Origin of the sequence: Streptomyces sp. NPDC006551, from assembly GCF_040611675.1 — a bacterium.
Lineage (GTDB): Bacteria > Actinomycetota > Actinomycetes > Streptomycetales > Streptomycetaceae > Streptomyces.
Map to the genome: position 1 here is coordinate 1 of NZ_JBEXOT010000009.1, position 56,448 is coordinate 56,448.

Annotated in this window: 51 protein-coding genes and 10 pseudogenes; 27 read left to right on the forward strand and 34 right to left on the reverse strand. The window is 68.4% G+C overall.

Translation table 11 applies throughout. The annotated features are described in order from the left end of the window. The first annotated feature begins 344 nt into the window (after nt 1-344). Together ABZY12_RS11985 and ABZY12_RS11990 are read left to right on the forward strand one after the other, a co-directional pair. Nucleotides 345-638 (forward strand): hypothetical protein, encoded by a 294-nt coding sequence (locus tag ABZY12_RS11985; RefSeq protein WP_356889185.1) that lies wholly within the window; start codon nt 345-347, stop codon nt 636-638. Continuing rightward, nucleotides 635-859, forward strand: coding sequence for a hypothetical protein (locus ABZY12_RS11990; protein ID WP_356889186.1), 225 nt, complete (start codon nt 635-637; stop codon nt 857-859). Before ABZY12_RS11985 ends, ABZY12_RS11990 begins: the two co-directional genes overlap by 4 nt. A 173-nt stretch (nt 860-1,032) precedes the next feature. Here ABZY12_RS11990 and ABZY12_RS11995 read toward each other — a convergent pair whose 3' ends face one another. Beyond that, nucleotides 1,033-1,344, reverse strand: a complete 312-nt coding sequence (locus ABZY12_RS11995) for a hypothetical protein (RefSeq protein WP_356889187.1) — start codon at nt 1,342-1,344, stop codon at nt 1,033-1,035. Between the two features lie 253 nt (nt 1,345-1,597). Between ABZY12_RS11995 and ABZY12_RS12000 the strand changes: the two genes are divergently transcribed. Beyond that, nucleotides 1,598-1,870, forward strand: coding sequence for a hypothetical protein (locus ABZY12_RS12000; protein ID WP_356889188.1), 273 nt, complete (start codon nt 1,598-1,600; stop codon nt 1,868-1,870). A gap of 54 nt (nt 1,871-1,924) precedes the next feature. After that, nucleotides 1,925-2,278 carry a hypothetical protein gene (locus ABZY12_RS12005; protein ID WP_356889189.1) on the forward strand — a complete coding sequence of 118 codons (354 nt, stop codon included), beginning with the start codon at nt 1,925-1,927 and terminating at the stop codon, nt 2,276-2,278. 18 nt (nt 2,279-2,296) lie between these two features. On the opposite strand, the gene istB is transcribed toward ABZY12_RS12005, so the two are convergent. Then, nucleotides 2,297-3,064 carry an IS21-like element helper ATPase IstB gene (gene istB, locus ABZY12_RS12010; RefSeq protein ID WP_356889190.1) on the reverse strand — a complete coding sequence of 256 codons (768 nt, stop codon included), beginning with the start codon at nt 3,062-3,064 and terminating at the stop codon, nt 2,297-2,299. After that, a pseudogene (istA, locus tag ABZY12_RS12015) lies at nt 3,061-4,477 on the reverse strand (IS21 family transposase). Before istA ends, istB begins: the two are co-directional and overlap by 4 nt. A gap of 205 nt (nt 4,478-4,682) precedes the next feature. Here istA and ABZY12_RS12020 point away from each other — a divergent pair. From ABZY12_RS12020 to ABZY12_RS12030, 3 genes are all read left to right on the forward strand, one after another. Continuing rightward, nucleotides 4,683-4,934 (forward strand): Ku protein, encoded by a 252-nt coding sequence (locus ABZY12_RS12020; protein WP_356889191.1) that lies wholly within the window; start codon nt 4,683-4,685, stop codon nt 4,932-4,934. Beyond that, on the forward strand, nt 4,903-4,992 hold the full coding sequence (locus tag ABZY12_RS12025; RefSeq protein WP_356889192.1) for a Ku protein: 90 nt from the start codon (nt 4,903-4,905) through the stop codon (nt 4,990-4,992). The genes ABZY12_RS12020 and ABZY12_RS12025 overlap by 32 nt, the downstream gene beginning before the upstream one ends. Nucleotides 4,993-5,143: 151 nt before the next feature. Further along, nucleotides 5,144-5,473, forward strand: coding sequence for a hypothetical protein (locus ABZY12_RS12030; protein ID WP_356889193.1), 330 nt, complete (start codon nt 5,144-5,146; stop codon nt 5,471-5,473). Between the two features lie 53 nt (nt 5,474-5,526). Here the strand turns inward: ABZY12_RS12030 and ABZY12_RS12035 are convergent, their stop codons facing one another. Next, complete coding sequence (locus tag ABZY12_RS12035; protein ID WP_356889194.1) at nt 5,527-5,826, reverse strand: hypothetical protein; 300 nt, start codon at nt 5,824-5,826, stop codon at nt 5,527-5,529. Nucleotides 5,827-6,624: 798 nt separating this feature from the next. Between ABZY12_RS12035 and ABZY12_RS12040 the strand changes: the two are divergent. After that, nucleotides 6,625-7,453 (forward strand): annotated as a pseudogene (locus tag ABZY12_RS12040) (IS110 family transposase); the annotation flags it as partial. Between the two features lie 137 nt (nt 7,454-7,590). Here the strand turns inward: ABZY12_RS12040 and ABZY12_RS12045 are convergent. Next, nucleotides 7,591-7,986, reverse strand: coding sequence for a VOC family protein (locus tag ABZY12_RS12045; protein ID WP_356889195.1), 396 nt, complete (start codon nt 7,984-7,986; stop codon nt 7,591-7,593). A 401-nt stretch (nt 7,987-8,387) separates the two neighbouring features. On the opposite strand from ABZY12_RS12045, the gene ABZY12_RS12050 reads away from it, so the two are divergent. Together ABZY12_RS12050 and ABZY12_RS12055 are read left to right on the forward strand one after the other, a co-directional pair. Further along, complete coding sequence (locus tag ABZY12_RS12050; protein WP_356889196.1) at nt 8,388-9,611, forward strand: glycosyltransferase; 1,224 nt, start codon at nt 8,388-8,390, stop codon at nt 9,609-9,611. A 628-nt stretch (nt 9,612-10,239) separates the two neighbouring features. Next, nucleotides 10,240-10,771, forward strand: a pseudogene (locus ABZY12_RS12055) (ATP-binding protein); the annotation flags it as partial. Nucleotides 10,772-10,787: 16 nt separating this feature from the next. Here the strand turns inward: ABZY12_RS12055 and ABZY12_RS12060 are convergent. From ABZY12_RS12060 to ABZY12_RS12080, 5 genes and pseudogenes are all read right to left on the reverse strand, one after another. Beyond that, nucleotides 10,788-10,927, reverse strand: a pseudogene (locus tag ABZY12_RS12060) (IS701 family transposase); the annotation flags it as partial. Between the two features lie 186 nt (nt 10,928-11,113). Next, complete coding sequence (locus ABZY12_RS12065; RefSeq protein WP_356889197.1) at nt 11,114-12,910, reverse strand: hypothetical protein; 1,797 nt, start codon at nt 12,908-12,910, stop codon at nt 11,114-11,116. Then, nucleotides 12,907-13,260, reverse strand: a complete 354-nt coding sequence (locus ABZY12_RS12070; protein ID WP_356889198.1) for a hypothetical protein — start codon at nt 13,258-13,260, stop codon at nt 12,907-12,909. Before ABZY12_RS12070 ends, ABZY12_RS12065 begins: the two co-directional genes overlap by 4 nt. Nucleotides 13,261-13,366: 106 nt before the next feature. Next, a complete protein-coding gene (locus tag ABZY12_RS12075; RefSeq protein WP_356889199.1) occupies nt 13,367-13,696 on the reverse strand; it encodes a hypothetical protein in 330 nt (109 codons plus the stop codon). A 49-nt stretch (nt 13,697-13,745) separates the two neighbouring features. Next, nucleotides 13,746-15,296: an SPASM domain-containing protein gene (locus tag ABZY12_RS12080; protein WP_356889200.1), complete on the reverse strand. Its 1,551-nt coding sequence runs from the start codon at nt 15,294-15,296 to the stop codon at nt 13,746-13,748. Nucleotides 15,297-15,694: 398 nt separating this feature from the next. Here ABZY12_RS12080 and ABZY12_RS12085 point away from each other — a divergent pair, with 398 nt between their 5' ends. Together ABZY12_RS12085 and ABZY12_RS12090 are read left to right on the forward strand one after the other, a co-directional pair. Then, the gene (locus ABZY12_RS12085; RefSeq protein WP_356889201.1) at nt 15,695-17,119 is read left to right on the forward strand and encodes a S8 family serine peptidase; all 1,425 of its coding nucleotides are present in this window, start codon (nt 15,695-15,697) and stop codon (nt 17,117-17,119) included. Between the two features lie 56 nt (nt 17,120-17,175). Beyond that, nucleotides 17,176-17,391, forward strand: coding sequence for a hypothetical protein (locus tag ABZY12_RS12090; protein WP_356889202.1), 216 nt, complete (start codon nt 17,176-17,178; stop codon nt 17,389-17,391). A 339-nt stretch (nt 17,392-17,730) separates the two neighbouring features. Here the strand turns inward: ABZY12_RS12090 and ABZY12_RS12095 are convergent, their stop codons facing one another. The 3 genes from ABZY12_RS12095 to ABZY12_RS12105 form a co-directional block, all read right to left on the reverse strand. After that, nucleotides 17,731-18,201, reverse strand: a complete 471-nt coding sequence (locus ABZY12_RS12095; RefSeq protein ID WP_356889203.1) for a hypothetical protein — start codon at nt 18,199-18,201, stop codon at nt 17,731-17,733. Further along, the gene (locus tag ABZY12_RS12100; RefSeq protein ID WP_356889204.1) at nt 18,183-19,349 is read right to left on the reverse strand and encodes a hypothetical protein; all 1,167 of its coding nucleotides are present in this window, start codon (nt 19,347-19,349) and stop codon (nt 18,183-18,185) included. The genes ABZY12_RS12095 and ABZY12_RS12100 overlap by 19 nt, the downstream gene beginning before the upstream one ends. 134 nt (nt 19,350-19,483) lie before the next feature. Beyond that, nucleotides 19,484-21,211, reverse strand: a complete 1,728-nt coding sequence (locus ABZY12_RS12105) for a BCCT family transporter (RefSeq protein WP_356889340.1) — start codon at nt 21,209-21,211, stop codon at nt 19,484-19,486. Between the two features lie 817 nt (nt 21,212-22,028). Here ABZY12_RS12105 and ABZY12_RS12110 point away from each other — a divergent pair. Further along, on the forward strand, nt 22,029-22,184 hold the full coding sequence (locus tag ABZY12_RS12110; protein WP_356889205.1) for a hypothetical protein: 156 nt from the start codon (nt 22,029-22,031) through the stop codon (nt 22,182-22,184). Between the two features lie 489 nt (nt 22,185-22,673). Here ABZY12_RS12110 and ABZY12_RS12115 read toward each other — a convergent pair. Beyond that, nucleotides 22,674-23,106 (reverse strand): annotated as a pseudogene (locus tag ABZY12_RS12115) (transposase family protein); the annotation flags it as partial. 76 nt (nt 23,107-23,182) lie between these two features. Beyond that, entirely contained in the window at nt 23,183-24,118 is a 936-nt protein-coding gene (locus tag ABZY12_RS12120) for a helix-turn-helix domain-containing protein (RefSeq protein ID WP_356889206.1), read from the reverse strand. 129 nt (nt 24,119-24,247) lie between these two features. On the opposite strand from ABZY12_RS12120, the gene ABZY12_RS12125 reads away from it, so the two are divergent. Next, nucleotides 24,248-25,291 carry a saccharopine dehydrogenase NADP-binding domain-containing protein gene (locus tag ABZY12_RS12125; RefSeq protein WP_356889341.1) on the forward strand — a complete coding sequence of 348 codons (1,044 nt, stop codon included), beginning with the start codon at nt 24,248-24,250 and terminating at the stop codon, nt 25,289-25,291. Between the two features lie 627 nt (nt 25,292-25,918). Here the strand turns inward: ABZY12_RS12125 and ABZY12_RS12130 are convergent. Continuing rightward, a complete protein-coding gene (locus tag ABZY12_RS12130; RefSeq protein ID WP_356889207.1) occupies nt 25,919-26,716 on the reverse strand; it encodes a trypsin-like serine protease in 798 nt (265 codons plus the stop codon). Between the two features lie 202 nt (nt 26,717-26,918). Here ABZY12_RS12130 and ABZY12_RS12135 point away from each other — a divergent pair, with 202 nt between their 5' ends. Together ABZY12_RS12135 and ABZY12_RS12140 are read left to right on the forward strand one after the other, a co-directional pair. Then, a complete protein-coding gene (locus ABZY12_RS12135) occupies nt 26,919-27,848 on the forward strand; it encodes a LysR family transcriptional regulator (RefSeq protein WP_356889208.1) in 930 nt (309 codons plus the stop codon). A gap of 260 nt (nt 27,849-28,108) precedes the next feature. After that, nucleotides 28,109-28,222, forward strand: a pseudogene (locus ABZY12_RS12140) (IS5/IS1182 family transposase); the annotation flags it as partial. Nucleotides 28,223-28,460: 238 nt separating this feature from the next. Here the strand turns inward: ABZY12_RS12140 and ABZY12_RS12145 are convergent. Continuing rightward, nucleotides 28,461-29,147, reverse strand: a complete 687-nt coding sequence (locus ABZY12_RS12145) for a CPBP family intramembrane glutamic endopeptidase (RefSeq protein ID WP_356889209.1) — start codon at nt 29,145-29,147, stop codon at nt 28,461-28,463. 161 nt (nt 29,148-29,308) lie between these two features. On the opposite strand from ABZY12_RS12145, the gene ABZY12_RS12150 reads away from it, so the two are divergent. Both ABZY12_RS12150 and ABZY12_RS12155 read left to right on the forward strand, forming a co-directional pair. Beyond that, nucleotides 29,309-29,770 carry a hypothetical protein gene (locus tag ABZY12_RS12150; protein WP_356889210.1) on the forward strand — a complete coding sequence of 154 codons (462 nt, stop codon included), beginning with the start codon at nt 29,309-29,311 and terminating at the stop codon, nt 29,768-29,770. A gap of 51 nt (nt 29,771-29,821) precedes the next feature. Next, nucleotides 29,822-30,226, forward strand: coding sequence for a hypothetical protein (locus tag ABZY12_RS12155; protein WP_356889211.1), 405 nt, complete (start codon nt 29,822-29,824; stop codon nt 30,224-30,226). On the opposite strand, the pseudogene ABZY12_RS12160 reads toward ABZY12_RS12155, so the two are convergent. Continuing rightward, nucleotides 30,191-30,381: pseudogene (locus ABZY12_RS12160) on the reverse strand (transposase); the annotation flags it as partial. The gene ABZY12_RS12155 and the pseudogene ABZY12_RS12160 overlap by 36 nt on opposite strands. Before the next feature lie 347 nt (nt 30,382-30,728). Between ABZY12_RS12160 and ABZY12_RS12165 the strand changes: the two are divergent. After that, on the forward strand, nt 30,729-31,328 hold the full coding sequence (locus ABZY12_RS12165) for a hypothetical protein (protein ID WP_356889212.1): 600 nt from the start codon (nt 30,729-30,731) through the stop codon (nt 31,326-31,328). 165 nt (nt 31,329-31,493) lie between these two features. On the opposite strand, the gene ABZY12_RS12170 is transcribed toward ABZY12_RS12165, so the two are convergent. Beyond that, nucleotides 31,494-31,868 carry a hypothetical protein gene (locus ABZY12_RS12170; RefSeq protein WP_356889213.1) on the reverse strand — a complete coding sequence of 125 codons (375 nt, stop codon included), beginning with the start codon at nt 31,866-31,868 and terminating at the stop codon, nt 31,494-31,496. A gap of 447 nt (nt 31,869-32,315) precedes the next feature. Between ABZY12_RS12170 and ABZY12_RS12175 the strand changes: the two genes are divergently transcribed. Next, a complete protein-coding gene (locus tag ABZY12_RS12175; protein WP_356889214.1) occupies nt 32,316-33,242 on the forward strand; it encodes a hypothetical protein in 927 nt (308 codons plus the stop codon). A 367-nt stretch (nt 33,243-33,609) separates the two neighbouring features. Here ABZY12_RS12175 and ABZY12_RS12180 read toward each other — a convergent pair whose 3' ends face one another. The 9 genes and pseudogenes from ABZY12_RS12180 to ABZY12_RS12220 form a co-directional block, all read right to left on the reverse strand. Beyond that, nucleotides 33,610-34,056, reverse strand: a complete 447-nt coding sequence (locus ABZY12_RS12180) for a hypothetical protein (protein ID WP_356889215.1) — start codon at nt 34,054-34,056, stop codon at nt 33,610-33,612. A gap of 12 nt (nt 34,057-34,068) precedes the next feature. Next, on the reverse strand, nt 34,069-34,683 hold the full coding sequence (locus ABZY12_RS12185; protein WP_356889216.1) for an alpha/beta hydrolase: 615 nt from the start codon (nt 34,681-34,683) through the stop codon (nt 34,069-34,071). A gap of 63 nt (nt 34,684-34,746) precedes the next feature. Further along, complete coding sequence (locus ABZY12_RS12190) at nt 34,747-35,448, reverse strand: SDR family oxidoreductase (RefSeq protein WP_356889217.1); 702 nt, start codon at nt 35,446-35,448, stop codon at nt 34,747-34,749. 801 nt (nt 35,449-36,249) lie between these two features. Beyond that, nucleotides 36,250-36,492 (reverse strand): annotated as a pseudogene (locus tag ABZY12_RS12195) (hypothetical protein); the annotation flags it as partial. 83 nt (nt 36,493-36,575) lie between these two features. Then, nucleotides 36,576-37,391, reverse strand: a complete 816-nt coding sequence (locus ABZY12_RS12200; protein ID WP_356889218.1) for an oxidoreductase — start codon at nt 37,389-37,391, stop codon at nt 36,576-36,578. Nucleotides 37,392-37,482: 91 nt separating this feature from the next. Further along, the gene (locus tag ABZY12_RS12205) at nt 37,483-38,052 is read right to left on the reverse strand and encodes a TetR/AcrR family transcriptional regulator (protein WP_356889219.1); all 570 of its coding nucleotides are present in this window, start codon (nt 38,050-38,052) and stop codon (nt 37,483-37,485) included. A 9-nt stretch (nt 38,053-38,061) separates the two neighbouring features. After that, complete coding sequence (locus tag ABZY12_RS12210; RefSeq protein ID WP_356889220.1) at nt 38,062-38,295, reverse strand: hypothetical protein; 234 nt, start codon at nt 38,293-38,295, stop codon at nt 38,062-38,064. A gap of 699 nt (nt 38,296-38,994) precedes the next feature. Further along, the gene (locus tag ABZY12_RS12215; protein ID WP_356889221.1) at nt 38,995-39,336 is read right to left on the reverse strand and encodes a hypothetical protein; all 342 of its coding nucleotides are present in this window, start codon (nt 39,334-39,336) and stop codon (nt 38,995-38,997) included. Between the two features lie 11 nt (nt 39,337-39,347). After that, nucleotides 39,348-39,680 carry a hypothetical protein gene (locus ABZY12_RS12220; RefSeq protein WP_356889222.1) on the reverse strand — a complete coding sequence of 111 codons (333 nt, stop codon included), beginning with the start codon at nt 39,678-39,680 and terminating at the stop codon, nt 39,348-39,350. 1,130 nt (nt 39,681-40,810) lie between these two features. On the opposite strand from ABZY12_RS12220, the gene ABZY12_RS12225 reads away from it, so the two are divergent. Next, nucleotides 40,811-41,326, forward strand: coding sequence for a transglycosylase SLT domain-containing protein (locus tag ABZY12_RS12225; RefSeq protein WP_356889223.1), 516 nt, complete (start codon nt 40,811-40,813; stop codon nt 41,324-41,326). A gap of 782 nt (nt 41,327-42,108) precedes the next feature. Here ABZY12_RS12225 and ABZY12_RS12230 read toward each other — a convergent pair. Continuing rightward, a complete protein-coding gene (locus ABZY12_RS12230; RefSeq protein ID WP_356889224.1) occupies nt 42,109-42,966 on the reverse strand; it encodes a hypothetical protein in 858 nt (285 codons plus the stop codon). A gap of 542 nt (nt 42,967-43,508) precedes the next feature. Beyond that, nucleotides 43,509-44,534, reverse strand: a pseudogene (locus ABZY12_RS12235) (IS110 family transposase); the annotation flags it as partial. Nucleotides 44,535-44,994: 460 nt separating this feature from the next. Here ABZY12_RS12235 and ABZY12_RS12240 point away from each other — a divergent pair. Together ABZY12_RS12240 and ABZY12_RS12245 are read left to right on the forward strand one after the other, a co-directional pair. Next, nucleotides 44,995-45,297, forward strand: a pseudogene (locus ABZY12_RS12240) (nuclear transport factor 2 family protein); the annotation flags it as partial. Between the two features lie 203 nt (nt 45,298-45,500). Beyond that, complete coding sequence (locus tag ABZY12_RS12245) at nt 45,501-46,736, forward strand: SpoIIE family protein phosphatase (protein ID WP_356889225.1); 1,236 nt, start codon at nt 45,501-45,503, stop codon at nt 46,734-46,736. Between the two features lie 182 nt (nt 46,737-46,918). On the opposite strand, the gene ABZY12_RS12250 is transcribed toward ABZY12_RS12245, so the two are convergent. From ABZY12_RS12250 to ABZY12_RS12260, 3 genes are all read right to left on the reverse strand, one after another. Beyond that, entirely contained in the window at nt 46,919-47,143 is a 225-nt protein-coding gene (locus ABZY12_RS12250; RefSeq protein WP_356889226.1) for a hypothetical protein, read from the reverse strand. 313 nt (nt 47,144-47,456) lie between these two features. Then, nucleotides 47,457-47,684, reverse strand: coding sequence for a hypothetical protein (locus ABZY12_RS12255; RefSeq protein ID WP_356889227.1), 228 nt, complete (start codon nt 47,682-47,684; stop codon nt 47,457-47,459). 287 nt (nt 47,685-47,971) lie between these two features. Further along, nucleotides 47,972-48,445: an ester cyclase gene (locus ABZY12_RS12260; RefSeq protein ID WP_356889228.1), complete on the reverse strand. Its 474-nt coding sequence runs from the start codon at nt 48,443-48,445 to the stop codon at nt 47,972-47,974. A gap of 1,109 nt (nt 48,446-49,554) precedes the next feature. Between ABZY12_RS12260 and lanL the strand changes: the two genes are divergently transcribed. From lanL to ABZY12_RS12280, 4 genes are all read left to right on the forward strand, one after another. After that, the gene (lanL, locus tag ABZY12_RS12265) at nt 49,555-52,236 is read left to right on the forward strand and encodes a class IV lanthionine synthetase LanL (protein WP_356889229.1); all 2,682 of its coding nucleotides are present in this window, start codon (nt 49,555-49,557) and stop codon (nt 52,234-52,236) included. Between the two features lie 42 nt (nt 52,237-52,278). Continuing rightward, nucleotides 52,279-52,434, forward strand: a complete 156-nt coding sequence (locus tag ABZY12_RS12270) for a VenA family class IV lanthipeptide (protein ID WP_356889230.1) — start codon at nt 52,279-52,281, stop codon at nt 52,432-52,434. 321 nt (nt 52,435-52,755) lie between these two features. Beyond that, the gene (locus tag ABZY12_RS12275) at nt 52,756-53,868 is read left to right on the forward strand and encodes an ATP-binding cassette domain-containing protein (RefSeq protein ID WP_356889231.1); all 1,113 of its coding nucleotides are present in this window, start codon (nt 52,756-52,758) and stop codon (nt 53,866-53,868) included. After that, nucleotides 53,865-54,719 (forward strand): ABC transporter permease, encoded by an 855-nt coding sequence (locus ABZY12_RS12280; protein WP_356889232.1) that lies wholly within the window; start codon nt 53,865-53,867, stop codon nt 54,717-54,719. Before ABZY12_RS12275 ends, ABZY12_RS12280 begins: the two co-directional genes overlap by 4 nt. Nucleotides 54,720-55,255: 536 nt before the next feature. On the opposite strand, the gene ABZY12_RS12285 is transcribed toward ABZY12_RS12280, so the two are convergent. Further along, entirely contained in the window at nt 55,256-55,642 is a 387-nt protein-coding gene (locus ABZY12_RS12285) for a MerR family transcriptional regulator (RefSeq protein WP_356889233.1), read from the reverse strand. Nucleotides 55,643-56,448 lie beyond the last annotated feature (806 nt).

Consider the following 56,448-nt stretch of genomic DNA (forward strand, 5'->3'; position numbering starts at 1 on the left):
GCGTGCACCGCCCACAACTCGTCGCCGCCTTCCCAGGCCTTCGGCCGAACCACCCCACACCCCGGATCATCAGTCCCGAAGTGATCCAACCACCTTGGAGATCATTTCGTTAGGAGTTCTAAGGGCCTCGTCGCGGTGTGCCCCCAGCTCTGGGTGGAGGGCATCCGGTGGTCGGGCTGCATCTTTTGGCCGATGGTGATTGTGTGGCGCATCGACCTACCTCCCCTACCATCAGAGCCCGTCGGCTGTACGCACGCCGGCGACGTCCGCCGACCGGCGCATCGCCGGGGGCGGCACGACGGGCACGTGGCCTTGGCGAGGCCCTGGCCCCCTGGGCGACCGCCTTGTCGGCCCTCGCGGCCGCGATCGGCCTGTTCTTCAGCGCCACCGTGGCGTCGTCGAGCGTGGACGCGACGCGCAGGCAGTTGGATCAGGAAGAGCGGCAGCAGGCCGGACGGGTCGGCTACTGGACCGAGCCGGCCGGCGAACTCTCCGAGACGATCATCCTCGTGAACCGCTCGCTGGATCCGGTGACCAACGTCGAGCTGTGGTGGAACGCACCGGACGCGAACATCGACCCGGCCAAGCACAAGGATGTCTTCATGGCCTTTCGACCGTCCCGCCCTGCACCCGAATGATCTTCGATCACCGCGCCGTCGACGAGTACCTTCTGACCAGTTTCGGAATCGAGCAGGGCGGGGCCCCGCTCCGGGCGATCCAGTTCATCGACAGCGACGGGCGGCAGTGGTTGCGCGACCCCACAGGGCTCCGTGCAGCAGAGAACGAAAGGGTGGATGGCCAGGACCTCGGTGATGATGCGCCTGCTCGTCAGGAGCCCGCCGAGCACTGCGACAAATGAGCACTGCCCTGGCGGCTGCGGGCAGTACGTTGCTCGGGCATACCAGTGAAAGGCCCGACTGGAACCGCCATGAAGCGAAGGGGGTGAAACCCCGACCACCGACTCTCACGATGCCGGCATAAGTGCCGCCGATGTGCCATCACGGCTGCGCCTGTGCCGCGAAATTTGAGATCCTACAGCCGCCGATCGCTGGTCAGTGCGGGGGATCTCAGCTGAGACGCCTCGGCCTCCTCGACGACTTGCTCCAGGCGGGCGAGCAGCGACTGGAACACCTTGGTGGTCGGTGGGCTCCCGGTAGATGTGCTCGGGGGCATACGCTCTTCTACGTCCGCCACGTGGCCCGCGACCTGGCCGCCGCCCGCACCGAACTCGGCCTGCTGGAACAGGCCCGGGCAGGCCGCACCCACTACGCCGGCGGCGCCCACGCCCGCGTGGAGGCGTTCATCGCCGCCCGCCGCGCGGCCGACCGCGGTCTGCCCAGGCAACCGCCGCGCGGCCACGACGCGACAGGCCCGAGCACTCCGCCAATGGCCCCCAACGAACGGTTGATCGCCTTGACGGCCGGTGTCTCGACCACCAACCACGCCACCATGAAGCGCCTCCTGCGCGACGCCGGAGCCGACATCGGCTACGAGGATGGAGGCGTGGACACCCTCTGCTCAGCCTGGCCCGCAACCGGCCGGCCCTGGCGCGGCAGCCTGAACCCCACCCTGATCCCAGGAAACCCACCACCTGCGGGTGGCCTGCTGGATCGTCATCGCCTACCTCTCGGGCATGCGCGACGCCGAGGTCCGCGCCCTCACCCGCAACTGCGCGACCACGACGACCAGCCCGACCGGTCGGAGGCGGCACATGATCACCGGACGGGTCTTCAAGCACCGCAAACTCACCGGCGCCCAGGCCGAGTGGATCGTCCTCGACATCGTCCATGAGGCCGTCGACTGTCGGCGTACTCCTCTGAGTGCTCCGCCAAGTACAGGCAAACGTGCACCGCTTGATAGTCGGGCGTGATGGTTGGCCGTGGGCAGTGTCGGGGATCTCTCCGTGGCTGTCATGATCTCGGCCATGGACGAGATCACCAAGGTTCTGAGGCGGGAGTTCGACGCAGAGGAGGGGAGCTTCCTGCTGCGGCTGCGTGGGGATCTGGAGTGGGACCGGGCGGCTTTCACCCGCCTGGAACGGGCAATGCGGGCCGCGTGCGAGCGATCTCAGTCCGACGAGAAGCTCGACCGATGGGTCGCTGAGGGGTTCTATGAGGTCGCGACCTGGGTTCCGTCGTGGACGTCACACTCTAACTTCCCCAAGCCGGCGCCCGATTCCTACTTCGCTGACTGCATCGAGCGAATCGGGGATCTTGCCAACTGGTATTTCCGGGGCTGGCACGACTACTCCGAGGGACATGTCTGGACTGACCTGTGAAAACTCTGGGGAGCTTGGTCAGGCTGCGTCGTCCCGGTCGCGTTCGATGGCAGCGAGCCGGTTCTTGAGCCGGTAGCTGGGGCCGTTGATGGAGATGACATCGCAGTGGTGGAGGAGGCGGTCGAGGATGGCGGTGGCGAGGACCTCATCGCCGAACACCTGTCCCCATTTGCTGAAGGTCTTGTTCGAGGTCAGGATGATCGAGCCCTTTTCGTAGCGCTTTGAGATCACCTGGAAGACCAGGTTGGCCTCCGCGCGTTCGAGGGGCTGGTAGCCCACCTCGTCGACCACGAGAACGGCCGGCCGGAGGTAGCTGCCGAGTTTGCTGGTCAGCCGTCCGGCGGCCTCGGCGGTCTTGAGGTTGCGGACCATGTCGTCGAGGCTGGTGAAGTAGATCGAGTAGCCGGCCCGGCAGGCCGCGAGAGCGACGGCGATGTGTGTCTTGCCCACTCCCGGCGGCCCGAGCAGGACAGCGTTGGCCTTGGCCTCGACGAAGGAGAGGGTGGCCAGGTCCTTGACCTTGCGTGGGTCGAGCTCGGGCTGGAATGAGAAGTCGTAGTCGTCCAGCGTCTTGTGGTGAGGCAGTTTCGAAATCCGTAGGCCGGTGCGGAAGCGGCGGTCGTCACGGACAGCGAGTTCTTCGGAGAGGACCAGGTCGATGAAGTCGAGGTAACCCATCTTGGCCTCGTCAGCCCGCTGAGCGTACTGAGTAAGGGCCTCGGCCAGGTGCGGCAGGCCCAGCTTGCCGGCCGTGTTGCGGATGCGGGTGGAGACCAGCTCGCTCAAGACGATTCCTTCGCGCTCGGCTTGGTGGTGAAGGGGCGGGTGCCGGTCAGCTCGTCATAGACCGACAACGGCCGGCGGCCGACCTCGACCTGGGTGACCGCGGCCCGGTTCAGCAGGGCCGCCAGCGGCCCTGCCTGCGAGGCCGAGGCGTCGCGGCGGCGGGGCCGCGGCAGGCTCCCATCACCGGTGGTGACGCGGCGGCCGGCTCCCGTGGGCAGGCCGTCCCAGTGCTTCTCATCCACGATCCGGGCGCCTCGGCCAACCGCCCGCGGATGAACGGCCAGCAGGGTCTCGCCCGTGCGGTCGGGGCCGGTGGCATGCAGCATGACCTGGGACTTCGTGGCCCTGACTTCGACCAGCTGACGGGGGCGGACCTTGCGGGCCGGCACCGAATAGCGATTGGCGTCGAAGGCGACCAGGCAGTCCTTGCCGACGTGGCGGAGATGCCGCTGAGTGACCACATAGGGCGTCTGCGGCAGCGGGCGGAGGGCCACGTGGTCGCGGATCGCACGCAGACCGATGACCTCGCCGTGGGTGCCGTGAATCTTCGCCCGCCGCAGCGGCACCCAGGCGGTGAACGCGGCGTTGAGTTCCTCGACCGAGGAGAAGGCCCGGCCGGCCAGGACGTGGTCGCGGACGATCAGCACCTGTCGCTCGACCCGGCCTTTGCCCGTGGGCCGGTAGGCGGCCAGTACGTCGGGATCGAAGTCGTAGTGCCCGGCGAAGGCGACAGCCTCCGGATGTAGCGGAACGGCCTCACCTGGTGCGCCGGCGGACCACCGTTTTGGTGCGGTCGTAGACGATCGACATCGGGACACCGCCGAAGTGCGCGAACGCCTGGCGGTGGCAGTCGAAGAAGGTGGCCAGGTCCTGGCTGGTGGTGAAGCAGCAGAACGGATCGCGCGAGTAGGACAACGTCATGTGGAACGAGTAGACCTTCGGGATCCCGACGTGGGCGAGGATCTTTCCCTCGTCACCCCAGTCGACCTGGGCCTGAGCCCCCGGCACCACCTCGAACCTGCGGTGCAGGCCGGCCAGCTCGCTCGGGCTGATGCCCAGTTCCTCCGCGATGCGGGGTCTGGCTTCCTGCAAGTACATCTTGATCCGCTGATAGCTGCCGGTGAACCCGTACTCGGCCACCAGGCGCTCGTGGATCACGGCCCCTTTGAGCAGGATCTCGGCCCGCAACATCGCGTCGATCAACGGCGCGACCTCATCCACGATCCGCCGGTACGGCTGCCCGTTGGGCGCCCTTCGCGGTGGCGCGACCGGAGTCTCGCCCGACAGGTACTTGGCGACCGTGCGCCGGTTCAGCCCGGTCTCCTTCGCGATCTCCCGCAGGCTCATCGCACCGGACTCGTACAGGCCGCGAAACCGCCTCAGCTCCAACCAGCGATGCGGATCCAAGACCACTCTCGCCGCCCTCCACCGACCCCGAACAGGACGACAGAAGACTCGCGCGACACCAACCTCACCGCATCAAGAACGGTGCACTTTCCCGTACGCGGTGGTGCACGTTCACTTGTACGCCGACAGTCGACGTCCTCAAGGAGATCAACAACGACCCCGAGCAGCTCTTCGGCTACACACCTCCCCGCACCCACAGTCCCCGGCTGCTGTGCAACATCCCGAGGCACCCGCGCAAGTTCCGGGACCACCTCACGAGATCGGCAAGGGCTTCGAAGTCTCCAAGGATCAGGTCATCCCCATCTCCGATGACGAGCTCGCCGAGATGCCGCTGCCGACCGCGAAAGCGATCGACATCGTCGCCTTCGTCGACCGCACGAGCATCGACCCAATCCGTCTCGGCGATCTACTACCTGACCGCCGACAGCCCCGTGGCGGCCAAGTTGTACGTCCTCCTGCGTAAGGCGCTCGAGCGGACGGACAAGGTGGCCATCGCCAAGTTCGCCCTCCGCGGCCGCTAGCGCCTGGACATGCCCCGCATCAAGGACGACGCCCTGCTGCTGAACTCGATGCACTGAGACGACGAGATCCGCTCCCCCGACGAGCTGCGCCCGGATGAGACGCCTCTGACCGAGGAGGAGATCGAGGGCGCCCCTGGCGCTCATGGACACGATGAGCACGGAGCACCTGGACGACCTGGAGCTCGTCGACCACTACCGGGACGCTCTCGTCGAGGTCATCGATGCGAAGGCCGAGCACCGCCAGCCGAAGCCGGTCGAGGGCGAGGGGGCGGCGCCGGCCGGGAAGGTTGTGGACCTGATGACCGTCCTGCAGGAGTCCGTGGCACAGGCCAAGGAGTCCCGAGGCGAGACAGGCAGGGATGCGACCGTCCACGAGAATGCGAAGCCGAAGAAGACGGCGGCCAAGAAGTCGCCCGCGAAGAAGACGGCCGTCAAGAAGGCCACGGCGAAGAAGACGGCGTCCCGGCGGAAGTCTGCCTGACTGGTGTGCAGTGGGGGTCATTCACCTGTCGCGCCCCGGATGATGCTCCCAGTTCAGCCCCCGATGCTCTGCTCCGCAGTGTTCCCGCTGATCGTCGTTGTATGGGCATTGGAGAGGCTGTCACCGGAGTTCTGCTGATTGCCGCCCGCAGCGACGTGGTGATTGGTGGAGGAATCCTCATCGCTGCCGGCGGCGATGCCCAGGACGTTGAGGAGGCCGCCCCCTCCTGGGGTGTCCGCCACAGCGGGGGAGGCTCCGGACAGGGCGAGAGCGGCCCCAGCGAGGGCGACAGCGGCGAACGCGCGCTTTGTGTTCTTCATGCCAGGCGAACGATCTCCACCAATCAGGGTCACGGACCACCCCTGGCCGGGCGTCGTGTCCTGGCGCCCGGTTGCCCGTTGCCCCTGTGTGGAGACTGCGCAGCCGGTGACCGGCGACTACCCGACCGAGCCCCTGTCCCTGTGCTGACCGCGACCGAGGCCCGGGTCGCGGTCGGCTACATGCGGCTGCTGGAAACGCTCGACCTCACGCCCCGGGCCAGGCCGCCGGGCAGCTCGCGTCCGACCTGGCGCGGCGGCTTCCTTCGGAGTAGCAGCCTCGCCGGCACATGGAATGTTCAGTCGAGGATGCGGAAGTCGGAGTCGGGGCGGCAGATCTAATCCCGTCCTAAGGGCGGGAATGAGAGCCACCGTGCTCTTGGACCTGTTCGAGCACCAGGGCCTGCGACGCCTATCAAGCACCCGGCGTTGAACCTCTTCAGAGAGTGGCGCCAGAGTCCGGGTGCTCATGGTGGTAGCGGTCTGGTGGGTGCCGAGAGGACGTCTACGGCAGATCGGGTCCCCAGAGACCTCTTGCGAGACCGAGCGCTTCTCGACACCTCCCCGACCGCCACCACCATCACCTGACGAGCGTCAACACTCGTCGCATGATCACTCGTTGGCGTCGGTGGGTGCGAGCCCATCGCGCGGTGACCCCTCGATACTGCAGAGCTACTGAGCTCCCATATAGACCGGGGCCCGCGGGGTGCGCTGGTGCCACGAACGGCTACTGAGGTGGCGGACCGGCCTGCTGGTCGAGTCCTGGGATTAGGTCGCTGCGTGGTTCCGCACGGGCTCGTGACCAGCACAAACACACAGCAGTACGGGAGGACCTTGATCTACTGCGGCATCGACTGGGCAGAGAGGACACACGACGTCGCCCTCGTCGACGACACCGGCCAGCTCCTGGCCAAGCGGCACATCACGGATGACGCCACCGGCTACAAGAACCTGCTCGACCTGCTCGCCGAGTACGGCGACACTGAGGAGAACCGGATCCCGGTCGCGATCGAGACCTCACGCCGCCTGCTCGTCGCCGTGCCGCGGACCGGAAGACGGTCGGTCTTCGCGATCAACCCGATGGCCGCCGCCCGCTACCGCGAGCGGCACAGCGTGTCCCGTAAGAAGTCTCCGACCCCGGCGACGCACTCGTCCTGGCCAACATCCTTCGCACCGACATGCACGCCCACCGGCCACTGCCCAACGACTCCGACCTGGCACGGGCTGTCGCCGTCCTCCTCCGCGCTCAGCAGGATGCCACCTGGAACCGACAGCAGATCTCCAACCAACTCCGATCTCTGCTGCGCGAGTACTACCCGTCCGCGCTGGCCGCATTCGAGCCCTGGCGCAACGGTCTGTGCCGGCGCGAGGCCCAAGAGCTCCTCAAGACGGCCCCACTCCGACTCGGGCAGCCCGGCTGACCCGCACCCAGCTCCAGGCCGCGCTCAGGCGAGCTGGACGCCAGCGCGGGATCGAGGCCGAAGCTGACCGTCTCCGCGAGGTCTTCCGGGCCGACTGGTCCCACCAACCTGCGCTTGTCGAGGACGCCCTCGGCAAGCAGATGCTCGCTCTCATCACCCAGTTGGAGGCAGCCTGCACGGCCGCCGACCAGCTCGCCGAGGCGGTGGAGGAAGCGTTCCTTCAGCATCCGGACGCTGAGATCCGCCGACCATCAAGATCAATGTCAGTGACTTCCGGGTTCTGGCACACATCTTGGGGAGCGGTCGCGGAGGGTTACTGAGGTCTTCTGGGCAATGTGACGGTTGCGGTGATGACGGGGGGTGGGTGCCCGCTCGCTGCCTAGGTTTGCGGTGCCAGGGTGCGAAGAACGCAGAACTCGTTGCCCTCTGGGTCTTCCATGACCACCCAGCTTCGGCCTGAGCCTTGGCCCACATCCGTCTTGGTGGCGCCGAGGCTGAGCAATCTGGTTACCTCGTCCTCGGTGCTGCCGTCGATCGGGCTGACGTCGAGGTGAAGCCGGTTCTTCACGGTCTTACCCTCGGGCACCTGGATAAACAGCAGGGTGGGCGACATCTGGCGGGCCCGAACATCTTCAACGGTCGGCACCCAGGAGCCGATCTCGACCTTGCCCTCGCTCCGGTCGATCACCTTGAAGTCCAGGACCTCGCACCAGAAGGCCGCGAGCCTCTCCGGATCGTGGCAGTCAACGGCCAACTCGGTGAACCTACTTGTCATGACTCTCCCAGATAGTGCGGACGGGAAGCAGAGTATTGGCCCGTGCCGCCCTGGGCAGCGGTACCAGCCTGACCCGGGGGCGCGGCGGTGCTTTGCGTGGCCCTGTCCGTCATGAGCGGGCCAGAGCGGGAAAGGGGAGCAGCCGCTCTTTCCATGATCAAGATAGAGCGCGCAGGGGGGCTTGCGGCAAGACCCCGGGGGGTGCCTCAGAATCGCCCACTTAACCAGAAGCACGAGGCCAGGCTCTCGTACCGGCCCGACCTGACTCGAACTCACATCCCCTTCGAAGGAACGAGCCACCCTTGCGCAGGCTGACCTGCGTTGACCACTGCCAATGACAGCAAGACCGGGCGGGGCCCTGCCAGGCCGAGCCCGGAACCCCACGAAATGAGAGTCAGTACATGCGCGTGCTGTTGATGGCCTACGGGTCGCGCGGAGACGTCGAACCGCTGATGGCGGTTGCGGTGCAGCTGCGGGACCTCGGAGTGGACGTGCGGATGTACACGCCTCCGGACTTCGCGGAGCTGTTCGACTCCGTCGGCCTCCCACTGGTGCCGATCGGCGAGCCGGTGCGTCCGTTCGTGAAGGGGGTGCTCACCGGGAAGACGAAGGTTCCCGCGGAGGGGCTGCCCGCACGCGCGGCCGCGATGACCGCCACGACGTACGAGGCGGTCGTCACGGCTGCCGAGGAATGCGACGTGATCCAGGCGACCGGTCTGCTCCCGGCGGCGGCCGGCGCGAGGACGGCAGCCGAGCACCTGGGCATCCCTTACGTGTTCGTTGCCAAATTCCCCGCCTACCTGCCCTCGCCACACCACCCGCCGTTCGAGCGGCCGGGCCGGCCGTTCCCGCCCGGCGTGACCGACAACCGAATGCTGTGGGACCTGGACACCGAGACCATGAACGTGCTGTTCGGGACCGGTCTCAACACCCACCGGGCGTCCATCGGCCTGCCGCCGGTGGGCCACTTCCGCGACCACGTCCTCACCGACCGTCCCTGGCTGGCCACCGACCCGGTCCTGAGCCCATGGCAAGAGCCGGCGGACCTCGACGTGGTGCAGACCGGCGCGTGGTTCCGGACGGACGACCGCCCACTGCCAGCCGGCGTGGAGGCGTTCCTCCACGCCGGCGAACCGCCGGTGTACGTGGGGTTCGGCAGCATTCCCATGCGCGACGCAGACGACGTGGCCCGGGCGGCCGTCGAGGCGGTCCGGTCGCAGGGCCGCCGTGTGCTCCTCTCCCGCGGCTGGGCCGACCTGGCCGTGGCCGACGACCAGGACGACTACTTCACCGTCGGCGAGGTCAACCACCACGCCCTGTTCCAGCATGTCGCCGCCGTCGTCCACCACGGCGGCGCGGGCACCACGGCCACGGCCGCCCTGGCCGGTGCGCCCCAGATGGTCGTACCCCAGCTGGCGGACCAGCCGTACTGGGCTGGCCGCGTGGCCGACCTCGGCATCGGCGCGGCACACGACGGCCCGAACCCCACCTTCGAGTCCCTGTCGGCCGCGCTCGGTGTCGCCCTGGCTCCTGATACCCGAGCCCGGGCAGCCGCTGTGGCCGGCACGATCCGCACCGACGGCGCGACGGTGGCCGCGAAGCTGCTGCTCGACAAGGTCGACTGAGAAAGGTGCCCGACCAAAGGGACCGCCACCCCGTGGTGGCGGGACTTGGTCTGCCCGCCCGGTGTACGGAGGTACGCGCCAGTGGCCGCTGACCTCTCGTCATGGAGCTACGGGCGGCAGCCACGAATACGCGACACCTCAACATGCGAGCCCACCAGTCTCAAGCCCGGGCCTGGTCCGCACGCCCGGAGCAGTTCCCGGGTCCACTGCCCTCGAACAGGCCCGATCGACAGGCGGGTTCACACCCGTTCACGACGCCTGGTGGGCTCAGGCCCAGAGGGTCCACGGTGAGCGGGACGGCACCCAGGCCCTGATCGAGGTCCTGCTGCTGGGCCGGCACCTGCCGCACGAGCACGTCGTCGCCGGGCTCACTGCGGCCCTGCGCGCCGGGGCGATGACCACCGACGCCATCGCCCTGGAGGCCCGCAAAGCACCCAGGCCGAGACCGAACCCGCCCCGGCAGGCCGGCCGCTGCCCGGTAAACCGTCGGCGAACGTGCGTCCCTGCACGAGTGGAAGCTGTCTCATCTCCCGCCGGACACCAGGCCCCTGCCGTCGCTGACCCCCTATGACCAGTTGCTCCGACGTCGTCGCGCCAGCGGCGGTGTCCACCCAGAGGGAGAAGCACAGTGCCCCTGCCCAGCCAGCGAGGCTTCACCGAGCAAGCAGCCGACGCCGCCTGCCGCATGCTGCGGCTGCCGCCGATACGCAACGAGTTCAACGCGATCGCCGACCGGGCGGTCAAGGACCAGATGACCTACCGCGCCTTCCTCGCCGAGCTGCTGATGGCCGAGTGCGACGACCGGGCCCGCCGCCACTCGGAACGGCGGATCAAGGCGGCATGCTTCCCCGAGAGAAGTCCCTGCGGACCTTCGACTTCGACGCCAACCCCGACATCGACACAGCCACGGTCCACACCCTCGCCAGCTGTGAGTGGATCAAGAAAAGCCAACCCCTTTGCCTGATCGGCGATCCGGCACCGGCACGTCCCACATGCTCACCGCCCTGGGAGCCGAGGCCGCCATGAAGGGCTACCGCGTCCGCTCCACGCTCGCCACCAAGCTCGTGAACGAGCTGGTCGAAGCCGCCGACGAGAAGTAGCTCAACAAGACCATCGCCCGCTACGGCGGCGTCGACCTCCTCTGCATCGACGAACTCGGCGCAGCCGGTGGGTCCGGTCCGGACCGGCATGGCCGGCTTCCTCCGCCAGCGTCCAGCCGTTCTTCCGCTCCAGCGCAGCAATCAGCCCCGCGTATACACAAAAGCCGACTCACGCGGCGCCGACCTGCTGAAACGGTGCACGAACCGCTCATGCACGGCCTTCGGTTCACCAGCCCACGACCGGGCATCCGCAAGCTCCCCAGCCCCAACCACACAAACGACCCACCTGCCCCACCATCACGGCAAGGACCGTTGCAGTACTAAGGCGTACGAGCCCATCTCGTTGAAGCGGTGGATCACGGCGCACAACGAGCAACCCGGCAAAGCGTCGCGGGCACAGCACTAGACACCGAGGGGTGAGCTCTCCGGTGCAGGAGACGCGGGCGCCAGCGATGCCTGTGCGAGAACGTCCAACGCGGATGCCGCCGCCTCGCTCCCCTCACGGTTCGCCAGTACGCGCAGCTGCGGGAGCTGCGCGCGGCACTCCCCCATCCGGCCCAGGGTGAGGTGGGCCACGGCCAGCAGTAGGCGGTCCTGGAAGTCCTCACGGGAGCTGACGTTGCCCAGCCGACCCGGCGGGCACAGGCTGTTGAGCATCGCGATCACCTGAGGGTAGTCGCCTTCCTTGAAGTACAGCCGTCCCAGGCTACGACGGATCTTCTCAGCACGGTCCGGGTCGGCGCCGCTCGTCTTCAAAGCGACAACCAGCTTCCTGATCGCACCTTGGCGGTCGCTGAACCTGGCCGCCAGGAGCTTCGCGGTGTTGACGCCCAGCAACGCGAAGGCCCAGCGGGCCAGGTCGGGCCGCGTCTCAGTCAGGCTGCCGGCTGTCACCTCCGCCTGTTGCTCCAGGCTCAGCGCGGACTCGTTGTTCCCCTCGAAGTAGTCGACCAGAGCCAGGCCGTTGAGCAGCGTGATCTCCAGCCTCGCGCGTTGGGCGGTGTCCTCGACGCTGCACAGCTCGTCCAGGCCCTCGGCGTACAGTCTTCTGGCATGGTTCAGCGAGTCCGGCGTCCGCTGTTTGGCCAAATGGTTGGCCAGTTCGTAGGTGAGGTCCAGCCGCTCGACCGGTTCTGTCGACAGACGGAGGGCAGAGCGGAAGTGCCTTGTGGCCTCCGTGTCTCCAAGGCTCTCCGGCCGAAGCCGAGGTGCCAGTCGGGCGGCCGCCACGTGTGCAGCGACCCGCTGGTCAGGAGACACCGGCGGATCACCGCCGGGGACCTCGAGCGCGATGGCCGTCGCAGCGGCATGTCGCTGGAGGAGGTCTCGTCCGATGATGGCGCACCCTGTGAACAGCGCAGCGTGCTGTTCGCGCAGGCGGGCCCTGTCGCCGCTCATGACGGCCAGTTCGGCGCGCCTGATGTAGTCCCAGCCGGCCGGCTGCCAGGCATCGAAGAGAGCAGCGGCGTGACGGGAAGAGTCACGGGCGTCCAGACCACTGCGCAACGTGTGCCGTGTGCCCGAGGTGAGGCTGATCCAGCTGTTGCCTCCGGGCCCTGGGCGTCCCAGCCGATCGGCCGCCTCACGGCTCAGTCCCAAGCGCAGAGCAGCGGTGACGGGAGCACCCCAGTGGGAAATCGCCACGATGGTGAGTGCCTGGCGGTCCGCCGCTGCCAGCTCGGTCACGGGAGTCTCGGGGGGAGCGACTGCCTCATCCGGGGGGCGGGCGGTGCGCCGCACCACCGCCGTCGCCGGAAAGGCGGAGGCATCGCCGACGCAAGCCAGGCTGAAGCCGGTCCCCTGGGCCAGGCGGGCCAGGTGGGTGGCGAAGTATCGGAGGTTGGGTCCGGAGTCCGCGCTGACAGCGAGTGCGTAGCCGAAGCCCGCGCCGAGCTCGCTGACCGCCCGAGCAGCTCCGTACAGCACCAGCCGCTCCTCGGTGTCGTCCTCCTCGCCGGTCGAGTCCGCACGGTCGGGGTCGCTCGGCTCCTGGGCTCGACCCAGTTCTTCCCAGCGTGGGGCCAGAGCACCGGCCGCGGCCCGGAGCATGGGCGTGGGCCGCAGAATCAGCGCCGACTCCACCGCATCGAGCACGGGAGGGTAGGGCGGCGCGCCCTCGGGAGCGGCGTCGCCGAGCCAGGCGACGCCAGGTACGGACCGCTCCCAGTCGGTTGGACGGGCGCAGTGGTAGGCGGTCATTTCCTGCTTCCCGGCCCGTCCTGCGGTTCAGCGGATGCCTCCCACTCGCCATCCGATTCTTCGGCGTCCATCTCACTTTCCGCCTCGGCGAGTTGACGACGCAGTTCGTCGACCCGCCGTGCTTTGAGTTCCTCACCCGCCTCCGGATTCGTGTCGGCGAAGGTGAGCGCCTGCACGCTGCCGGCACACGCGCACCGGGTGGTCTTGCACTCACACCGGACGTCACAGTCCGTTCCGACGCCCGGTTCGCCCAGTAGTTCGGCCAAACCGCCGTACTTGAGCAAGTGGATGAGCTCAGCGATTTCGTTGAGAGCGACGAAACCCTGGGAAGAGTTGTTGTTACTGGCCACGGGTGAGCAACTTTCTCTCGATGCCGAGGACTCTCCTCTGGATCCCACCCCAGGTCGAACGAACGTGCACGGGAGCTGGACTCAAGCAGCCGCCACCGGGCCCCCCTCAGCCCGAGATTTCGCCGCCTCTGGACTGTTCGGGGCCGGCTTCAGAGACCGGTCGCTCAGCCTGCTCGAGCTGGCGTTGAAGTTCGGCGATCCGCTCCGCCTTCAGGGTCTTCCCCCCGGGCGGCCTCACGTCTGCGAGCGTCAATTGCTGAACCGAGCCGGCACACGTGCAATGCGTGGTCTTGCACTCACACCGGACGTCACAATCCGTTCCGACACCCGGTTCGCCCAGTAGTTCGGCCAAACCGCCGTACTTGAGCAACTGGATGAGGTCGGCGATGTCGTTGAGAGCGACGAGGCCCTGGGGAGGGTTGTTGTTACTGGCCACGGGTGAGCAACTTTCTCTCGATTCCGAGGACTTTCCTCTTGACCCCAGCTCAGGTCGAGTGAACGTGCAGCAGTGCGCCTTCTTCGGCGGTACCGGCCCGGCCGTTGGTTACCTGGACCAACGGCAGCCTACGGAGATGCCTCCGGGTCGGCAGGGGCCCGTCGAGCAACTGCTGTTCGATCTCGGTGTAGGACTCCGCGAGCGTGTGGGGGAAGTAGGTTTGGAAGCCCTCGCAGGCGGCTGCGAAGAGCGTGCCGCTGTCGTTGCGGGCATGATTGCCGCATCCGGAAGTGTGGATGAGGGCATAGGGGCAGCTCGAACACTGCTCGATGGAGCCGGGGAAGCGAGAGAGCCAGGCTCCCGCGGCCTTCTGGTCCAGGCTCAGCGTGCCGCCACGGTAATGCCCGATCCTGCGGTCGGCCAGCCCGATCTCCTCCCAGCAGCCGTACAGGTCGCCGCGGGGGTCGAACATCAGCAATCCCGTCTCCGCAGCGCAGTGGGCCACTCGCTGGAACGGGTACTTACTGCTCAGAGCACGCACGAGGGTGTTCATGGCGTAGTGCTCGTAGCTGTTCACGCAGTTGGTGTCCTCGGCACGGAAGGTGCTGGTCAGCTTGACGAGGTCGGCATGCGATACCAGCGGCTCGTGCTTCGCCTCCCCTGTCACCACGGCAGCGCCGGCCGAGAAGGACGGATGCCCGAGCCAGCCCCGCTCGGCGAAGAGGTCGTTGAGCATCGCCACATGGTCGACGTTGCTGCTGTCGACGTTGATGCGAGCCTTCACCTGCGCGCCCGCCTCCAGCGCCAGGTCGATGTTGCCGACGATGCGATGGAACGTCTCCCGGAAGCGCGGTCCGACCCGGCGTCGGTCGTGCAGTTCCGGCATTCCGTCGAGGGTGATCTGGAGCTCCGCCAGGCCATCGGGGCCCAGCAGGTCAGCGAACAAGTCAAGCTGCACGCCGTTGGTGATGGCCCACAGAGCCGAGCCTCGGGTGCGGGCCTCGCCGACGATGTATTCGACGATGTCGCGGGTCGTCTCGTCCAATGGTTCTCCGCCGAACAGACCCAGCAACGGAGCGGCGGCGGCACGCTCGGAATCGCCGGCGGAGGGCTGCGGGGGCGGACACATTCCCAGTTCGCGGGCCACGGCTCCGGGACGGTCGAACCGGTCGATGACCCGGAAGGCGTCGTCGACCCGCTCCCGCGTCATGATGGTGGCGTAACTGCCCTTGCCCGCGTGCATTTCGTGCGGCTGGAAGCAGTACGGGCAGCGCAGGTTGCACGTATAGGCGGGGACGAAGCAAAAACTCGGCGGACTGGACGCGAGGTCGGCCTCATGCAGTGCCGCTGCCATGTCCACCATGAGCAGGCGCTCGTCCTCTACGGAGAGATCCGTGAGGTAGCCGCGTTCCTGGAGATGCAGCTCCGCCTCGTCTCCCGGATTCCACGGAGGCGCCCCCACGTCCCTGCCACGATGCTCGACGAGGTAGTTCCCGACGCTCGCCGGGACTTTGTCCAGACTGCCTCGGAGCCCATGCAGGAGAAGGGTGAATCTCCTGTCTGGAAGCGGCGCCCCAATGACATAGGTGCTGATCCGCACGTGTGCTGCCTTTCGAGCTCTGGCACTGTGCCAACGATGTGGGGGATCCTTCGGAGAGCGGCTGCCTGACATCCACCGGCGAATTCACGACGCTCGGGCTGCCATCGGCCCATGGGCCCCAAACTAGGTGAAAGCCTGTTCTCCAGCCACCGCGGCGCCTGCCACTCCCTCGGACAGCCGCACGAGATACTCCGAACGGCAGCCGCCCCGGGCCGGCTGCCATGTCTTTTCGGGCCGAGCGGCAGCAACCACAGCACATCGACGGCCGGCCCGTCGAAGACGCCGTCCGGGTGAGTACGGCGTCCGACGCGCAGATCCTTGAGTCGTGACGGCTACCAGAAGGGAAAGGTACCCACACCCCGCCACGACCGGGTGTCACCGCACGAGGAAGAGTCCGCATGGCGAAAACCAGAGTGTTGCTGGAGGTGCAGGTGCAAGACGCCTACACCGGCGGTTTCGCCGCCTTCGAGGACGCAGCCGGATCGGAGAGCAGCGCCTACGCGCAGATCACCCGTGCGCTCACACCGGTCACCGGGCTCGGGGTGGAGCCGGATCCGACCTTGCTGGTGATCCCGATGTTCACCCCGCCGATGCCAGGAGCCGGCTCCTCCGCCCCTCCCCCCTCCGGGCTCTCTGCCTTCGGGCGGCCGGAGACCAATGACGACATGCCTCCCGTCACCGTTGTGTTGCCCGTGGAGGTCGACCGGGGCAACCTGGAGGCCCTCAGGGAGCGCAGCGGCGTGGTGGGGGTCTGGCCGAACTCGCGTCTGCAACTGCACAGCGGTGAGGGGACCTCAGCGTGTCCGGGGACGAAGCGGACCGCGGCCGAAGCCTTCGACCGCGCCCGATCCCGCGCCGGTGTCGACTGCCGGCCTTTCCGGCCTGCGGTCGACACCGAGGTGGTCCGACACCTTCTCGGTGTGTCCGCATTGTGGCGAGACGGCTTGCGCGGCCAAAACGTCACGGTCGGCATCCTCGATGAAGGTGTGGATGGAGCGACGTACCCGGTAGTGGGCGGCTTCACGCACATCGGCAGTGACACCTACCCCGGTTCGGCACCGGTCACCAGTCACGGGTCCATGTGCGCCGCGGACGTACTGGTCGCCGCGCCGGCGGCCCGCCTGTACGACTACCCGTTCATCGGAGTCCCGGACTCGGGGGGCGCCCTGGCGATGTTCCAGGCCGTCCTCGACCAGCGCCGCATCGACGGGACGCCCCACTTGACCACCAGCAGCTACGGCTACGCCTCGGTCCCTCCCCCCGAAGAGTCACCCGGAAGCGAAATCCACGACATCGATCACCCGCTCCACCGCAAGGTGCGCGAGGTCGTGGCGTCCGGCGTGGCCGCGTTCTTCTCCGCAGGCAACTGCGGTTCCCAGTGCCCCAGCAGCAGGTGCAAACCGAGCGGCATCGGGCCAGGGAAGTCGATCCATGCGTCGAACAGTCTCGCCGAGGTCATCACCGTCGCGGCGGTGAACAGCTTTCACGAACGCATTGGTTACTCCGCCGAGGGCCCCGGAATGTTCGAACCCAAGAAGCCCGACCTCGCCACCTACACACATTTCTTCGGAAACTTCGGGCCCGGCCGGCCCGGTGGCACGGACGTGGCCGAGTTCGACAACGGGACGTCGGCCTCCGCTCCGCTCGCGGCGGGGGCGGCGGCTCTGTTGCTGTCCGCCTTCCCCGGGATGTCCCCGCAGGAGTTGCGCGACGCGCTCACGGCCGGCCTCATCAACGTCACCGGGACAGCCTGGGACGCGGGATACGGGCGCGGCATCCTGAATGTGGCCGCCTCCTACTGGCACCTGCTGCACAAGTGCTGAGGCACCAACTGACTCATGCCGGTGCCGTATCTCGCGGTGCGATCCGGAGGACACCGATGAAATGGCTGCTCGTTGTCGCTGCCGACGTGGACGTCGACCTGCTCGCAGCACAGCTGGCCGGTGTGGCCTCGATCAGTGATCGGGCTCCCGTTCCCCATGGGACCGACGAGAAGGTCGTCTACGTCGACGGCCCCGTCGACCTTCCCGCGCAGCTCGACCATGCCGGGATCACCGCAGCCGCGTATCCGAGTTCGCCGTTCGAGCCGCACTGAGGGCATCCGGCCCGCGCCGGAAGAGGACGGGAGCTCGGCCGAGGGGCGGGGCTCGGATCTGACTCGTTGCCATGGCGGCCGAGAGCCGACCGAAATGCCTCGAGATGCCCGACATGAAGATTTCGCCGTCGGCCGGCCACGTCCAGGCCGAAGACGTAGCCGAGGAAGTCGCTCCTTCTGTACAGCCCAGATTCGCCTCGCCTGGGGCGGAAGAATCCGCACCGGGCCGCGCACGGGTCGCGCATGGTTGCCCGACGAGCCGCGAAGGCCAACCTTTCCGGCCGCAGCACTAGTTCACGGCCCTGGCGAACACGTGGGGGCGCGGGGGGATGGGGATACTCAGACCGTGTCCCATGCGGTGAGGCGGACAAGTCGTCTGTAGCAGCAGATGACGTCGGTTTCCAGGACCTGGGTGGTGACGTAGGTGTGGAACCAGTCGAGGTATGGCGTGTAGTTCGCTGCCGGAGCGTCTGGCGGCGACCATTTGATGGGGTAGCAGCGGCGGGTGTTGGAAGAGGGGGAAGGCACGTCGCCGGCCTTGCAGTCCTGCGGGGAGTAGGTGACTCCGATGGTGCCACGGGTTTCGGTGTCGATACCCCAGACGCGGTAGCGCCACATGGGCGGGACGGGATCAGGGTCGCCACCGGTTGTCGCGCCCTCGACCCGGTTCGGGTACGTCTTGCCCTTGAAAGTGACTGGGGGCAGCGGGACCTTGCCTGTGCCGGTGTGGCCACTGCGGGTGATCGACGCCAGCCACAGGGCAGGGCTGCTGCCATCGCCGGTGGGGGGAACTAGTGGGTCATGGCCCACGTGTCGACCGGCTTGTATCCACCGCCGGACCACACGTACGTGGCGATCTCGCTGAGCTTCAGTCTCGTCCAGAATGAAGGTGAGTAGCGGTCCTTGCATTCCGTCCCGGCAGCGCAGTACTGGTCGAACGGGACGTCGGGCCAGTTCTTCGCGTGTGCCTGGTCGAAGACGCCGCAGTCCGACAGGCAGCGTTCGGTGTTGGTGAAATCAACCTTGGCGGACGGCTGCGCGTAGTGGTTGGTGGAGCGAAGACCGTACTCGATGCGCCTGAGGTAGCCGCCGCGGTCGTAGGGGGTTGCGGTGGAGGGGCCGGTGTTCGGGTCGACGTTGCGGCCGTAATGGTTGGCCTCTTCGCCCCAGTAGTACGTCATGGCGTCGCCGTGCGGGTCGATGACGGCATCGAGGTTCCAGCGCCATGCTTGCTGGCACCAGGCGTCCTTGAACGCGGCTGCGTAGCAGGGCTCGCCGGCATGGTTGCCGAAGACGGGGACGGTCCAGGTGGAACGGGTCTCTTCCTTGCCCGCGATCCAGCCGGTGGGTCGGTTCAGGCCGAAGAAATACTGGGTGCCGTCGGGCGTGGTCACCTTCCAGTGCTCGCCGTTGTTGTCACCGTTGTTGTTCGTCGAGCTGGTCAGCTTGACGATCTCGGTGCCATCGTCGCTCTCAAGGTGCCACTCACCGGATGCGGTGTCGCGCACGAGCTGGTTGGTTCTGCCGCTGAGGTTGAGGACGGCGTTGTCCTTCTTCCAGCACAGGTCGCCGACCTTGGCGGTGGTGTTGTTGCTGCCCGTCTTGTCGTCGGTGCAGGAGATGTACTGGCGCTCGATGTAGCCGGGTTCCATCGACCAGCCGTCACCGATGGCGTTGGCCTGGTTGTTCGTGGCGGCCGTACGGCCGTCGATGGACTGCGAGGAGTAATCCGGCTTCAGGAAGGGCCCTACACCTCCCGGCACATCTGGCGTGGTGATCTCGTAGTTCCAGTTGAAGGCACCGTTGGAGCCGCCGGCGGACCAGGCGGCGGACGGGGCGAGTGAGGTGGCCTTGAAGTCGCCGACGGGGCCGGATGCTGCGGCTGTCGCGGCGAGCAGCACAGAGCCTTCGGTGGAGGCCGGAAGGCTGACCTTCGCTGAGAGGGTGCCATTCTTCACGTCGTTGCAGCTGTCTCCGCGACCTGGTCGGGGTCACAGCCACAGCACGGCGATCGGTGACAATGAGACAAGGCCCAGGTCGCTGACCTGGGCCTTGTCTCGACTGGGACCGGCACAGTGGCCGCCGCTACCTGTCAGGAGGCCGGAGGCGGGGCTCCCGGGTCTTTGTGGTCACGTCCGTCCTGCGTGTCCCCTGGAGGGGCCTCGCCCTGCGCCGGGCCGATGCGGATCTCGAAGTCGCCCGCGTACTCCTCGTGGCCCGCGATCACGGCTTCCTCCACCGCCTCTTCGGCGAGTTCTTGGCGGACGATCAACGGGTCCCGGCGGAGGTCCCGCAAGAGGGCCCAGCACATGCCGATCATCACCAGGACGAACGGGGCCGCGACGAGGATCGTCAGGTGTTGCAGGCCCGCGAGGGCATCGCCCTTGCCCTCGCCGACGAGCAGCATCACAGCCGCCACGCCACCGGTCACCACGCCCCAGAAGACGACGATGAACCGGGCAGGTTCGAAAGTGCCCTTCTGGGAGAGGGTGCCCATCACGATCGACGCCGCGTCGGCGCCGGAGACGAAGAAGATGCCGACCAGAATCATCACGAGCAGGCTCGTCACGCCGGCGATCGGGAATTCCTGGAGCACGCCGAAGAGCTGCGCCTCGGGCGTGGTCGCCTCGCCGAGGCTTCCCTGCTCCTTCAGGCGCATGGCCGTACCGCCGAAGACGGCGAACCAGACCAGACTTACGGTGCTGGGCACCAGGATGACGCCGCCGACGAACTGACGGATCGTGCGTCCCCGGCTGATGCGGGCGATGAACATGCCGACGAACGGCGTCCAGGAGATCCACCAGGCCCAGTAGAAGACCGTCCAGCTGCTCAGCCAGTCGGCGACGTCACCGCCGCCGGTGGACGCCTCGGTACGGCCGATCAGCTGCGGCAGCTCGTCGAAGTACGCGGCGAGGGAGGTGGGGATCAGGTCGAGGACCAGGATGGTGGGGCCGACGATGAACACGAAGGCCGCGAGGATCACGGCCAGCACCATGTTGGTGTTGGAGAGCCACTGGATGCCCTTCTCCACGCCGGAGACGGCGGAGAAGACGAAGCAGACCGTCAGCACGCCGATGATGGTGACGAGCAGCCCCGTCCCAGCCTTGCTCAGCCAGCCCACCTCGTGCATGCCGCTGCCGATCTGGAGCGCGCCGAGTCCCAGGGACGTGGCCGAGCCGAACAGCGTGGCGAAGATCGCCAGGATGTCGATCACCCGGCCGGGTCCGCCCTCCGCGCGCTTCTTCCCGATGAGTGGGACGAAGACGGCGCTGATCGTCTGTCGCCTGCGGCGCCGGAATGTGCTGTACGCGATGGCCAGACCGACCACCGCGTAGATGGCCCACGGGTGCAGCGTCCAGTGGAAGAGCGTGGTGGCGAGCGCCGTCTGCATGGCGTCCGCCGAGTCGGCGGGGTCGGTGCCCGGCGGCGGAGTGGTGTAGTGCGCGAGGGGTTCGCTGACGCCGTAGAACATCAGGCCGATGCCCATGCCGGCGCTGAACATCATGGCGACCCAGGAGACGGTGCTGAACTCCGGCTTCTCGTGCTCCTGGCCCAGCTCGATCCGTCCGTACCGGCTGATGGCGAGCCAGAGCGCGAAGACGACGAATCCGGAGGCGGCCAGGACGAACGCCCAGCCGCCGTTGTGCATCAGGGCGTCCAGCAGGGTGTCGGAGACGCTCTCCAGGGCGCCGGTGGCCGTGGCGCCCCAGATCACAAAACCCAAGGTCAGCACGGCCGTGACCCCGAAGACCACCCGGTCGGTGACGGGCGCCTGGTCCTCGTGCGGGTGGCGGCCTGGCAGGGCCGCCTTCACCGGCAGCCGCAACCTTTGGCCCCGTTTGCGTTGCTCCTGAGACACAAGCAGCACCCTTCGCGATCACGGCCCGAATTGGCTCCTGCTATCCCCTACCACGGCGCACACACCTGTCTCGGCATCAACAGGCGCCGAGCTCACCCTTCTGTGAGGTGATAGGCCGCACGTGTATCGAGAAGGAGCGGCACGAGAGCTCGCTGCGACTGCCGCCGCCGTAGGAAGGTCCCGTCGCGGCCGGCCCGGGCAGCCACCTCGTGCAGCGCCGGATCGGCGGGGGATTCTGACAGCACTGCCTGGAAGACGCATGGCCGTGGTGTACGAGCAGCGCCGGCCCTGGAGCGCCCAGGAGACGGCTGTCTTCCACCGTACGCTCGCGCACGCCGAGGTACGGGAGCACCGTGATCTTTCCGAGGACCAGCGGCTGGCCGTTCACCGGGACGTCGGACGGGCCGCGGCGCTCGCCGAGCCGGTCCGCCGCATTGCCCAGCCCCGCAGGCGCGCGCCAGGCGTCGACTGCCACCGGCTCTCGTACGCCGAGCACCGATGGTCAGCAAGTTCGGGGCGAAGGACAGCACGCGGAAGCGGTGTCCGGAGCGCTGGTCGACGGTGTACGAGCACTGGCCAGCGCCGGTGTAAGCGCGGGAGCGGCCCGGTACGCGGCGCGGGACCCTGGTACCCGAGGACGACGGCTCGGCCAAGGCGGCGATGTGAGAGAAGGTGGCCCTGCGCTACAACACCGTGCGCCCCTTTCTGGCGCTGCTGGGCGAGTGGGGCGCGCTGGGCGCCGCCCCGGCCAGGCGGCGCATCCAAGGCGGTGCGCCGCGTGACCGCGCTCTCCGGGCGCCGGGTCGAGGATCGACCGCAGCTGCCCTGCGAGGTCGACGCTGAGCTGGTGCCCGACATGTGGAAACGCGCGGAGTTTAAGCTGCCGCAGGGCGCGGTCGACCGCAATGCGTACGTGGTGTGCGTGCTGGAGTAGAGCAGCTGCACCGCGCCCTGAACGCGCGGCGATTTGTGCGCCTCCCCGTCGAACCGGTGGGCGGACCCCCGCGCCCGGCCGCTGGACTGGGGCGCTGTGGGGGGGCGATGCGTACGGATGTGCTCGCGGGCCTGTCCCTGACCCCTTACGGTGCAGGAGTCCCGCCACTTGGCCAGCATGATCTGTCACGGCGGTCGGGGCCAGATCCGCCGGGTGTACCGCGAGGGCCATGAACACCCGTTGACCGAACTACCAGGGTGCGAGCCTACGAGCCCCGAAGATCGACGCACAGTGACGGGGCCAGGCTCCCGGCCGGTCAGCTGGCCCCGGAACCGTGCCCCACCGCCATCCTGATGTGCTGTCATCACCAGCTGTTGACTCCGGCCGACCGAGGTGGCGGGCGAGAGCCACATACCATGCACGAGCTCGTAAAGCATGTTGCAGAAGGCTGTGTTCAGGCACGTCAGATTGGGTGTGCGGCGGGTCTGGTCATGCGGCGAGGGCGAGGTTGTGCATGTGGGACGGCTTGGACGGCGGGGTGGAGCCCGTTGCCGCGCTGTCGGCAGTCGGCAGTCGGCAGTCGGCAGTCGGCAGTCGGCAGTCGCGGAGGATCTTGTCGTGCTTCATGCGGGCGAAGGCGTGCTCGACGCGGGCCCGGACCCGTCGGTGCTCGGCGTTGTTCTCTTCCTCACCAAGCAGGAGTGCCCGACCGGGACGGTTGTGGTGCGGGACGACAAGCCCGGTGTTGATGTAGGCCCCGTCGCCGAGCGCGGTCACGCCTTCACATCGCTCGGTCAGGCCGGAGTCCCGCCACGCCTTCGCGTCCGCGGTCGTCCCGGGGAACGGCCTGGCCGCCCGCGATGACGAGCTTGGTGTCGGCATCGATGACGACCTGCACATTCGCGGAGAACCGGTAATACCGCCGGGTCGGCCATCATGGGCAGCACTGTGCCTCGGTGGCGTTCGGTGTTGGCCACCGGTTCCTTGGAACTGTTCCTTCAGGGGCGGAAGGTACGGCGGTAGGTGTCGGGCGGGACGCCTACGGTGCGCTGGAAGTGGCGGCGCAGGGTGGTGGCGGTGCCCATTCCGGCGGCCTCGGCGACGGTGTCGACGGTGGCGTCGGTGGTCTCCAGCAACTCCTGGGCGCGGCGGATGCGTTGGGTGTGGAGCCACTGCAGGGGCGTGGTGCCGGTGAGGTGCTTGAAGTGGCGGGCCAGGTGGCGTGAGCTCAGGCCGGCCCGGCGGGCGAGGTCCTCGACGGTGAGGGGCTGGTCGAGGCGTTGGAGGGCCCAGGGGAAGAGCTCGCCGAGGGGGTGGTTGCCCGGCTCGGGGAGGGGGGTGGTGATGAACTGGGCCTGGCCGCCGTCGCGGTGCGGGGGGATGACCAGGCGGCGGGCGATTTTGTTGGCGTTGGCCGAGCCGTGGTCGAGGCGGACCAGGTGCAGGCACAGGTCCATGGCGGCGGCTTTGCCTGCCGAGGTGAGGACGTCGCCGTTGTCGACGTAGAGGACGTCCGGATCGATGGTGGCGGCCGGGTGTCGCCGGGCCAGCTCCCCGGTGTGGGCCCAGTGGGTGGTGGCGCGCCTTCCGTCGAGCAGGCCGGCGGCACCCAGGATGAAGGCGCCGGTGCACAGTGAGGCCACCCGGGCGCCTGCCGCGTGGGCGGCGCGTACCGCGTCGACCAGTTCCGCCGGAGGTTCGCGGTCGGTGTCGGCCCAGCCGGGCACGAGCACGGTGTCTGCCTGCGGGAGGTGGTCGAGTCCGCGGTCGGGCTCCAGGTGGAAGCGGTTGATGCGCACCGGGCCGGGTCCGCAGAGGACGAAGTCGTACCAGGGGTCCACGACGTGAGTCAGGTCTGCTCCGAAAATCTCGAGGGCCACGGACAGTTCGTAGTGGAGCATGCCGTCGGTGACGGCCAGCGCGACGCGATGCATGTCCGAAAGTGTATGCGGCATGTCGTTTCCGACGATGGTGCGGGGTCCCGTCGGCGGGACAGGATGTGGGTGTCAAACCGCCAGCGGATCGACATCGCAGCGGACAATCGAGTACACGGGAGCAGTCTCATGGAGTCAGGCCGACTGGTGGCGGTGTTCGGCGCATACGGTCACACCGGACAGTTCGTGGTCGCGGAGCTCGCCGCGCGCGGGTTCGTTCCGGTGCTGTCCGGACGCGACGCGCAGGCGCTGGGCGAACTGGCCGACGAACACGGGCTGGCGGCCCGGGTGGCGTCGGTCGACAACCCGGCCTCGCTGGATCGGGCACTGGCCGGTGCAGTGGCGGTCATCAACTGTGCCGGCCCGTTCGCTTCGACCACCGGCCCGGTGATCGAAGCCGCGCTCCGGGCCGGGATTCCGTACCTGGATGTGGCCGCCGAGATCGAGGCCAACCTTGACACCTTCGCGCACTTCCGCGAGCGGGCCCGGGATACGGGAGCGGTGATCGTCCCGGCCATGGCCTTCTTTGGCGGGCTCGGCGACCTGCTGGCCACCGCGGCGATGGGCGATTGGACCTCGGCCGACGAGGCCCATATCGCCTACGCGCTCAGCAACTGGCACCCCACCGCCGGCACCCGGCTGTCGGGTGCGGTCTCCCGCGAGCGGCGAGGCAACTTTCGCCTGCGCTACCGCGGCGGACAGTGGGAGCACCGCACCGATGCCGCGCCCACCGCGGAGTGGACCTTCCCGAAGCCGGTGGGACGCCGTTCCGTGGTCGCGGAGTTCACCATGGCGGACGTCGTGACCGTCCCCCAGCACCTGTCCATTCCCGACGTGACCACCTACATGAGCGCCGAGGCGGCCCGCGACGTCGCCGCCCCTGACACACCGGCCCCGACCGCCGCCGACGAGAGCGGACGCTCCGAGCAGACCTTCCTCGTCGACGTCGTCGTCCGCTCAGGTGGCGCCGAACGCCGGGCCACAGCCGCCGGCCAGGACATCTACGCCATCACCGCGCCCCTCGTCGTCGAAGCCCTCGACCGCGTCCTCACCGGTCGCATCAAGGCCGTGGGCGTCACCTCTGCCGGCGAGATCTTCGACGCCCCTGACTTCCTGCGGGCGCTCGCCCCCCGTATCACGTTCGACCTGCACTCCCAGGAGCAGATCGCCTGACCCGAGTTATCCGCCTTCCGTCGAGCGCGGCCTAAAGGAGCCGTGACGACATGCACATCGACGACCTCGTTCGATCCCCTCACCGTCACGAGCACTGTCCGAAGTGCTGAATAGACGCCGCCCGAACCGGGTTCTGGCTCAGCTTCTGTGAAGCGGCCACCCTGGGTGACGGCCCAGCGATCACTCTGGAGAAATCGAGCGAGAACCGCGAGTCATGAGCTACGCCTTGGGTGAGCACCAACTACGAGCCTGACGAGGCTGGGAACCGCCTGATCAGGGTCAGCCGTCTCACACGGTGCGAAACTTCGGTGACACGCCCTTCTGCGACGTTTCCCTTGGGCAAGAGATGAGCCTCGCCGAGTTGCCGGCGAAAGAGCCAACCCACTTTGACTCAGAGGTCGAAACCCCCAAGCCGGGGACGGCTCGCCTCCTCGAGACGCCTTTGCTTTTCGCAGTGGCGCTGCCCGCTGCGCGGGAGTAGCCGCCGTGGCAAGGCCTCAGGCGCGGCTGGAGGAGGCCGACACTGTGGCTGACCGACTGGGAATTCGACCTCATATCGGTGGGCGCCCGCACCCGTATCGGTGCGGGCCCCACGCCTTTCAGCGGTTCCTTCTTCTGCGCCGTGGGTCAGCCGTTGGCCGCTACGGACCTCATCCACTCGATGTACGGGGCGGTGGCGGTGTACCGGGTGAAGGTCTGCCGGTCACTGGTGGAGGCCACCCCGACCACGGAGCCGCCGGTCATCGCAGGACCGCCGGAGTCGCCGCCGGCCCCGACACCGTCGACGGCTTCCAGGTGGAGTGCGGTGCCGCCGTAGAGGTCGGGGGCCAGGCCGGTCATGCGCATGGTGGCGGTTTTGAGGGTCGGTGACTGGCAGTGGGCCTCGTACTGCTGGGGGCCGCATGTGGCGCCCCATCCGTAGACGGAGACGTGGGAGCCGGTCCGCGGGTAGGCGCTGGCGATGGGCGCGGGCGTGTTGCTGACGTCCCGGTCAAGCCGGACCATCGCGAGATCCGCCGACGGATGCAGGGTGATCCGGGCGGCGGCGGCCGTGGTCCCCCCGCTCTCCGCATAGGTGCTGCCGATGCGGAAGGCGTATTGCGCGGGCTGCTCGACGCAGTGCCTGGCGGTCAGGATATGGCGGGAGGACACCAGGGTTGAGGTGCACATTCCCCGCCCGTTCTGGAACACGCGGGCGTGGTACGTCTGTGCCTGGATCTGGTCGCCGCCGATGATGGGCATGGCCTTGCGCGTCATCGGAGAGGAGGACGTTGTGATGGCGGCTCCGGCGCCACCCGCGGTGGCGGTGTACGTGCGGGCGTCGGCCGGGGCCGCAGTGGCCTGGCCCACGGCGCCGAGGACGGCAGTGACGACGAGACCGAGCGCGCAGGCGGCTATGCGCGGGGACGGCATGGGGGGCTTCATACGGTGAGCTCCTCGAGTTCGGTCGTGGGGAAGCGACGTGGTGCGGGATGAGTGTGAGCCGGGAGAGGCGGTGGTGTGGAGGCTGCTGTCTCCTGATAGCCCGGTGCTATCAGCCAGGCGGAACGACCGCCGAGCCCGGGCCCGCCTCTCGCGTCCGCTCAAGATCTAGACCCACAACTCCCTGCGGACCTACGCTCCCGCTATGGAGCTGGAGGTACGGCATCTGCGGGTCGTGTGCGCCATCGCTGACGCCGGTAGCCTGCACAAAGCGGCACGTGTGCTTGGGATGGCCCAGCCTTCGGTGACCGCACAGTTGCGCCGGATCGAGCAGGCGCTTGGCGGGCAGTTGTTCATCCGGCAGTCGGACGGCTGCCGTCCCACCGTGTTCGGACACCAGCTCCTTGCCCGGGGCCGCCCCTTGCTGGCCGAAATGACCGGCCTGACCGCTGACATGCGTGCTGTGGCCGCCCGCGCCGCTCAGACGCCACAACTACGCATCGGCTCCACACCCAGCCGTGTCCTGACCGGCTGGGCGCGTCGGTTCCGCGACCGCCATCCCGAGTCCGTACCAGCCGTCCAGACCGACGTGTCCTCGAATGCGCTGCTGCGAATGGTTGCTGCCGGCCAGCTCGATGTGGCTTACGTACATGAGATGGACGGCACCCATCTGCGCTTCCCGCCCGGCCTGCGGCAGCGCGTCCTGCTGGAGCGTGAGCCGGGGTTCCTGGCCATCGCCGAGCATCACCCGGTCGCCCGCCAGGAGACCGTACGACTGGAGGACCTGAAGGAGGAGCGGTGGATGATGGACAGGACGGCCGACGGGGAGTGGGAGAGCCTGTACCGAGCACTTCTCTTGGCCGGTCTGACACCACGGCTGCTGCACGGCGACTACTCCACCGCCGCCCTGCTGGTCGCCACCGGTGAAGCCGTCACTGTCTGCCAGGCCACCTCGACCGGCTGGGACGGTGTGGTGACGCGGCGCCTTGCAGGCGACCCGATCGGATGGCGCTGGCTGCTGGCCGCACGTACCGAAACCGAGTTGGACACCGTCCACGACGACTTGATCGCGGCCTATCGGGAGGCAGCCGGGCAAGTTCCGGCCTACCACGCGATGGCGCCACTGATCGAGTGACCTCCCCCACCGCCAGAGCACGTCGGCTGCACGCCGCCGGAGACGTCCGCCTACCGGCGCATCGCCGGCGTCGGCTCGGCATCCACGCGGACTCGGCCACACCCTCGCGGCCTTGGGGCAGCGGCGATGTCGGCCCTCGCAGCAGCGATCGCCCTGTTCTTCAACTCCACGGTGGCGTCATCGAGCGTGGACGCGACACGCAGGCAGCTGCACCAGGACGAGCTGGCCCCATTCACCAGTATCGGACACACCACCTGCGGCGAGGCGGTGCAGGAGAACGCCCGTCCGGCTTCGATGCCGAGGCATACGAGCAGCGCAACACTGTCGAGCGATGCATCAACCGACTCAAGCAGTGGCGTGGTTTGGCCATGCGCGACGTGCGCACCAGGGCCGGGCTTCAGCCGGTGAAGCGCTGTCAGCTAAGCGTACGGCGCCGCCCGAGACGGATGTCCTCTGGATGGATTCCGCGGTCGCGGAACGGTCGTCCCGGGGGGCCGCTCGTACTGATACGACAGACGGACGTGTAGCGGTGAGTGACGACCCGGGAGTGCGGCAGTAATGGACCTACGAGCGCCGGCGCACCGTTGACGCACCGAGGTGCGCCCATCAGGCTCACCAGCGACTCGCCGCCCAGGCGAGCGCGTAACCCAGACTGTTGAGGGCGCAGTGCAGCGCCACGGGTGGGATGAGGCTGCCGGAGCGGCGGCGGAGCTCGCAGAAGAGCACACCGGCGAGGGCGGTGCCCGCGACCGCCGCTGTCACGGACAGGGCGACGCCGACCTGGCCGGCTCCGAAGACCGATTGGGCCGCCGCATTCGCGCGCGTGAGCCCGAGTGACGGCCGTACGTGCCAGAGCCCGAAGAGCACCGAGGCAGCGACGGTGGCCCATACAGGCCCCCATCGTCGCCGAACCATGGCCCACAACACGCCGCGAAATGCGATTTCCTCAAGCAGCACCGTGCCGAGCGGTACGCGGACCAGCACGCGGTACACCAGTTCGCCGGGAGACAGACCCGCGGCCCGCTCGTCCTGGAACGCCTCCCGGGTAAACGGCAGGGCCAGGCCCACCAGATAGACCACGAGAACGGCTCCGGCCAGGACCAGGCCCCAGCGCAGACCGCGGCGGGCCGCGGCCCTGCCGAGCCCCAGATCCGCCCAAGTGAGCCCGGACCGGCGGGCGATCAGCACAAGCAACCCGGCCGCGACTCCACAGACCGGCACGTACCAACCGGGTGCGAGCAGGGCGTTGAGCGCGTTCACGGCCGCGAGCACCACGACGGCCAAGAGCAGCATCCACATGGCCGCACAAGGATCGCCGACGTTCGCGACCCGCGGCTCCGCAACGCGCCGTCCGGCGGCCCTGTTCTCGTACCGGTGCCGCATCAAGCAACGTTCGCCCCGTCCTGCCGGACGGGTCCGCGGCAGGTAGCCGTTGGATGCGGTCCGCGTAGTCTCGCGGTATGCATTCTCATCTGAGCTTCGAGAACCCTCCCGCGCTGCCTCACGGGGTGGTGGTCGAGGCGTTGGAGCGAGCTCTGCATGACCGCTCAGCTGAGGGCGAGGCGGCGGGAATCCTGGTCGGCACCGCGTTGAACGACGACGACGCGGAGTTCGTCGAGCACTGGTGCGTGCAGGTCGGGACGCGGGCTGTTTCGGGTAGTCCGCTGCTCGGGCTGGCTGGGCTGTGCCTGGGCCATACCGCTCGACGCTTTGGGCATCTCAGCGATGAGGCCCGTGCCCTGGCGCAGTCGCTGGCAGCGCGGGCCGAGGCGGACCCGTCGGATGTGGACGGTCGGGCCCTCGACGGCTATGACGATGTCCGAAGCTTCCTTACCTGTGGTGACGTCGCCTGTTGCCGCTGCTGTCGCAGGGCAGGCTGCGGTGGCCCTGCTTACGAGGGCTTAGGACTCCTAATGGAATGACTTGTTGGGGTCGGTTCCTCGTCGTGGGGTGCTGTCGGGCAGCATGAGGTGATGCCCTTCGATCAGCCGCTGCCTCGAGAGGTCAAAGTCATCGATTCGGCCTCGCTGTTCAGGCTGGAGGAGCGGGCGTGTGACCTCAGCCTGAACTCGCGACTGGACCCGGCGTGGGTGCGGGCGAATGCGGCGCCCGATGGCACCCACTACCTGTGGCCGGCCCTGTGGAACAGCCTGTCCCATCGCCCGGACGTTCCACGCCAGCTGCGGTGCGAACTGTTGATCACTCTGCGTGCAGGAGACCGCGTGGTGAGCTGGCTGGACGTGCTTCCCGCCGACTTCACCCCGCTGCCAGGGGTGACCTCACGCGAAGAAGGCATGCAGGTCAGCCAGCTCCTTGACCGTTCTCCTTCGGTCAAGGAATGGCTACTGCGAGAGGGCGAGGGCCCGAATCATCCGTGACAGGCGTCGCCAGCAGATGAGCGCGCGTCCCAAGGTGAGGAAGGCTTCGTGGATGTCGTCGCGGATCTCCCAGCGGATCCTCAGGCGGCGGAACCAGTGCAGGTGGCGAAGACGCGCTCGACAACCCAGCGGTGGGTACCGAGTCCGGAGCCGTGTACTACGGTCTGTCCCTCGCGCTGCGGCACGGTAGTGGGTAGCACGCCAGGCCAGTCGGCACAATCCGTGCGACACGTCGATGTTCCGGTTGGCGTCAGTCAGGTCACGGCTTGGAGCGGCGGGCGGAGCCGCGCGACATCGGCGTCTTCACCCGCTGCCAGGTTCTCGGTGACCACCCCGTGGGCGGCGGCGCTTCTGCTCGGAGCTGATCGCTTCGGAGACGAGCCGATGTTCCCGCCCCTTCCGGCCCCTGGAGGGTGAAGCCGGCCACCCCCAAATAATCAACTGGGCGACCAGTCCATACCGTGAAAGGATCTCAGCTCAGAACATGGGGAGGCGAAGCGGTATGGGGCTGGACTACAGCTACGAGATCTTCATGCCTCCTCGGAACGTTGCGAGGGCACTGACGCGGCTGGCCGAGCTCGCCCCGCAAGGCCGCCACACGCCGCCGCTTCCGATCACGCTGCCAAGCGGCGAGCAGTTGATCGTGCCGTTCACCTCGAGGTTCAAGAGCGAACCGGTCGACTGTTCGGCAGGCGGCACGCTCGAACTGGACACCTCAGTCATGATCGGCGTCGACGAAGCGGTGCGCGAGTTCCACCTCCGGGATTCCGACAGGGTCGACGAGCAGGGACGAGTGTCGGTCGGGTACATCTACCTGACTGTCACGTTCTCGCCCACACAGCACCCGAATTTCGCGTCGCTGCAGTTCATGGCGGCCACATCGAACATGAGCCGGATGTTCATGCAGTCCGCGACCGTCAGGCAGGTGTTCAGCGACCTCACCGCCGCCACCGGTGGTGTGTGCTGCCTACTCGACAACGAGACCTACGTCTTCGACATCTGCTGGCTCAACGGCGAGACGGTCAGTGACGAGACTGTTCCGGGTGCCCGTTTCCCGCGCTTCCACGATCTCGTCGCCGCCTGGCGCGAGCCGGTAGAGTAGGACGCCGTCCAGGACCTGGACCATGCCGGACCCAGACCTTGGCACTCAACCACCAGGGTGGGAAGCCTGTACGGAATCACCCAACTGGGCTCACCGGCCTAACTCTGGCGACACCATGCCCGGTAAACGCTCAACTGGCCGAGCGAAGCGCTCAGTCACACCGGATCAGGGATTCGTTCCTTCGACCGTCCGAGCGATGAGTTGATGGCATGTCGGAACTCCCAGAAAGACAGGTGAGTTCTTCGCTTCCTGACGGGCATCGAGTTGTGCGATCTTCTCTTCAGCGGCGGCCAGGTTGGTGGAGAGACCTTCGACTTCACCAAGCCAGCCTTCGCGTTCAGCTTCCGCAATCCGTTCTCCCAGGTTGTCGCGGATCTCGATGACGCGAGGGCTCTCGGTCGGGGAGACGATCAGAACGGGGCAGCGGACGCACGCATGCTCATGAACGCAGTCGCTTCCGTAGGCTCGTCCGTAGTCTCTGAAAGCGAGTTTGCAGCGCTCGAAGTGGCCGAGGAACTGCTCCCACTCGTCTGGTGTCACTGCCCGGTATTCCTCGGTCGGTCGAAGTGCACGGCGGCGGCTGATAAACGCCTGGTGCGCTTCGATCGCGTCCTTAAGGACAGCGTTTGTCGACCGGTGCCGGAGTCAGTTGGTGATCAGCTGTCTCATGAATGGAAAAATGACGGCACTGTCGTGGCTGCGGACGCGGGCCGACCAGCTGTCCATCAGGGGTGGCTGGCTGACTGCGGCCTGTTCGAGTTTTCAGGTGCGGTCGTTATGACGTCCCGCTGAGAGTGAGGCACTGGGTAACAGAAGGTCGCTCACCCGATAGGGGGAGGCGGATCGTTCTGGCGGTTGATGTCGCGTCGCTGCGGTCGGTGCGATGTTCGGTGCATGGATAGTGCGACAGAGACGACAAGGGCGCCTTGGCGCACGTGGTGGCAGCGGTGGCCGTGCTGGGTGGGCCGGGCCACGATGGTGTGGGCAGTGGCGTACGCCGGCTTCGGCCTGTCATGCGCGCTGAGCGGGACGCCGCTGTTCTACCTGGGCGGCGACCATGGACCCTCGGCGCTGGGCTGGGGGGTCGTGGCGGTGGGGTCGCTGGCGGTGGTGGCCTGTGGTGCGGTGGCGCGATTGGGGCTGCGGCCGCCGCTGCGGGTGCTGCTCTGGGTGGTCTGCGTGCTGGCGGGGATCGCCGCGTTCGGCCTGCTGATGGACGTCATCACACTGGTATTCGGCCAGGGGGTGGACAGTGGGGTGGCCGCTGCGAACCACGTACTGGCGGCGGGCGGGGCCCTGCTGCTTGCGGCCACGGCCCGGTCTGTCCGCCGCCCGTCCGCCGGGGCCGTCGTGGCAGCCCAGTCCGCTGCCTCCCGGCCGGTCCAGCTCGCCGCCTGCGCGGGGACGGTTGCCTTTCTCCCCTACGCGGCGATGAAGCTCATCTGGGCGTCCGGCGGCACCTTCGCCGGGATTGCCGGCCAGGAGATGCTCGCGATCTCCAAGCGCAACGGTGCGTCAGGAATCTGGCTCACCCTGGAGTCCTGGGGCCTGGACGCCACTGTGCTGCTGGCCGCGCTCGGCGTCTTCCTGCTGTGGGGCCTGGTCCGCCCGTGGGGCCAGGTCTTCCCGCGTTGGACGCTGTGGCTGCGCGGCCGGCGCGTCCCCCGCTGGCTCCTCCTGGCCCCGGCCTTGATCGGCGCTGCCACCCTGGCTCCGTACGGGGTGTTCGGGGTGGGCTACGCGGCCCTGGCCACGGCCGACGTAGTCACGATGCGGCGCGGCGACTTCCACTCCTCGAGCGATGCGCTGCTGGTCGGCTGGATCGGCATGGCCGCGTTCGCCATCTATGGGGTCGCGCTGATTGTCGCTACCCGCTCGTACTGGCTCCGGACCCGTTCCATATCTGCGGCATGACCAGCATTTTTCACCAGGAACATCCCGATAAACGGGAGCCTCCCGCCTCCATCGACAACTGACTTCACTACTGCCGAATAGGCCACTGCTCAATCTCCAGACTGACGAGCCCGTTCACCAGCCGCTGCTGATCGCTGCCGGCCAGGTGGCCGACGGCATCCAGAAGCGTCTGGTGCGGCTGGGTCCGTACGAGTCGGTCGAAGTCGCGGCCGCTGCCCTCTCAAGTCACGCCACGCTCTGACGAGGCCTGGTTCCGTTTGCCCTGACGGGTGGGATCATCGGTCCGGCGGCAGCAGCCGCGACGGGGGATGTGAACGGTTACGTTGCTCTCGCGGTCGGGGCCTTCTTACTCGGTCTGGTGGTCACTTCACTGGAGGACCTCGTCAGCGTGGAAGTCCGGGGCCGCCTCGACAGACTTCCGCCGGCGCTTTTGACCCGTCCCGTAGCCCGCCTTCCGGAAGAACTCCAGGGCGAGACGGAGGGTGAGTGGCGGCAGACCCTCGACACCATCCATGCCGGGAACGAAGTGCTGTCCCGGCAGTACCACCATGTCGTGCAGTTGAGGCGCGACAGCGGTCAGCGGGTTGTCCGAACCGCCCTCGCCACGGAACATCTCGCTCAGCGAGCTGCCCCCGTCCGGGCCGCGCAGCGAGGTGACCATGTCACGGTCTCCCACGATGTACAGCGCGGGGACGTCGATCCCGCGCCCCCGGAAAGGCGCGAGCAGTTCGTTGTTGCGTTCGATGTTCCGGTACCAGTTGAAGGCTCCGGTGAACGCCTGATCGCCATGGAGGGCGAAGTCCTCGGCGTACACCTGTATGTCCCCCTACGTCAGCCAGGCCGGGAGTGCCGGCGACTGCGGCATGGTGTCCAACAGGCCAAGGCCGTCGGGTATGACCAACGGGCGCGGCTCCTTGCCGAGCGGGTTGTCGCCCGAGGCGCCGACCAGGAGGCGGCGGAGGGATTCCGGGATGTCCTTGGCGAACTCGGCGTCGGCGACTCCCGGCTGCTGGAAATACACCTGATAGAAGCCGTCGCCGTACTCGGTGCGGGTGATCGAGGGCGGGACCATCCCGCCGGGCAGGATCGGCGGAATGCTGAGCCCGGCCACCGCGCGGACCTTGTCGGGGCGCAGCATCGCCGCGGTCCAGGCAACGGGCGCGCCCCAGTCGTGACCCACGACGATCGCCTGCTCCTCGCCGAGTTCCTCGATCAGGGCGATCACGTCGCCGACGAGGTGGAGCAGGGTGTACGAGGTGACCTCCGGAGGCTGCTCGCTGCGGGCATAGCCGCGCTGGTCGGGGGCGACGACCCGGTATCCGGCAGCCACGAGCGCCCCGAACTGGTGACGCCAGGAGTACCAGGTCTCCGGCCAGCCGTGCAGCAGCAGGACCAGTGGCCCCTGCCCCTGCTCGGCGATGTGCAGTCTGACTCCGTTCACGTCGACGAAGCGGTGGGTGAGCGAACTTTCCGCAGGGTTTTCCTTTTACGTATGAGTGCGCGCTCAGTTCTTCAACTGCGCGTACAGGGCTTCCGGGTCGGCGGACAGCTGCGACTTGACCCAGCGGGTGGTGTCGTCGGCCAGCACCTCGTGGGCCCCCGCCTCGATGCCGTCGAGCGCGGCCACGGCGACGTCGCGGGGGTCGGCCTTGGGCGCGTCGAGACCCGACGTCATGTCGGTGTCCACGTAAGCCACGTGGAGACCGGTCACCGCGATGCCGCGCGGCCGCAACTCCAGACGCAGAGAGTTGGTCTGCGACCACAGGGCGGCCTTCGAGGCGCTGTAGGGCGTGCCGTCGGCCAGCCAGGACAGAGCGGAGTGGACGTTGAGGATGTGGCCGCCGCCGTTGCGCTCGATGATCGGCGCGAAGGCCCGGGTGACCAGCAGCGGCCCGTAGAAGTTGGTCTCCAGGTCTCTGCGCACTTCCTCCATCGGGGAGTCGAGGTACGAGGCGCCGACCGAGGCGCCGGCGTTGTTGATCAGGACGGTGACGTCCTGGGCCTGCTCGGCGGCCGCCGCGACAGACGCCGGATCGGTGACCTCGAGAGCCAGCGGAAGGGCACGGGGGTGCGTCACCGTGCGCGGTTCACGGGCCGTGGCATAGACCTTGCCCGCTCCGCGCCGGTAGAGCTCCTCGACCAGCATCTTGCCGATGCCCCGGCCGCCTCCGGTGACGAGGACGGTAGCGCCTTCGATTGCTGTCACGACTATCTCCAAGAAGTAGAAAACCGATCGGTTTCACTCACTGTAAACCGATCGGTTTCATCATGCAAGCCAGGTTGGCTCTGTACGGCTCGGCGTCGCATAGGTGCCCGGCCGACACCTTGCGGGCCACTCAGGGGCGGCGATCAGCGCCCGCCGTCTTCCGGCGGCGGCGCAAGGACCGCTCCAGTGCCGCCGACGGGAAAGGCGGGCCTCGGACGGCGAGTTGGCCGCGTGCCCGGTGAGGTTGCCTGGGTGAAATGGCGTCGGCCATGTCGCCCAGGCGATCCCCGGCGCTTCCTGCCGGGACGGAACCACCGGCAGGACGAGGTGGGACGACTGGGCGGCGCCGTGGAAGATCTACTGCCGGGCCACGCAGACCGTGGTCGCGTCCCGCACCGGGCACCTCGCCGCCGCCGTCGCCGAGCAAGCTCTGGAACCATTCGGCACGCGCCGCCAGTTGGTGTGGGTTCACGGACCCGTGGTCAGCGCGACCGGCCAGGCGGCCCGACGCACGGCGGCGAAGTTGTCGAGCGCGCCCCGGCTGAAGATGTCGTACCAGCCGTCGACCTGGAAGATGAACAGGTCGACCTGGTCGTGCAGTCCGGCGACGCGGCAGGACCGCGCCCTGTCGGGCTCCCGCCGGGAACGCTCGCAGCCGAGCTCGGGAGGTCATCCCGGGCGAACGCGGGAACCGCTCGGCGCGCAGCTCCTCGCAACCGTCGTTCATCAGGCCGGCGAGACCCGGCACACACCCGGTGACGCTGCTCACGAGCCCGTCGAGGTCGGTGCGGTGGCGTCGCATCAGGGTGCCGGCGCCCAGCGTGAGGGACCGAGGCGCGGTGATGCGAGCTCGATCACGCGACCGCGCGTCCCACAGCCGTCGTCCGGATCGGACCACGTGATCTGCGGCGCGATCACCTCCGGCTCCGGCAGCGCCGCCATCCACTGGGTGTTGCTGTTGCCGAATCGGCTGCCGTCGATCAGGCCGACGGAGCCGTTCGGGCCGGGAAGGTCGGCGGCCCACCGTACGGTGTCGTAACCGTCGCGCTCTTCATACGTCCACGGCTCTCACTCGCCCTCGGAGGCGAACCGGCCCCGGGTGTCCTGAATGACCTCGGGGGCAGGCGTCAGCCGGCCAGCCGGTTGAGCTTGCGGATCTGCTTGTCGAAGACCCCGGCGGGAGCGATGCGGCGCAGCATGCGCGCGCGACCGGCCACGGGACCGGCGGTGTAGCGCAGCTTCGGCTTCGGGTCGGTCGCAGCCGCGACGATCGCCTTGGCGACGACGGCGGGGGCGTCGCCGCCCTTGATCGCGTCCACCATCAAGCGGTCGAAGGCGTGCCGCCGCTTGTCATAGACCGGCAGGGGCGTGTCGGGCCGGGGGCTGTTGGCCTCGAATCCGGTGCTGGTGTAGGCGGGTTGGACGAGAAGCGCCCGGACACCCTGCTCGCGGACCTCGTGGTCCAGGGACTCGGTGTACCCCTCGATGGCGTGCTTGGACGCGGCGTAGACGGCCATGTACGGCGAGGGGAGGAAGCCGACCACGGAGGACACGTTGATGATGCGTCCGCGCCCCCGGGCGCGCATGTGCGGCAGGACCGCCTTCACCATGCGCATCACGCCGAAGACGTTGACGTCGAAGACGGCCTGGGCCTGCGCGACAGAGTTCTCCTCTGCCGCGCCCATCAAGCCCGTGCCGGCGTTGTTGACCAGGACATCGATCCGCCCGAACCGGTCGAGCGCCTGCTGAACCACGGCGGTGGCCGACGCGTCGCCGGCCACGTCGAGGTCGAGGAAGGTCACGCCGTCGAGCGGGATGACGCGGGACGTGTCGCGGCTTGCGCCGACCACCTCGAACCCCGCTTCGACCAGCGCGAGCGCCGCCGCCTTCCCGATGCCGGATGACGCACCCGTCACGATCGCCACCGGCCGATGTGTGCTCATCATGGACTCCCAGACTCATGGAGAAACCGATCGGTTTCATCAACGACTGTAAACCGATCGGTTTCAGGGCGCAAGGCCAGGAGACCACGCGTCAGCGCAAACCCACCGCATCGAGAAGGGTGGCCACCGTGGGGGCGATGAGCCCCGTGAGGCTGTCGGCCCCGATCCCCGCGCGGGCACTGGCGCCGTCGAAGACGAGGCTGAGCTGCCGGGCCAGCAGGTCAGGATCGCTCGCGCCGCCCCGCTCGGCCTCGGCACGGAAGAAGGCCGTCAGATTCCCCTTGACCCGGTGGGCCACCCGGCTCGCGGGGTGACTCTGATCCTTGAGCTCGATCTGCACAGCCAGGTACCGGCAGCCTCGGAACTCGGGCGCCCCCGCCTGCGATTCCACCTGCTCGAAGACGTGCAGGATCCGCTCACGGGGCGAACGGCCGTCATCCGCCGCGGGCAGGAGTGTCGCCACGAAGGCGAAAGCGCGCTCCTCCAGGCTCGCCGCCAGCAGTTCGTCCTTGCTTTCGAACAGCTGGTACATGGAGCGCTTCGACACCCCCGCCGCCTTGCACAGCGCCTCGATGCCGATGCCGACGCCGTCTCGATAGGTGAGCGTGGCTGCCGCCTCCAACAGTCGATCTCGGGGACTTGGCTTCACTTCAGTGCTCATACGGCGAGGTTAACCCGATTCGGACGAAATATAAACCGATCGGTTTCCGTGGGCCGCCGGGACGCCTGGCGCCGCCAGGACGGCGGTCTCCTCCGGTTCCGGCTCGACCGGGATGCGGTGCGGCCCCTTGCGGTCGTACCAGCCCGTCACACCGAACCCGAACAGTGCGGCCACGACGAGGCCGGCGGCCATCATCACCCGGGCCCGGGTCAGGCCGGCGTCGGCCGGGCGTCCGACATGCACATTTCGGACACCGAGACGTTCGATGCGGCAGTACGGGAAGCAAACCGTTTGGGATTCCTGGAGCAGAACGACTTCACACCGTTCCGAGTGACGCGCTTGCCTGCATCGTCCTGTGTCCGAGGCCAAAGCCCCAGGAACCCACGTGTGATCGATGTCGGGGTCATCCTCAAGTGGCGGCTCGACGGCCTCGCTTTGAGGGACAGGGCGGCAATGTGGTCATGCACTTCGACCCCGACGGGAGCCTCACCGGATTCGAACGCGTCGCCAGGCGAGTCAGCAAACTCCGTGCCGCGGCGCCCCTCGCCTGCCCGGACATCGCCCGCGCCTAGCGCCCTCGCCCGAGCGTTTGCCGACCTGGTCCGCCACCAGCGTGGCCAGTTCCTGCACGACTGGATTCGCCAGGCCGAGCAAGACGCTCCGAAGCCGATGAATGGCTTCGCGGGGTTCCTCCGCCGGGACCTCGACGCCGTCACCGCCGGGCTGACCGTCGCCTGGAGTTCCGGAGTCGTCGACGGCCACGGTCAGCAGCTGCGAGCCGGACTCACGCCGAGCCCGATCCTCAATCCACCGCCATCGGGATACCTCACCTCCCGGCATAGCGCGCACCACGGCAGCCGTCACGGCCCGACGTAACCGGACCATTAAAGATCTCTAGAAGCCGCGACCCGGCGAACGGGTGGGCGCCTCACCGCCGTCGGTTCACCCGGTGTCTCCGCCACCCTCTCGCTGGGCCTTCCTGTCGGCGGGGCGGACGGCCGCGGGACGGTCCGGTCGGATGGCTCCGGTCTCCGGATCCATCCGGTAGTCGGAGCCGGGCTCGAACGCTTCCGGCGGGACTTCCTTCGCGGCGAGGTACTCCCTGTCCGCATGGTCGGCCACGGCCTCCAGCGCCGCGTCGATCAGCTTGTCGGGGTCCATGCGGCCGCCGGGCTCGGCCGGGACGAAGGAGTGGGTGTGCACCACAGTGCCCGTGCGTGTGTCGTACACGACGCAGGCCTGGGTCTCGTCGGCCAGACCGGGCATCTCGCTGTTCGTGGCCATCGAGGATCCTCCTAGCCCCAGCGATAGATCATCCAGCGCGCCATGGCCTGTGCCTCGAAGACCTCGACCTTGAACGTGACGCTCGTGACGTTGGTCCGGAACAGAGTCGAGGGAGAGGCGAGCGACGACCAATCGGTGGGGAAGTTCTCCACCCCACTGTCACTGATGATCTGGCTGATATGGGCGATCGCGGAACCGAACTCGGTCCCTCCGTCGAAAATCGAGTACAGGCCGATGTCGGCGAAGACATCCTGGTTGGCCACCTGCACCGTGGTGGTGATGCTGTGGGCACCGCCGAAGTGCCGGACACGCATCCTGTTCGATCTCATGCCGACGACTGCCATGCGGCCTCCCTGGCTCGCGACGATCGCGTGCTCGGATACACCTTCAGAGTCGAGCGCGAGAGGCCGGCGCGCAAACTGGGGCCTGCCCGGCGACGATTGCACCGCTACGTACCAGCACCCCCCCCTCTTCGCAAGCGTGCACGATCGACTTTGCCGCCTCCTACGCTGCACCGCCCCCCCCCCAACGGGCACGAGCGAACCGCACCCGCAAAAGCCCTCGGCCCGGCCCTGGCAACCGGCGGCCGCCGCGCCGTCCTGTCCGTTGAGGGTGGAGCCGTCGCGCCGCCCCGACGGCTACGTCCCCGCGCACGCCTGGCTGCGCCGAGTCCGGCCGGGGTCAGGTGGTGACGGTGAGGTGGGGGGACACAGGGTGCCGCCCTGGCGTTCCAGCCGGCCCAGCGGCGGTCAGTCGGTGGCACGGCCCATGGCCGCCACCTCCGCGCGCCTGCGCCAGACCACGGTGCGAGCGCTCCTGCTTGGTACGCGAACCCGGCCAACGTGAGCAGCCCAACGTGAGCAGCCCGAACACGATGTCGGGTCCTCGCACCAGATGGAGAACCGTGCCGCTCGGCGGTCAGCTCCCCGACGGAGGGCACTCCTCGAGCGGTACCGCGTCCCCCTCCGGTTACCTCGGCCGCTGGTCTGGGCGCGTGCGCAGTCCGCGGCTTGTGTTGCTCCGCCGTGGACGCGGCCGTAGACGCCGGCGTGGAGGCGGCGGTCTCGGCCTGCGGGATGCCGATGCGTTGCTCGCGCACGGAGCGTGAACCGCTTCGAGCGGGGAGTCATACAGCCGCCCCGACAGGGTCCGTGGCTGTGATGCCGCGCATAGGAGCCACGTCACGTCCTAAGGGAGGTAGTACCTGGGAGCCCCGCTATCCCGTACCCGGCTGGCTCGCGGCGGGTCGTTCGCCACTCTTGCTATGCGGTCGGGTAGTACGTCACATCCTTGCGCTGCGCTCGAAGCGCCCCTAACCATGGCTGTCGTTCCGGGGAGCCCGGTTTGCCGGGCCGGACAGCAGAGCTTGTCCGCTCGACCGCCCCGGCCGTCACGCGGAGGTCTGCTCCGCTTCCACCGCGCCGCATTCGGTCGGCGTCCCCACGTCATCCCCACGATGGAGAGTTACTCGCGTATGACCGCCCTCACGCACGCCACCGCCCGCCGCACCGCCCGATTCCGCAAGCTCTCCGTCGCAGGTGTAGCCACCGCAGGTGCCGCAGCAGCGGCGCTCATGCTGGCCCCGTCGCCCGCCCACGCAGCACCGGTGTCGGCGAGCTCGGCAGCGCCGGTGTCGGCGGCGAAGGGTCCGGCGGTGAAGAAGAAGTACGCCGACAACCTCGACGGCTGGATCAAGGAAGCTCTGGACATCATGAAGTCCGAGAACATTCCCGGCAGCTACGAGGGCCTGCACCGCAACATCATGCGTGAGTCCTCCGGCAACCCGAACGCCCAGAACAACTGGGACGTGAACGCGCAGAACGGCACGCCGTCCAAGGGTCTGCTCCAGGTCATCCAGCCGACGTTCGACGCCTATCACGTCGACGGCACCCCGCACGACCTCACCGACCCGGTCGCCAACATCACCGCGGCCGCCAACTACGCGGCCGACAAGTACGGCTCCATCGACAACGTCGACTCCGCCTACTGATCCCTCCTCCCCGGCCCGACGAGCGCCCCCTCTGGGCCGAGCGGCCCTCCCTCCTCTGCCTGCCTCGGACACGCGCCGGAAGGCTCCGGCTCTCGGACGCCCACTGCGGCTGGCCTCGCCTTCCAATGTCCCGAGAGCAGGGGCGGGTCGCGAAATCTGCTGCGTCGAACGAGTCATCCCTCGCGTATGGCCCGGCGAGGCGACGGCCGGGGTAGGCCATGGGTGCGATGTCGACTGTGCGCCTCTCACCCGAGGGTGTTCGAATACGCCGGAATTCCTGAGCCGCAGCCGCACTCGACGCTGCCTGAACTCGGCGGCGGAGCGGTCGGCGGTACCGAACGCGCCGGGCTTGCCCGGAGTCGCCTTGGTGTAGGTGCCGTTGGCACCGACGCACCTACCTTGTTCATGACGGTCGTACCGGCGGTCTCGTCCAGCCGCCAGTAACCGACCGGCGCGTCGGCCATCACCCCACCCTCGTGCTGGGCTCCGTTTCCGGAGCTCGACCGTCGCGGCCACCCTGCCCGCTTGGCCGAGCACCCGGCCGCCCTGGACCGTGATGCGGATCACCAGTGCGTCGTTGCCGTCCCCCGCCGCGGAAGTTGGCGTCGGCCGTCGCGCCTGGGGCGGCGGTGATCACGTCGTTCTCGGCCGTTGACCGGAACCACAAGGTCTGTGGACTGCCAGGTCGTCGCGGAGTGGTTCGGCAGCGGCCCCAACTTTGCACCGCGTCCATGTCGACCTTTGCCGGCCGGACGGCCACCGCGACCAGGTGGTCCTATGGACTAGGTCCATAGGACGCCCGGCGTCAGTTCGATCCGCGTCGTGTCGTTCTCGCGGAAGATGTAGACGGAGTCGGTTGCCGCATTCCACCCGACGGGGACCACGTAGTAGTTGTCGTCGCGCTCGATGAGCAGCCGCAGGCCCGTGTAGCGATAGCGCAGATGCGTGCCCGGGCCCAAATCCTCGGCCTTGAGGCCGGACGGGCCTGTCAGGCTCAGACGCTCGGTGCTGAAGAGGACGACCCCGGGCCAGCGGACGACATGGCGCGCCGCCTGCTTCGCCTCGCGATCGCCGAGCTGTCCCGCAAGTAGCGTGACGGCGAGGAGCAAGAACGCCAGAGCGGCGAAGAGCGGTACCGCCCTCTCCCACAGGCCCTGGCCCCTGCCACGCAACGCGGTCCTGCTCTGCCCCATCAGCAGACCCGCGGCCACGGTGGCCGGGGCAGCCCAATACGGCTCGATCCGCGGCCACAGGAGGAAAAGCACAAGGCCGGCTGCCACAACCAGCCAGTACTGCCCCGCCACGGCGCTCCACAATGCCGCGGCACGTCGCCTGAGGCGACTGGTCAGCGGGAGACGCCTGATGAAGTGCGGTGCACTTGTGAGCAGAAGCAGGGCGACAACGGCGACGAGAACCGGGCGCGACAGCACTTGCAGGCTCTCGACCACGTATTCGGAAAATCCAAAGCCGAGGGAGGAAGGAGAAAGATGGAAGTTGCGATAGTACCGGTTGGTGTAGATGAGCCCCACGTAAAACATGAGCGCCGCGATGAAGGACGCCTCTGCGACGACAAGCTTCAGGATCGCCGTCGAGTTGACGTCGTGCCCGGAATCCCCCTGCGCATTGTCCGGAAGCGTCACGGTCGGGCGGCGCCTGGGGTGATGCCGTTGGACGGAACACCACCACTGGTGCTGTCCGGAGTCTTCGGGCCGGTGGTGCGCGGAGGAGGAGGGGGAGGGGGAACGTCGGTGTCTCCGCCACCCGTCGAGCCCGGCTCGTCGGTATCTCCGTCGGTCGGGGCCGGCACGTCCGGAGAGGATGTGGGTTGATCGGTTTCCGGTGTGCTGGTCTCAGTGACTTCCGGTGATGGGCTTGCCGACGGCTCATCCCCACCGTCATCCCCGTCACAGGCGACGACAGACAGACAACACGCCGCCAACACGCCGACCAGCCTCACACGATGGCCCGCTCGTCGCATCCGAACCCTCCTCGCTGTCGCCCCGGACAGTAGCCATGCGGGGCGAAACAGACACACGCCCTCCTTGTGTGTCGGGCAACACCACGCGGATGGCTCAGGCCGCACGCGATGAGGGGGAAGATCGGCGGAAGTGCTGTGCCGACGCTACTGAGCCGAGCACGTTTCCGTGTACCTGGCTGAGCACTTTGGCGAGTACGCCGACACCTGCCAAGCCCTGTCCACATCCGCGTCATCAGCGCCGGTCTTCGAGTACCACAACCACGCTGCCGGCGCCGCCCGGCGCTTCGACAGGTGCTCGATCTCCAGACGAATCAACGTACCTTCAGCGGAAGTTCGCCTTCCAGGTCCCGCCAGGCCGGCCCGGTGGGTCAGACGCGGGTAAACCGGTCCCATGCCTGGGTGACGGCCTTGCCGTAGTTGGCGGTAGCGGTGCGGGGGGGGAGACCGCGGGCTCGGGCCAGGTCTCCGGCTCGGCGAAGCGGAGCTCCGGCCCGTGCTTCGGAGGCCGGCCGGCCTTCGGGCCGTAAACCGCAGGGTTTCGACAGCCGCATCACGCGGTCGCCGAGGGCGCGTCCGGCCAGCTTCTCGCCGGGCAGCGCGGTGTGCTGGGCCCGGGCCGCTTCGACGGCGGCCCGGGCGACCAGGGCGGCGCCTTCGACCTTGCGGTTCTTCAGCCAGGTCTCGATGCGCTTGTCCCCGCTGCGGCGGATGACCGCCGGCGTTCGGTAGCCGGTCAGCAGCAGGACCGAGCCCTTGTTCGTGAGGCTGAGTGTTTGCTCCAAGGCTGAGCAGATCTCCAGGAGTTGCTCCCGGAGCCGGTTGATCTGACGGGTGCGGTCGTTGACCCGTTCGGTGCGGTGTCGGACCAGGATCTTGAGGTCGAAGGCTATCTCGTCCACGGTCCGGAGCACGCCGAGGCCCTTGCGCATGCGGGCCTTGATCGGCGATGACGAAGTCGTCCTGGGCATCCGTCTCGCCCCGGCCGCAGTAGGCGGCCGATGCCGGTGAACAGCGAGGCCGGTGAGGTAGACCATCGGCTGGTCGTGGCCAAGCAACAGACCGATGCGCCCCCGCCACGGTTGATGTCACCGCCCACAGAGCGTCTTCGGAGAGAGCGAGTACGTCGCCGATCAGCGCCAGCAGCGCACTCTCGTCGTTCAGGACTCGTCGCGACAGCAGACGTTCGCCGCTGCGGTCCTGACCACCACCTTGCGCGGAGCCGCCCCGCAAGCCATGGCCGCCTGTGGCTCCGAGGAGCACAGGGCCTCCCCGGCCATCACGGATCGACCCACGCCCCCGGCGTCGGCTTCCCCTAGGGGTTCATCGAACGCGTCGTCCGTCTCGCACTCCGCCTCGGCCTCCCCGGCAACGGCAACGGCGACGGCGACGGCGGAGGACCCGGAGGCCGGGTTCGAGCCTTTGAGGTGCGGGAGCAGGCCGTGCCGCTTTCGCACCTCGGCTTTTGACGGGCCAGGCCCGGTTAAGCGTGTTCGGACGGCTTCGATACGGGATGTCGTGTCGTGCGTGACCGAACTGGACGTCTCAGCGATGCTGGTCAGGCAGAACGGTAGGGGAGCGAATGATGGTTGCACAGCGACTGCGTCAGGCGATCAATGACCATGACCTGGACGCGTTCGTCGATTGTTTCCGCCCCGACTAGCGCAGCCGGCAGCCCGCACATCCTGCTCGTGCCTTCCAGGGAAGGGAGCGGGTGAGGAAGAACTGGTCGACCTTCTTCCGCCAGGTCCCCGATCTCAGGGCGGAACTGCTGGGCACGGTCAACGCTGACGGCATCGAGTGGTCGGAGTGGCATTGGCACGGCACCCGCGAGGACAGCACGCACTTCGAGATGCGCGGCGTCATCGTCATGGGGCTTCAAGACGACTGCATTTCCTGGGCCCGGCTGTACATGGAAGAGGTCGAAGCCGGCGGCGAGGACATCGAGTCCGCCGTTCAGCGTCTCACCGGACCCGAGCGCAAGGATTCTGAGTAGCTGAAGCTGTCGGGGATCTTCAAGGGCCGGGACTCATCCGGATGCTCGCCATGACGGAGATGTGAGAGGGATTCTCGCTCTGCGGGCCCAGGGCGACACGGAAGGCACCGGCGCCCAGATCCGCGTCTGGCAAGCCCGGGCGCTGGATCGCTCGTAGATTGGAAGTGACGGCAGTCGCGCTCGCAGACCATGGAGAGCGCGTGATGACAGCGGAGATCGATTTCACGGCCTTCGTCGACGCCACACCGAGCCCGTACCTGGTGCTGGACGCGGACCTGGTGATTCGCTATGCCAACCCGGCATACGTACAGACCACCGGCCGGACCAGGGACGAGCTGATCGGGAAGTACTTCTTCGACGCCCTGCCGGAAAGCCCCGGTGGCCCCAGCGATGCGCAGAGGAACCTGATGGCGTCACTGCGCCGGGTCCTGGAGACCGGGAAGCCGGACACCCTGGTGCTACAGCGGTACGACATCCCTGCTCCCGACCAGCCGGGCGGGTTCGAGGAGCGTTGGTGGTCCGAGATCCACACCCCGATTCCCGGGCCTGACGGCAAGGTGAAGTGGATCGTGCAACGAGCCGAGGACGTCACCGCCTTCGTCCGCTCACGCCGGGCACGCCGGCTCACCGAGGAGTCCTTCGAGCGGGAGAAGGGCATGGCAGCCGAGTTGTACGCGCGGACCCGCGACCTGCACCGGCTGTACCAGGAACTGCGTCAGGCCCACGCCCGCGAACGGCAGGTCGCCGTGACCTTGCAGGAAGCCATGCTCCAGGCCCCCGACCTGGACCGGCACGACAACATCGCCGTCCGCTACCTGCCGGCGACCACATCACTCAACGTGTGCGGCGACTGGTACGACGTCGTCGATCTTCCACCCGACCGCTATGCCGCGGCGGTCGGAGACGTCGTCGGACACGGCCTGAGCGCCGCGGCCGTCATGGGCATGCTCCGCAGCGCCCTGAGCGCAGCCATCCGCGCCATTCCCAGCCCCGCCCAGGCCCTGGAAGTCCTCGGGCTGTACGCCCGCTCCCTGGACGGCGCGACGGCCGCAACCGCGGTCAAGGTACTCATCGACACCCGCAGCAGGCTGATCATCTACAGCAACGCCGGGCACCCACCGCCCGTCCTGCTCCATCCCGACGGAACCTGCGAGCTGCTGGACCAAGCGACCGATCCCCCGCTCGGCGCCCGCCCGTACCATGTCCCCCGCCCCCAGGCCGGACTCACCTACACCCCGGGGGACACCCTCGTGCTGTACACCGACGGTCTCATCGAGCGCCGCGACGAGGACATCGACGCCAGCCTGACACGCCTGACCACTGCCCTGGCCCAGGACAGCACCCTCACACCCGACCAGCTGGCCGACGCGCTGCTGGCCCGCCTCGGCGTCGCCGGCGGCGCCGTTGACGACATCGCCCTCATCATCATCCGCCTGTAAGGGGCCGAGGCTCCGCGTCTGCTCGGAGGTCGCACCGCGGGAACGCCGCCCGAGGGAACGCGCCCGAGCGCGTGGGTAGCCTCACTAGAGACCGCCAAGCGGTACGAGCGCCGTCGGCAGCTACTCCTCGTGCAGGGTGCTCGCCCGTACGGCGGCCATGGCGACTTGGTGGCCGGGGTGTTTCAGCCATCCGTCTGCGGCCGCCACACACCCGGTCCGCCGCCGCGCCACTCGATGACCGCCGGGTTGTCGAGCACGATCTCTTCCGGCTCCAGGCCGTGCTGGTCCAGGAAGTCCCACAGCTCCGCAGGCCCCGCACCGCGCCTGCGATCGTGCCGTCGAGGCGCACCTGCCTCACTCCGGCGCTGGTCCGGTGGACAGACGACGAAGCGCAGCTCCGTACCCACCTCTCCACCGTGCCCCGGCGGCACGGCGCCCACATCCCGGTCCCCCGCCGGGCGCCGGCCGATCTTGCTGCCGCCCGCCGCACGGCCTCGCCCGTACGGGATGGTCGGACCGCAGTGCGGCGGCACCCGCTGGTCGCGGTGCGCCGTATGCGGTTCCGCCGGGGGTGACGCGCTCCGCTGATCGCAGGCGGGCTTCATCGCCGAAGTCCGCCGCTGGGCGAGGCAGGGTCGAGCTTAACGGTGGCGCCGGCGTCGTCGCCGAAGAGCAGCCCGGCATTCACCCCGTCCAGGACGACGCGCCAGCCCTGTGGGGTCAGCCCTTGGGCGGGAGGCTGGTGGGACATGGCACGACGGCGGTCACCGTCTTGCCCACCGCGCGAACGTCGCCCCGCACGTCCGCCGACAGCTTGCGCAGCAGGTGCTGGCCGAACCCACCCGGCTTGGTGGCATCCCAGGGCAGCCACCCCCGCTCGGGGTCGGGGTCGATGTCGTTTGCATGGGCGATGCGCAGCTGTCCCCACCTCGGCAGAGGTGAGTTCACGGCTGAGTACGAGGTACCTGAACGGCTCCCCTTCAACGACGGGCCAGAAGGTGAACCGTCCGGCGCGCGTATTCCAGGACGGGCTGCATCACGACCACGCAGCTGAGTCTCCCGCATCCCCTTCGGTACCGCCTCCCGATTGGGGCGCGGCGTCCTCACCTCGGCCACAACCGAGCAGCGAGGGAACCGGGTTCGTTCGGAGCTGCCTTCCGCTGCCCACGTGCCCACCTAGGTGTACGCCGACGCCGCGCGGGAGTCGGCCGCCCGCGGGTCGCAGGCCGCGCCGGTCAGCCCGTGGCGGCGGTCCTTCCCGCCCGTCTCGCGGCTGCGGCGGCCCGTATCCGGTCCAGCGGGATACCGGCTTGGTCGCACAGGGTGGCCAGGTCGAAGTAGATCGCCTCACCCGCCATCAGCCCATCCTGGAAGGGGACGACATTGGCGAAGGGCACCTCGAAGGCGCCTCCTCCGGGCGGTACCCCGAGCCACTCCCCGCGGCTGGTGCCGCGCAGCGTCCCCCATACGACGATGACGTCCTCCCCGAAGGTCATGCCCTCGTCCTCGGGGGCGAGGTCCGGGAACGCGGTGAAGTACTGCTGCTGGTAGGCGGCGCGCACCGCGTCCCTTCCCTGGCTGCGCAACCCGAGCGCCTTCGTCTCGAGGAAGCAGTCCCCGACGAACGTTCTGAGGATGCCGGCGATGTCCCGTGCCGTCTCCGCCTCGCGGTGGGCCTCGAAGAGGCGGCGCATCTCGGTGGTGTCCATACCCCTGCTCCCGCTTCCGGTGGCCCGCTCGGTCCCCTTTCGATCGTAGAAGGCGGCCGATGGGCCGACCACCGGGACCCGCACCGCCGCCCTGAGACACCGGCTCGGCCGATGCGGGGGCGGCTCGACGAGGCGGCATGGCTGCTATCGACAGCCGCGAAGGGGACGATGATGTCGCTGTGGCCGGTGTCGTCCCCAGCAGTACGGCAACCCGCGCCAGAGAGGCCTCGGATCTGCTGGACCACTGCCGGGACGCTCTGGTCGCACCAGGACTGTCTTGCTTGCCGTGCGTCCACTGCTCAGGCGGCCCGATCCAGTCGGCCATCGCCTGGTTGCTGCCCTGGCACGTACCCCAGCGCTGCCGAAAACTCGGGTTCTGGCTCACTTTCCGTGAGTGGCAGGCGGGTGCTCGCGAGGCAGAGCGGTGCTGGGGCACGGTGAGGCGAGCGCATCTCTCATGCGCTCATCCTGACGTCTTCAACTTGGCCCCAGGGCGTTGGGACGATGGGTCAGCGTCTGACGCGGTTGCGGATGGCCAGGACTGCCAGGCGGGGGCGGGTTCGGTCACCCAGGGACCATTTCGTGGGCGCTCTGTAACAGTTCCTGTCTCTGCTTCTGCAGCCACGACGCGCCCTGCACACCGAAGTCTCACCGCACCGGTGCCGCCCGGGAACTTCGCAGTAGCGCCGCTCGGACGGTCCTTCCTCACCTTGCCGCAGACTCGGTCGGCCGGCCGAATGATCCACAAATCGGGCAACTGTTCAGAAATGCCGATCCGGGATCTCCGCACAGCGGTGCGGGTCGGCGAGGCCGTGGGGTCGGCGGGCGCCTGGATCGGCTCGTCAGCGCGCCAGACAGACCGGAATGGTCGCGCAGGCGTCACCCGACAGCCGGTCTCGTCTGCTCGCCGAAGCGAGGCTCGTCGGCCACCGTGACGTCCAGGTGCTGGGCTGCGTCCGCGCCTCCTTCTGCGCCGGGCGCTCCCCGGAGTGTCCGAACAGAACCGCGCGCTCGTCGAATCAAGTGAATTCAGACGATTTTGTGTTGATAATGCCTAAGTCATCGGGCACGTCTCCCCCCAGCGGTTCTCGCCGTTGAGAGGGACATGAATGACGAGTCAGACCACCGAAGCCGAGTTGGAGGGCCTCCTCCACCAAGCGCTGCAGGCCACAGGTACAGACGCGCGTTGGACGGCCCACACGGACGAGACGTGGTGCCGCGTCGCGCCCCGGTCCGGGTCTCAACGCGACCAGGGCTGGAAGCTGCACGTGTCGGCAACGGCCACCTCCGCGCCGACGGTCCTCGCGAAGGCCTTGGACGTATTGCTACGGGAGGAGTCGGCGTTCAAGTTCGCCCGGTCGCTCGACCAGGTGAGCGCGCTCAACTCCCGCGCCACGCCCCGGGGAAGCTCGGGCAAGTTCATCACCGTCTACCCCCGCTCCGACGCCGACGCGGCGCGGCTGGCCGAGGAGCTGCACCAGGCCACGGCGGGGCTGGCCGGCCCCCGGATCCTGTCCGACCAGCCCTACGCCCCACACAGCCTGGTGCACTACCGCTACGGCTCCTTCGTCGCCCGACGACGACTGTCGGACCACGGCCTGTTGGTGTGGTTCATCGAGGACCCCGACGGCAATCCCGTGGAGGACAAGCGCACAGGCCAGTTCTCTCCGCCGCCGTGGGCGGTCTGCCCGTTCCCCGCCTCGGTGCCCACCCCTCCGCCCGCGGCGGAGGCGGCAAGCAGCCCGGTGGTGCTGGGCGGCCGTTTCGCGGTACAGGAGGCCATCCGGCACACGAACAAGGGCGGCGTCTACCGGGGTACCGACGTCGACACGGGCGCCCCCGTCGTGATCAAGGAGGCCCGGCCGCATGTGGACGCCGACGCCTCCGGCCGCGACGTCCGCGACTGGCTGCGCGCCGAGGCCCGGACGCTGGAGAAGCTCAAGGGCCTGGGACTGGCTCCGGAACCGCTGATGCTGTTCGAACACGGCGGGCACCTGTTCCTCGCCCAGGACCAGGTGCCGGGGATCACTCTGCGCACCTGGGTAGCCGAGCACTTCCGCGACGTCGGAGGCGAGCGCTACCGCGCCGACGCGTTGGCCCTTGTCGCACGCTTGGTCGACGTGGTCGCGACGGCCCACGCCCACGGCTGCGTCCTGCGGGACTTCACGCCCGGCAACGTCATGGTCCGCCCGGACGGCGAACTGACCTTGATCGACCTGGAACTGGCCGTTCTGGAGGACGACACCCCCCTGCCGACGCGTCTGGGCACCCCGGGTTTCAGCGCTCCCGAACGCCTGGCCGACGCACCCGTCTCCCCGACGGCCGACTACTACAGCCTCGGCGCCAACGTGTGCTTCGTCCTGGCCGGGAAGGTGCCGAACCTGCTGTCCGAGGAGCCTGTCGTACGGACCTCGGAACAGCGGCTCGCCGCATGGCTGGCCGCCTGCGCCGGGCCGCTGCGCCTGCCGGACGGCCTGGCGGACATGGTCCTCGGACTGATGAAGGACGATCCCACCGAGCGCTGGGACCCGCCCAGGGCCCGCGAGGCTCTCCGGAAGGCGATCCCGGCGCAACCTGTTGGCGAAGCCACCGCCCACCCGGTACGGGACGACAACCCGGTGCGGGTCGACGACCCCGACGATCCGGTGGCCGGGATCGTCGACCACCTCATCGACTCGATGACCCCGGCGGACGACCGACGGCTGTGGCCCGTGTCCACCACGGCCGGGGAGACCGATCCCTGCACCGTGCAGCAGGGCGCGGCCGGCGTCCTGGCGGTGCTGACGCGGTACTTCGAACTCACCGCCGACCCGCGCCTGCCCGAGCTGATCTCCACCGCGGGCCACTGGATGGCACGCCACACCGACACCCGCTCCACACGCCCCGGCCTGCACTTCGGCGGCCGTGGGACCGCATGGGCCCTGTACGACGCCGGACGCGCCATCGACGACCGTCGGCTCATCGATCACGCACTGGCCCTGGCCCTGGCACCGCAACAGGACACGCCCAGCCACGACATCACTCACGGCACCGCGGGCAGCGGCCTCGCCGCCCTCCACCTGTGGCACCGCACCGGCGACGCGCGGTTCGCGGAACTGGCTGTCGACGCCGCCGACCGGTTGGCCGCCGCCGCGCAGCGCGAGCCGTCCGGAGTGAGCTGGGCGGTTCCCGCGGAAGCCGTTTCCGAGGAGGCCGGCAAACGCTACCTCGGCTTCGCCCACGGGACGGCCGGCATCGGCTGCTTTCTTCTCGCCGCCGCGGCCGTCTCGCAACGCCAGGAGCACATGGACCTGGCCGTGGAGGCCGGCGGGCACCTGCTGGCCAACGCCGTACTCATCGGCGAGGCGGCCCAGTGGCCCGCCCAGGCCACGAACTTGCCCACGGCCCCGTACTGGTGCCACGGCGCCGCGGGCATCGGGACCTTCCTCGTCCGACTGTGGAAGGCCACCGGCGACGACAGGTTCGGCGACCTCGCCCGCCGCGGTACGCACGCCGTCGCGGAGCGCGCCTCTCGCGCCGCCCTCACCCAGTGCCACGGGCTGGCGGGCAACGGTGACTTCCTCCTCGACATGGCCGACGCCACAGGTGATTCCGCCTACCGCGTCATGGCGGAGGAGCTGGCCCGTCTCATCCTCTCCGAAAGGGCCCAGCGCCACGGCCACGTGGTCTTCCCCAACGAATACGGGGACGTCTCGACCAGCTGGAGCGATGGATCCGCCGGAATCCTGGCCTTCCTCCTGCGGATCCGCCACACCGACCCCCGGCACTGGATGGTCCAGATGCCGGCCTGAGCGGCATGCAGTACTGCCGCCACCCACAGAAAAGGAGAACCCATGGAACACCAGGATCTCGAACTGCTGGCCCGGCTCCACGCCCTTCCTGAGACCGAGCCCGTCACCATCGACGCGGACGCCGGCTCCCAGACGTGCGACTGCATCGGCCTGCTGACCCTGCTGAACACGATCTGCATCGGCGTCAGCTGCGCCTAGGCCAGGCAGCACTCTCCGGCCGGCGGCTGCCACTGGACAGCCGTCGGCCGGAGTGATGGCCCGATCTCGCGTGCAGCCGTCCTCGTCTTCGCATCCTCTGCGCACCACACAGCGAAGAGCCTGGACATCGCAGCTGCCCAACCCCACGGCGAGCCCGGCCCTGACGACGCTCCTGAACGGCGTGAGCATCACCCAGACCGCATCCCTGCCGACGCCGGTGGGGAGGCTGACCCGGTGTTTTCAGGGAGGACGCGCCATGCCGTACTCCGCGCACGCCAGGGTGGCCGCGGACGGCGAATCCGTAGATGAGGACCAGACCACATGCAGCTACACGCCGGTGATGACGATGTCGCCCCATCAGCCCTCATGACAGCTGCCATCACCAGCCCGCACGCCGCACACCACTCCCCCGAGCCCGTGTACGCCATCAGCGCTCGCGGCCTGGTCAAGAGCTACCCGGGCCCGGAGGGCACCACCAGCCACGCCGTACGCGGCTTGGACCTGGACGTGCGACAAGGCGAGACCTTCGCCTTCCTCGGCCCCAACGGCGCCGGGAAGTCCACCACCATCGCCTTGCTGTGCGCCCTGGCTCGCCCCACCTCCGGTCACGCCACGGTCGCCGGCGCCGACGTGCTCACCCAGCCCCATCAGGTACGGCGACGGGTCGGCATGCTCTTCCAGCACAGCGCCTTGGACCCGGACCTGACGGCCGACCAGAACCTGCACATCCACGCACGCCTCTACGGGCTCCGCCGCCGCCACGCCCGTCGGCGCGCCACCGAGGTGCTCGAGATGGTCGGACTGACCGACCGGCGGCGCTCCCCGGTACGCACGCTGTCGGGCGGGATGCGGCGCCGCCTGGAGATCGCCCGCGGCCTGCTGCACGCTCCCCGCGTGCTGTTCCTGGACGAGCCGACCACCGGACTCGACCCCCATGCCCGCGCCCAGGTCTGGGAGCACCTACGCACTCTGCGCGACCGGCATGGCAGCACGCTCTTCGTCACCACTCACTACCTGGAGGAGGCGGAGAACTGCGACCGCATCGCCATCATCGACCACGGCCGGCTGGTGGCACAAGGCACGCCCCTCGCGCTCAAGACCGCGATCGGAGATGACCGGGTGGTGCTGCGCACCAGCGACGACACGACTGCACAACAGGTCGTACGCCAGATCCTGCCGTCGAACGGGGCGATCACCGTGGACGCCGACGGTGTCTGCCTGCGGGTACCCGACGGCAGCGCCTGGATTCCCCGCCTGTGCGCGGCCCTGGAAGGCCACGGCGTCGCCGTGCACGCGGCGTCCGCCACCCCGCCCACGCTCGACGATGTCTTCTTCCACCACACCGGCCGCAGCATCCACGCCACCCAAGCCGGTCAGACACCGACCACTCCCACCCAGTGCGCGACCACGACAGAAGCTGACGGCGGCCGATGACGACACTCCCCCTCCACGCCTCAAGTACCTCTGGCAGCGAACGAACGGCCCGCCTGCGGCACGAGCTACGCGCGGTCCACGGCCTGATCTACCGAGATCTGTTGCGCCTGGCCGGCCAGCGCACCCACACCGCACTGATGCTGCTCCACCCCGTGCTCTACCTCTTCGCCCTGGGAGGCGGACTGGCCGCCCTCATTCCCACGACCTCCCTGGGCGTCGGCTACCAGATCTACCTGTTCCCCGGGATGCTGATGATGACGGTGCAGATGCCGGCCATCACGGTCGGCGTCCGCCTGATCACCGACCGGCAGAGCGGCTACCTACGAGAACTCCTGATGGCCCCGGTCAGCCGCTCCACCCTGCTTTTGGGAAACTGCGCCGGGGGCACTCTGGTCGCCACTGTCCAGGGCGCTGCACTGCTCAGCCTGGCCGGCGCCGTCGGCCTGCCCTACGACCCGCCCCTCCTGGTCATGCTCCTCGCCGGCATGATCCTGACCTCCTTCACGCTCACCGCCCTGGCCCTGGCCCTGGCCGTGAGCATTGCCAGAGCCGAGACGTTCCACATGCTGCTCGGCCTGGTGATGATGCCGCTCCTGTTCCTCTCGGGCGCCTTCTTCCCCCTGCAGACCATGCCCGGCTGGGCCCACACTCTGGCCAACGCCAATCCGCTCGCCTACGGAGTGGACCTGCTCCGCCGCTGCATCGCCCTACGGGTACCGGACCAGGCAGCCGTCGGCGGCATCGAATGGGCCGGCTGGCAACCCCCCTTGCCCCTCGTGGCCGCCCTCCTCCTGACCAGCGGCGCGATGGCCCTCCTGTGGGCCGCCCACCGCTTCGGCCGCCCGGAGTAGCAAGCCACCTCGGTGGGTTGCTCTGGACGCCCGCGCGCTCGGCTTTCCGTAAATCGGCGCGCGCGGCGGTCGCCCTGTTGCTCCTGGCAGCGCCAAGCGGTCCCGCCGACGCGGACGGTCACCGGGGAGTCGCTTGAACTGCGCGCTTGATGGGCATTGGCGACTTCCAGAGCGGTGGAACACGACGTGCTGCCGCTGCCGAACACGGCGAGTCCGTTGACGCTGTCCGATCCACTGCCGCGACGGCTACACGAGTACACCTCCCCCACCGTCACTCATTCGGGCCAGCGCTGCCACCACTCGGACAGCGCCTTACGGACCAGCAGGCGCTGTGGACGCCCGTCGTCCCGTATGGGCGGTTCGAGTGGGACGTGGACGGGCAGGCGCCTCGATGTGGAGGGACCTGCCATCCCAGCAGTGCGATGTCGGGCCCGCGCACACCCGTGGTCGGACAACCCCGGTATGACGAGCCGGAGCCCGTACGGACGACCTCAGCTGAGGGCGAGGAGGGACAGGACGCCGGGCGGTCGGGCCCGTTACCGTGCCGTCTGCGGCACGGAGGCCGTGGCGGAGGCGTCCCGGCGGGATGCCGCGACCGGCGGATCCGCCGCTTCGGCGGCGCGGCGGTATTCGGCGTTGATGCGCCGGGCTTCTTCGAGCTGATCTTCGAGGATGACGATGCGGCAGGCGGCCTCGATGGGGGTTCCCTGGTCGACGAGCTCGCGGGCTCGCGCGGCGATACGCAGCTGGTAGCGAGAAAAGCGTCGGTGGCCCCCCGGGGAGCGCAGGGGGGTGATGAGGCGAGCTTCGCCTATGGCGCGGAGGAAGCCCTGGGTGGTGCCGAGCAGTTCGGCGGCCCGGCCCATGGTGTAGGCGGGGTAGTCGTCGTCGTCGAGACGGCCGTAGAGGTCGTCTGCTGTCATTGGCACCTCTCTGCGAAACGCGTTGAGGGGCCCTGGTGCCATACCGGCACCAGGGCCCCGAAGGAACTGCTACACCATCTGTCGGCCCTAGTGCTGCGCCGACCTTCTGTTTCCGCGGGCCCGGCTTGGGTGCTGCCGGGGGCGCGGGGATCGCGGTTGCGTGACCGGAGACCACCTGCCTATCGATGTCCTGCGGTACCCGGACTCAGTACTTCCGTCCGGGCGATCCTGATGGCGCTCAACTCCTCCGTTCTTCCCTCTGAACCAATCACTTGCCAAACAGGTACTGCGTACTGCTGTGGCCTCGAACAGCGCCACTCTCCGGCAGCCAGCCCCGTCGCCCGTCCTGCATCTACTCTGGCTTGGAACCCCACTGCCGAACTTCCCGGTACGCGCGTCCGCAGTCAGACGCCTTTACCGAGGAACTGCCGGGAACCTCACTGCTGGTACTGCTCGCGGCGGCCCCTGATCACTGCGGGCCACCCGGTCCGGCCGTCAGCCCCGTCGCCATCCTGCAACCGCTCCGGCTTCGGAACTCCACCGCCGCACCGTCCTGCGAACTGCAACTTCAACTGCAGGTACTGCTGCCCGGCAGTTCGTCTCTGCCGGGCCCTTCTCGATCTCTGCTACGAGAGAAACCATAACCACACCACCATCCAATGTCTACTCCGGCCAACATAGATTTCCGTGTGTTCGATGGTGAGATAGTCGCCTTCGAACGGCAGAGGGACCGCCGGGGTGTGGACCTACCTGTGGCGCGGCCACCGCTCCGGTCGGCGCCCTCGGTACCGCCGGCCCGACGCGGA

Coding starts and splice junctions, on each gene's coding strand:
- ABZY12_RS12285 (WP_356889233.1), bottom strand. CDS start 55,642: ATGACAGCAGACGACCTCTACGGCCGTCTCGACGACGACGACTACCCC.
- ABZY12_RS12135 (WP_356889208.1), top strand. CDS start 26,919: ATGGAGCTGGAGGTACGGCATCTGCGGGTCGTGTGCGCCATCGCTGAC.
- ABZY12_RS12260 (WP_356889228.1), bottom strand. CDS start 48,445: ATGGACACCACCGAGATGCGCCGCCTCTTCGAGGCCCACCGCGAGGCG.
- ABZY12_RS12200 (WP_356889218.1), bottom strand. CDS start 37,391: ATGAGCACACATCGGCCGGTGGCGATCGTGACGGGTGCGTCATCCGGC.
- ABZY12_RS12050 (WP_356889196.1), top strand. CDS start 8,388: ATGCGCGTGCTGTTGATGGCCTACGGGTCGCGCGGAGACGTCGAACCG.
- ABZY12_RS12155 (WP_356889211.1), top strand. CDS start 29,822: ATGCCCTTCGATCAGCCGCTGCCTCGAGAGGTCAAAGTCATCGATTCG.
- ABZY12_RS12125 (WP_356889341.1), top strand. CDS start 24,248: ATGGAGTCAGGCCGACTGGTGGCGGTGTTCGGCGCATACGGTCACACC.
- ABZY12_RS12085 (WP_356889201.1), top strand. CDS start 15,695: ATGGCGAAAACCAGAGTGTTGCTGGAGGTGCAGGTGCAAGACGCCTAC.
- ABZY12_RS12225 (WP_356889223.1), top strand. CDS start 40,811: ATGACCGCCCTCACGCACGCCACCGCCCGCCGCACCGCCCGATTCCGC.
- ABZY12_RS12120 (WP_356889206.1), bottom strand. CDS start 24,118: ATGCATCGCGTCGCGCTGGCCGTCACCGACGGCATGCTCCACTACGAA.
- ABZY12_RS12245 (WP_356889225.1), top strand. CDS start 45,501: ATGACAGCGGAGATCGATTTCACGGCCTTCGTCGACGCCACACCGAGC.
- ABZY12_RS12280 (WP_356889232.1), top strand. CDS start 53,865: ATGACGACACTCCCCCTCCACGCCTCAAGTACCTCTGGCAGCGAACGA.
- ABZY12_RS12270 (WP_356889230.1), top strand. CDS start 52,279: ATGGAACACCAGGATCTCGAACTGCTGGCCCGGCTCCACGCCCTTCCT.
- ABZY12_RS12045 (WP_356889195.1), bottom strand. CDS start 7,986: ATGACAAGTAGGTTCACCGAGTTGGCCGTTGACTGCCACGATCCGGAG.
- ABZY12_RS12150 (WP_356889210.1), top strand. CDS start 29,309: ATGCATTCTCATCTGAGCTTCGAGAACCCTCCCGCGCTGCCTCACGGG.
- ABZY12_RS12065 (WP_356889197.1), bottom strand. CDS start 12,910: ATGACCGCCTACCACTGCGCCCGTCCAACCGACTGGGAGCGGTCCGTA.
- ABZY12_RS12005 (WP_356889189.1), top strand. CDS start 1,925: ATGGACGAGATCACCAAGGTTCTGAGGCGGGAGTTCGACGCAGAGGAG.
- ABZY12_RS12145 (WP_356889209.1), bottom strand. CDS start 29,147: ATGTGGATGCTGCTCTTGGCCGTCGTGGTGCTCGCGGCCGTGAACGCG.
- ABZY12_RS12220 (WP_356889222.1), bottom strand. CDS start 39,680: ATGGCAGTCGTCGGCATGAGATCGAACAGGATGCGTGTCCGGCACTTC.
- ABZY12_RS12130 (WP_356889207.1), bottom strand. CDS start 26,716: ATGAAGCCCCCCATGCCGTCCCCGCGCATAGCCGCCTGCGCGCTCGGT.
- ABZY12_RS11990 (WP_356889186.1), top strand. CDS start 635: ATGATCTTCGATCACCGCGCCGTCGACGAGTACCTTCTGACCAGTTTC.
- ABZY12_RS12205 (WP_356889219.1), bottom strand. CDS start 38,052: ATGAGCACTGAAGTGAAGCCAAGTCCCCGAGATCGACTGTTGGAGGCG.
- ABZY12_RS12215 (WP_356889221.1), bottom strand. CDS start 39,336: ATGGCCACGAACAGCGAGATGCCCGGTCTGGCCGACGAGACCCAGGCC.
- ABZY12_RS12165 (WP_356889212.1), top strand. CDS start 30,729: ATGGGGCTGGACTACAGCTACGAGATCTTCATGCCTCCTCGGAACGTT.
- ABZY12_RS12275 (WP_356889231.1), top strand. CDS start 52,756: ATGCAGCTACACGCCGGTGATGACGATGTCGCCCCATCAGCCCTCATG.
- ABZY12_RS12030 (WP_356889193.1), top strand. CDS start 5,144: ATGAGCACGGAGCACCTGGACGACCTGGAGCTCGTCGACCACTACCGG.
- lanL (WP_356889229.1), top strand. CDS start 49,555: ATGACGAGTCAGACCACCGAAGCCGAGTTGGAGGGCCTCCTCCACCAA.
- ABZY12_RS12090 (WP_356889202.1), top strand. CDS start 17,176: ATGAAATGGCTGCTCGTTGTCGCTGCCGACGTGGACGTCGACCTGCTC.